General features: G+C 54.7%; 49 protein-coding genes (2 of these 49 only partly in view). 19 read left to right on the top strand and 30 right to left on the bottom strand.

The features are described 5' to 3' along the window. The 5 genes from glgA to asd form a co-directional block, all read right to left on the bottom strand. Nucleotides 1-1,239: the 5' portion of a glycogen synthase GlgA gene (gene glgA, locus I2123_RS03360; protein WP_112167596.1), read on the bottom strand. It extends 198 nt beyond the left edge of the window; only the first 1,239 of its 1,437 coding nucleotides appear in the window; it begins with the start codon at nt 1,237-1,239; its stop codon lies off the left edge, out of view. A 103-nt stretch (nt 1,240-1,342) separates the two neighbouring features. Further along, a complete protein-coding gene (gene glgC / locus I2123_RS03355) occupies nt 1,343-2,620 on the bottom strand; it encodes a glucose-1-phosphate adenylyltransferase (protein WP_112167595.1) in 1,278 nt (425 codons plus the stop codon). Nucleotides 2,621-2,643: 23 nt separating this feature from the next. Further along, on the bottom strand, nt 2,644-4,662 hold the full coding sequence (glgX, locus tag I2123_RS03350) for a glycogen debranching protein GlgX (RefSeq protein WP_213051821.1): 2,019 nt from the start codon (nt 4,660-4,662) through the stop codon (nt 2,644-2,646). Then, nucleotides 4,662-6,845 carry a 1,4-alpha-glucan branching enzyme gene (glgB, locus tag I2123_RS03345; protein ID WP_213051820.1) on the bottom strand — a complete coding sequence of 728 codons (2,184 nt, stop codon included), beginning with the start codon at nt 6,843-6,845 and terminating at the stop codon, nt 4,662-4,664. Before glgB ends, glgX begins: the two co-directional genes overlap by 1 nt. 401 nt (nt 6,846-7,246) lie before the next feature. Further along, entirely contained in the window at nt 7,247-8,350 is a 1,104-nt protein-coding gene (gene asd / locus I2123_RS03340) for an aspartate-semialdehyde dehydrogenase (protein ID WP_112167592.1), read from the bottom strand. 215 nt (nt 8,351-8,565) lie between these two features. Here asd and I2123_RS03335 point away from each other — a divergent pair, with 215 nt between their 5' ends. Next, nucleotides 8,566-9,159 carry a YhgN family NAAT transporter gene (locus I2123_RS03335; protein ID WP_056775258.1) on the top strand — a complete coding sequence of 198 codons (594 nt, stop codon included), beginning with the start codon at nt 8,566-8,568 and terminating at the stop codon, nt 9,157-9,159. 64 nt (nt 9,160-9,223) lie between these two features. Here the strand turns inward: I2123_RS03335 and gntT are convergent, their stop codons facing one another. Continuing rightward, complete coding sequence (gene gntT, locus I2123_RS03330; RefSeq protein ID WP_112167591.1) at nt 9,224-10,540, bottom strand: gluconate transporter; 1,317 nt, start codon at nt 10,538-10,540, stop codon at nt 9,224-9,226. A 246-nt stretch (nt 10,541-10,786) separates the two neighbouring features. Between gntT and I2123_RS03325 the strand changes: the two genes are divergently transcribed. Then, the gene (locus I2123_RS03325; protein WP_056775267.1) at nt 10,787-11,302 is read left to right on the top strand and encodes a gluconokinase; all 516 of its coding nucleotides are present in this window, start codon (nt 10,787-10,789) and stop codon (nt 11,300-11,302) included. A 358-nt stretch (nt 11,303-11,660) separates the two neighbouring features. Further along, nucleotides 11,661-12,530, top strand: a complete 870-nt coding sequence (locus tag I2123_RS03320; RefSeq protein WP_112167589.1) for a phosphoribulokinase — start codon at nt 11,661-11,663, stop codon at nt 12,528-12,530. A 6-nt stretch (nt 12,531-12,536) separates the two neighbouring features. Here I2123_RS03320 and I2123_RS03315 read toward each other — a convergent pair whose 3' ends face one another. Beyond that, a complete protein-coding gene (locus I2123_RS03315; RefSeq protein WP_213051819.1) occupies nt 12,537-13,721 on the bottom strand; it encodes an amidohydrolase in 1,185 nt (394 codons plus the stop codon). A 15-nt stretch (nt 13,722-13,736) separates the two neighbouring features. After that, on the bottom strand, nt 13,737-14,927 hold the full coding sequence (locus I2123_RS03310; RefSeq protein ID WP_112167587.1) for an MFS transporter: 1,191 nt from the start codon (nt 14,925-14,927) through the stop codon (nt 13,737-13,739). 215 nt (nt 14,928-15,142) lie between these two features. Between I2123_RS03310 and I2123_RS03305 the strand changes: the two genes are divergently transcribed. Beyond that, a complete protein-coding gene (locus I2123_RS03305; RefSeq protein WP_213051818.1) occupies nt 15,143-16,051 on the top strand; it encodes a LysR substrate-binding domain-containing protein in 909 nt (302 codons plus the stop codon). 1 nt (nt 16,052) lies between these two features. Here the strand turns inward: I2123_RS03305 and I2123_RS03300 are convergent, their stop codons facing one another. After that, the gene (locus I2123_RS03300) at nt 16,053-16,460 is read right to left on the bottom strand and encodes an OsmC family protein (RefSeq protein WP_112167585.1); all 408 of its coding nucleotides are present in this window, start codon (nt 16,458-16,460) and stop codon (nt 16,053-16,055) included. 361 nt (nt 16,461-16,821) lie between these two features. Here I2123_RS03300 and crp point away from each other — a divergent pair, with 361 nt between their 5' ends. After that, complete coding sequence (gene crp / locus I2123_RS03295; protein ID WP_056775291.1) at nt 16,822-17,454, top strand: cAMP-activated global transcriptional regulator CRP; 633 nt, start codon at nt 16,822-16,824, stop codon at nt 17,452-17,454. A 67-nt stretch (nt 17,455-17,521) separates the two neighbouring features. Continuing rightward, on the top strand, nt 17,522-19,591 hold the full coding sequence (locus I2123_RS03290; protein ID WP_208640457.1) for a YccS/YhfK family putative transporter: 2,070 nt from the start codon (nt 17,522-17,524) through the stop codon (nt 19,589-19,591). A 150-nt stretch (nt 19,592-19,741) separates the two neighbouring features. On the opposite strand, the gene argD is transcribed toward I2123_RS03290, so the two are convergent. From argD to I2123_RS03250, 8 genes are all read right to left on the bottom strand, one after another. Then, complete coding sequence (argD, locus tag I2123_RS03285) at nt 19,742-20,959, bottom strand: bifunctional acetylornithine/succinyldiaminopimelate transaminase (RefSeq protein WP_112167583.1); 1,218 nt, start codon at nt 20,957-20,959, stop codon at nt 19,742-19,744. 166 nt (nt 20,960-21,125) lie between these two features. Further along, nucleotides 21,126-21,701: an aminodeoxychorismate synthase component II gene (locus I2123_RS03280; RefSeq protein WP_112167582.1), complete on the bottom strand. Its 576-nt coding sequence runs from the start codon at nt 21,699-21,701 to the stop codon at nt 21,126-21,128. Between the two features lie 53 nt (nt 21,702-21,754). Further along, nucleotides 21,755-22,357 (bottom strand): putative adenosine monophosphate-protein transferase Fic, encoded by a 603-nt coding sequence (locus I2123_RS03275; RefSeq protein WP_213051817.1) that lies wholly within the window; start codon nt 22,355-22,357, stop codon nt 21,755-21,757. Next, complete coding sequence (locus I2123_RS03270) at nt 22,347-22,517, bottom strand: YhfG family protein (protein ID WP_112167580.1); 171 nt, start codon at nt 22,515-22,517, stop codon at nt 22,347-22,349. Before I2123_RS03270 ends, I2123_RS03275 begins: the two co-directional genes overlap by 11 nt. 96 nt (nt 22,518-22,613) lie before the next feature. Next, on the bottom strand, nt 22,614-23,819 hold the full coding sequence (locus tag I2123_RS03265; protein WP_112167579.1) for an aldose 1-epimerase family protein: 1,206 nt from the start codon (nt 23,817-23,819) through the stop codon (nt 22,614-22,616). Between the two features lie 242 nt (nt 23,820-24,061). Then, nucleotides 24,062-25,585, bottom strand: coding sequence for a helicase HerA-like C-terminal domain-containing protein (locus I2123_RS03260; protein ID WP_213051816.1), 1,524 nt, complete (start codon nt 25,583-25,585; stop codon nt 24,062-24,064). A gap of 137 nt (nt 25,586-25,722) precedes the next feature. Continuing rightward, nucleotides 25,723-26,289, bottom strand: coding sequence for a peptidylprolyl isomerase A (gene ppiA / locus I2123_RS03255; RefSeq protein ID WP_112167577.1), 567 nt, complete (start codon nt 26,287-26,289; stop codon nt 25,723-25,725). A 145-nt stretch (nt 26,290-26,434) separates the two neighbouring features. Beyond that, nucleotides 26,435-27,730: a cytosine deaminase gene (locus I2123_RS03250; protein WP_213051815.1), complete on the bottom strand. Its 1,296-nt coding sequence runs from the start codon at nt 27,728-27,730 to the stop codon at nt 26,435-26,437. A 200-nt stretch (nt 27,731-27,930) separates the two neighbouring features. Between I2123_RS03250 and nirB the strand changes: the two genes are divergently transcribed. The 5 genes from nirB to I2123_RS03225 all read left to right on the top strand — a co-directional run bounded on the left by nirB (nt 27,931) and on the right by I2123_RS03225 (nt 35,500). Further along, a complete protein-coding gene (nirB, locus tag I2123_RS03245; protein ID WP_213051814.1) occupies nt 27,931-30,483 on the top strand; it encodes a nitrite reductase large subunit NirB in 2,553 nt (850 codons plus the stop codon). Continuing rightward, complete coding sequence (nirD, locus tag I2123_RS03240; RefSeq protein ID WP_213051813.1) at nt 30,480-30,830, top strand: nitrite reductase small subunit NirD; 351 nt, start codon at nt 30,480-30,482, stop codon at nt 30,828-30,830. Before nirB ends, nirD begins: the two co-directional genes overlap by 4 nt. 61 nt (nt 30,831-30,891) lie before the next feature. After that, complete coding sequence (gene cysG / locus I2123_RS03235) at nt 30,892-32,274, top strand: siroheme synthase CysG (RefSeq protein ID WP_213051812.1); 1,383 nt, start codon at nt 30,892-30,894, stop codon at nt 32,272-32,274. Nucleotides 32,275-32,514: 240 nt separating this feature from the next. Next, nucleotides 32,515-33,681: a collagen-like triple helix repeat-containing protein gene (locus I2123_RS03230; protein WP_213051811.1), complete on the top strand. Its 1,167-nt coding sequence runs from the start codon at nt 32,515-32,517 to the stop codon at nt 33,679-33,681. Between the two features lie 106 nt (nt 33,682-33,787). After that, the gene (locus I2123_RS03225) at nt 33,788-35,500 is read left to right on the top strand and encodes a ShlB/FhaC/HecB family hemolysin secretion/activation protein (RefSeq protein ID WP_213051810.1); all 1,713 of its coding nucleotides are present in this window, start codon (nt 33,788-33,790) and stop codon (nt 35,498-35,500) included. Nucleotides 35,501-35,575: 75 nt separating this feature from the next. Here I2123_RS03225 and trpS read toward each other — a convergent pair whose 3' ends face one another. The 11 genes from trpS to pilM all read right to left on the bottom strand — a co-directional run bounded on the left by trpS (nt 35,576) and on the right by pilM (nt 45,576). Continuing rightward, nucleotides 35,576-36,592: a tryptophan--tRNA ligase gene (trpS, locus tag I2123_RS03220; RefSeq protein ID WP_213051809.1), complete on the bottom strand. Its 1,017-nt coding sequence runs from the start codon at nt 36,590-36,592 to the stop codon at nt 35,576-35,578. A gap of 1 nt (nt 36,593) precedes the next feature. After that, a complete protein-coding gene (locus tag I2123_RS03215) occupies nt 36,594-37,292 on the bottom strand; it encodes a phosphoglycolate phosphatase (RefSeq protein ID WP_213051808.1) in 699 nt (232 codons plus the stop codon). Next, nucleotides 37,285-37,962 carry a ribulose-phosphate 3-epimerase gene (gene rpe, locus I2123_RS03210; RefSeq protein ID WP_213051807.1) on the bottom strand — a complete coding sequence of 226 codons (678 nt, stop codon included), beginning with the start codon at nt 37,960-37,962 and terminating at the stop codon, nt 37,285-37,287. Before rpe ends, I2123_RS03215 begins: the two co-directional genes overlap by 8 nt. Before the next feature lie 51 nt (nt 37,963-38,013). Beyond that, a complete protein-coding gene (gene dam / locus I2123_RS03205) occupies nt 38,014-38,826 on the bottom strand; it encodes an adenine-specific DNA-methyltransferase (protein WP_112167567.1) in 813 nt (270 codons plus the stop codon). 80 nt (nt 38,827-38,906) lie between these two features. Further along, nucleotides 38,907-39,950 carry an SPOR domain-containing protein gene (locus tag I2123_RS03200; protein WP_112167566.1) on the bottom strand — a complete coding sequence of 348 codons (1,044 nt, stop codon included), beginning with the start codon at nt 39,948-39,950 and terminating at the stop codon, nt 38,907-38,909. Between the two features lie 129 nt (nt 39,951-40,079). Then, on the bottom strand, nt 40,080-41,162 hold the full coding sequence (gene aroB / locus I2123_RS03195) for a 3-dehydroquinate synthase (protein ID WP_112167565.1): 1,083 nt from the start codon (nt 41,160-41,162) through the stop codon (nt 40,080-40,082). Between the two features lie 57 nt (nt 41,163-41,219). Then, the gene (aroK, locus tag I2123_RS03190) at nt 41,220-41,741 is read right to left on the bottom strand and encodes a shikimate kinase AroK (protein ID WP_014333540.1); all 522 of its coding nucleotides are present in this window, start codon (nt 41,739-41,741) and stop codon (nt 41,220-41,222) included. Between the two features lie 346 nt (nt 41,742-42,087). After that, nucleotides 42,088-43,350, bottom strand: coding sequence for a DNA uptake porin HofQ (gene hofQ, locus I2123_RS03185; protein WP_112167564.1), 1,263 nt, complete (start codon nt 43,348-43,350; stop codon nt 42,088-42,090). Beyond that, entirely contained in the window at nt 43,347-44,186 is an 840-nt protein-coding gene (locus I2123_RS03180) for a pilus assembly protein PilO (protein ID WP_213051806.1), read from the bottom strand. The genes hofQ and I2123_RS03180 overlap by 4 nt, the downstream gene beginning before the upstream one ends. Further along, nucleotides 44,183-44,737: a PilN domain-containing protein gene (locus I2123_RS03175; protein WP_213051805.1), complete on the bottom strand. Its 555-nt coding sequence runs from the start codon at nt 44,735-44,737 to the stop codon at nt 44,183-44,185. Before I2123_RS03175 ends, I2123_RS03180 begins: the two co-directional genes overlap by 4 nt. Continuing rightward, nucleotides 44,737-45,576, bottom strand: coding sequence for a pilus assembly protein PilM (pilM, locus tag I2123_RS03170; RefSeq protein WP_213051804.1), 840 nt, complete (start codon nt 45,574-45,576; stop codon nt 44,737-44,739). Before pilM ends, I2123_RS03175 begins: the two co-directional genes overlap by 1 nt. A gap of 121 nt (nt 45,577-45,697) precedes the next feature. Here pilM and mrcA point away from each other — a divergent pair, with 121 nt between their 5' ends. Beyond that, nucleotides 45,698-48,253: a peptidoglycan glycosyltransferase/peptidoglycan DD-transpeptidase MrcA gene (gene mrcA / locus I2123_RS03165; protein WP_112167560.1), complete on the top strand. Its 2,556-nt coding sequence runs from the start codon at nt 45,698-45,700 to the stop codon at nt 48,251-48,253. A 109-nt stretch (nt 48,254-48,362) separates the two neighbouring features. Here the strand turns inward: mrcA and nudE are convergent, their stop codons facing one another. Then, nucleotides 48,363-48,920, bottom strand: coding sequence for an ADP compounds hydrolase NudE (nudE, locus tag I2123_RS03160; RefSeq protein ID WP_112167559.1), 558 nt, complete (start codon nt 48,918-48,920; stop codon nt 48,363-48,365). 469 nt (nt 48,921-49,389) lie between these two features. On the opposite strand from nudE, the gene I2123_RS03155 reads away from it, so the two are divergent. From I2123_RS03155 to I2123_RS03125, 7 genes are all read left to right on the top strand, one after another. Continuing rightward, entirely contained in the window at nt 49,390-51,534 is a 2,145-nt protein-coding gene (locus I2123_RS03155) for an intracellular growth attenuator family protein (protein ID WP_208640455.1), read from the top strand. A gap of 110 nt (nt 51,535-51,644) precedes the next feature. Then, nucleotides 51,645-52,334, top strand: a complete 690-nt coding sequence (yrfG, locus tag I2123_RS03150; protein ID WP_213051803.1) for a GMP/IMP nucleotidase — start codon at nt 51,645-51,647, stop codon at nt 52,332-52,334. Nucleotides 52,335-52,358: 24 nt separating this feature from the next. Beyond that, nucleotides 52,359-52,763 (top strand): ribosome-associated heat shock protein Hsp15, encoded by a 405-nt coding sequence (gene hslR / locus I2123_RS03145; RefSeq protein WP_213051802.1) that lies wholly within the window; start codon nt 52,359-52,361, stop codon nt 52,761-52,763. A gap of 24 nt (nt 52,764-52,787) precedes the next feature. Beyond that, entirely contained in the window at nt 52,788-53,675 is an 888-nt protein-coding gene (gene hslO, locus I2123_RS03140) for an Hsp33 family molecular chaperone HslO (protein WP_112167556.1), read from the top strand. 239 nt (nt 53,676-53,914) lie between these two features. Next, on the top strand, nt 53,915-55,537 hold the full coding sequence (pckA, locus tag I2123_RS03135) for a phosphoenolpyruvate carboxykinase (ATP) (RefSeq protein ID WP_112167555.1): 1,623 nt from the start codon (nt 53,915-53,917) through the stop codon (nt 55,535-55,537). Between the two features lie 107 nt (nt 55,538-55,644). Then, nucleotides 55,645-55,857, top strand: a complete 213-nt coding sequence (locus I2123_RS03130) for a FitA-like ribbon-helix-helix domain-containing protein (RefSeq protein ID WP_213052460.1) — start codon at nt 55,645-55,647, stop codon at nt 55,855-55,857. After that, nucleotides 55,854-56,333: a PIN domain-containing protein gene (locus tag I2123_RS03125; protein ID WP_213051801.1), complete on the top strand. Its 480-nt coding sequence runs from the start codon at nt 55,854-55,856 to the stop codon at nt 56,331-56,333. The genes I2123_RS03130 and I2123_RS03125 overlap by 4 nt, the downstream gene beginning before the upstream one ends. Before the next feature lie 144 nt (nt 56,334-56,477). On the opposite strand, the gene envZ is transcribed toward I2123_RS03125, so the two are convergent. After that, a protein-coding gene (envZ, locus tag I2123_RS03120) for a two-component system sensor histidine kinase EnvZ (protein ID WP_112167553.1) crosses the window boundary here: on the bottom strand, nt 56,478-57,671 show its 3' portion. It continues 168 nt past the right edge of the window; the window shows 1,194 of its 1,362 coding nt (coding positions 169-1,362); the start codon falls outside the window, past its right edge; its stop codon occupies nt 56,478-56,480.

The following is a 57,671-nucleotide window of genomic DNA, read 5'->3' as shown; positions in this document are numbered from 1 at the left end:
CAGATTTTCCAGCGCACAATCGACAACCGTATCAGCCAGCCCGCCGGTTCGGCGCACCAGCGGCAGGGTGCCGTATTTCAAACCGTACAACTGCGTCAGGCCGCAAGGCTCAAAGCGGCTCGGCACCATAATGACGTCTGCCCCGCCGATAATACGGTGGGAAAACGCTTCGTGATAACCCAGCTGCACGCCGACCTGCCCCGGATTGTCTGCCGCAGCAGCCAGGAATGCCTGTTGCAGCACCGCATCGCCCGCGCCTAACAGCGCCAGCTGTCCGCCGCGTTCGAGCAAATCCGGCAACGCCTCAAGCACCAGATCCAGCCCTTTCTGGCTGGTCAGACGGCTGACAACCGCAAACACCAGCCGCGAATCGTCCACGTCCAGCCCCATCGCCCGTTGCAAATAAGCTTTGTTGATCGCTTTGGATCGCAAATCTTCAGCGTCGTAACGCGCAGAAAGCAGCACGTCATCACGCGGCTGCCAGATAGCGTCATCGACACCGTTGAGGATCCCGGTCAGCCGACCTTCCCTCTCTCTCAGTTGCAACAAAGATTCCATGCCGTAACCGTATTCGGGGCGGGTAATCTCTTTGGCGTAGGTCGGGCTGACGGTAGTGACGTGATCGGAGTAATACAAACCGGCTTTCAGATAGGAAATCTGGCCGTAGAACTCCAGCCCGTGCATCTGGAAGAACTCGCGCGGGATGTACAACTCATCAATATGGTGCCCGCCAAACAATCCCTGAAACGCCAGGTTGTGCACGGTAAACACCGTTTTCACCGGCGCATGGCGCGCGCGGATATAGGCCGACGCCAGCCCCGCATGCCAGTCGTGGGAATGCACAATGTTCGGTTGCCAGTGGTGATCAAACCCCAGCGCCAGCTCGCATGCCATCCAGCTTAATAGTGCAAAGCGCAGATGATTATCGGCGTAGGCAAAAGATGACTGATCGTGATACGGGCTGCCGGGACGATCGTACAAGCCGGGGACATCAATCAGATAAATACCGACGCCGTCAAAGTAGCCCAGCGAAAGCGTGACATAACCGGCGAACGTGTCCAGCGTACCGATCACCTGCGTTTCTCCGAGGCCTTTTTTGACATCAGGGAAAGCCGGAATGAGTACGCGAACATCCGCGCCCTCGGCGATCTGTGCGGCGGGCAACGCCCCGGCGACGTCGGCCAGGCCACCCGTTTTCAACAGGGGGAACAGCTCGGAACAAACATGTAAAACCTGCATTCGCGCTCCTGATTATCCCGGTCATCCCGGCCTTCACCGGGATGACGAAAAATACTGCATAACTCAATCTGTTCTAAAAAGTCCGTTTAGGCTTTGGCCAACATCACAGCTTCGCCAGCATCGCGCGCGTTACCAGCACCACACCGCCTTCGGAACGGTAAAAGCGGCGGCTGTCTTCATCGGCGTTCTCACCAATCACCATGCCTTCGGGGATCTGACACGCACGGTCAATCACACATTTACGCAAACGGCAGGATCGCCCGACGTTCACATCCGGCAAAATAATCGTTGAATCAATATTGCAGAAAGAATTGATTCTCACACGGGGGAACAGCACTGAATGCACCACCACCGAGCCAGACACGATGCAACCTCCGGCCACCAGCGAGTTCATGGTCATGCCGTGGCTGCCCGAACGATCCTGCACAAATTTGGCCGGCGGCAGCGGTTCCATGTGCGTGCGGATCGGCCAGTTGCGGTCATACATGTCCAGTTCAGGCGTGACCGACGCCAGATCCAGATTGGCGCGCCAGTAAGCGTCCAGCGTGCCGACATCGCGCCAGTACGGCGGTAATTCTTCGTTCTGCGTCACGCACGAGAGGCTGAACGGATGCGCCCGCGCCACGCCCTGCGCCGTCAGTTTCGGGATCAGGTCCTTACCGAAATCGTGGCTGGAGCCTTCGTCCGCCATATCTTCTTCGAGGATCTGAAACAGATAGTCCGCATTAAAAATGTAGATGCCCATGCTCGCCAGCGCCATGTCGGGATGACCCGGCATCGGCGGCGGATTTTGCGGTTTCTCGACAAAACTTTTGATGTGATAGTCATCACTGACGTCCATCACGCCAAACTCGCTGCCCTCAGCAATCGGCACCGCAAGGCAGGCGACGGTACATTCACCGCCCTTCTGCACGTGGTCGATCAGCATCCGCGAGTAATCCATTTTGTAGATATGATCACCGGCCAGGATCACCACGAATTCGGCGTCATAGCGGCGGATAATATCCAGATTCTGATACACCGCATCGGCAGTGCCTTTGTACCAGTGCTCGGTGCTGTGGCGCTGCTGCGCCGGAAGCAGATCCACAAACTCGTTCATTTCCTCATTGAGGAAAGACCAGCCGCGCTGAATGTGCTGCACCAGCGTGTGAGACTGATATTGCGTGATAACGCCGATGCGCCGGATGCCCGAGTTCAGGCAATTCGACAGGGCAAAATCAATGATGCGGAATTTCCCGCCAAAGTGAACGGCAGGTTTGGCCCGGGTTGCAGTTAAATCTTTCAATCGTGAACCACGTCCCCCGGCAAGGATCAACGCCACGGATTTCAGCGGCAATTGTCGCGCCAGCATGACCGGATCCCGGTTATCTAATGTCGCCATATCTGACTCCTTCATTTTTATAGTTACCGGCTCTGTGGAGTGACATCTTGTAGGACACAGAGGGTTTTCGCTGCTGCCCGCCATTGCGAGCCTTCCATGACGCGTCGGGGTTCATCGTCAAAAAGCACGCTGTTGAAGGGCGCAACCGGCTGCCAGTTTCCCGGTGGCAGTTGCAAGTCAACATCGTGCAGAGAAGCATTCACGATAAGCAGCCAGCGCTGTGACAGGCGAATTTGCAGCCATTGCTGCGGCCCATGCTCCCAGTCGCCAATGCTCATCGATTGCCCCTGTTGGTTGAGCCATTGCACGTCGCCGCTGTCGTCCTGCCACCAGCGGTTTTGCGTTAACGCAGGAATTTTCCGGCGCAGCGCAATCAGCGCACAAACGTAGGCCGTCAGGCTTTCATCCGCATTTTCCCAGTTGAGCCAGGTGAGCGGATTGTCCTGGCAGTAAGCGTTGTTGTTACCCAGCTGGCTGTTGCCGTGCTCGTCACCGGCCAGCAACATCGGCGTGCCCTGTGACAAAAACAGCGTCGCCAGCAGCGCACGCTGGCTGAGCCGGCGCTGCTGCAAAACATCTGCAGAAGCTTCCAGCCCTTCCTCGCCGTGGTTTTGGCTGAAGTTCTCGTTATGGCCATCACGATTTTCTTCGCCGTTGGCCTGGTTATGTTTCTCGTTAAAACTCACGACATCACGCAATGTGAAACCGTCGTGCGCGGTGAGCATGTTGATGCTGGCGTAAGGCGCCCGCTGTGTTGGGTCGAACTTATCCGCTGACGCCGCAACGCGACCGGCAAACTTTCCGATCGAGATATCGCCGTGCAACCAGAACTGACGCATCTCATCGCGCCATACGTCATTCCATTCGGCAAACGGGGCCGGAAAATTCCCCAGCTGATAACCGCCTGTGCCGATATCCCAGGGTTCTGCAATAAGCTTCACCTGCGAGAGCACCGGGTCCTGCTTAATGGCCTCGAACAGCGGCGACTGGGCGGTGAACTCCGGCGTTCTGCCGAGCAACGTCGCCAAATCGAACCGAAAGCCGTCTACATGGCATTCGCGCACCCAGTAGCGCAGGCAGTCGAGCGTCCAGGCGATCACTTCTTCGTCCACCAGCCGCAGTGAATTGCCGCAGCCGGTCATGTTGTTGTCGGAACCGTCTTCGTTCAGCCAGTACCAGCTGGCGTTGTCGATACCGCGAAACGAGATAAAGGGCCCGTCGATAGCCAGTTCAGCGCTGTGGTTAAACACAACGTCGAGGATCACTTCGATCCCCGCCTGATGCAGCGCTTTCACCGCCGATTTAAATTCGCTCAGCGCCGAAACACCGCCCAGACCGCTGGCATAACGCGGGTCGACGGCGCAGGGAGCCAGCACGTTATAGCCCCAGTAATTCGTCAGGCCAAGGCGTTGCAGACGCGGTTCGTCTGCGTGATGTTGCACCGGTAAAAGCTCGATGGCGGTTACGCCCAGATGCTGTAAATACTCGAGCATGACCGGATGCGCCAGTCCGGCGTAAGTGCCGCGCAATGCCGCCGGAATATGCGGATGCTGACGGGTCAGGCCGCGCACGTGCGCTTCGTAAATCACGGTATTGCCCCACGGCGTGGCGGGTGGTTTGTCTTCTTCCCAGTCAAATTTACCGGCAACGACCACTGATTTCGGCGCGACTACCGCGCTGTCGCGGTCATCCGGCGCATCGACGCCGCCGGTGAAGCGCGCGTTGTCGAGCAGTACACCGTCAATCGCCCGCGCGCTGGGGTCGATCAGCACTTTTTTCGGGTTAAAGCGGTGGCCTTTTTTCGGATCGAAAGGCCCGTAAACCCGGTACCCGTAACGCTGTCCGGCTTTGGCACCGGGTAAAAACCCGTGCCAAAGATTGCCCGTGCGTGCGTTAAGCGGCAGATGCTGCTCGCTCCCGGTCTCATCAAACAGACATAACTCCACTTTTTCCGCATGTGCGGAATACAGGCAAAAATTAACGCCGTTATCTCTGAGATGCGCACCAAAGGGCGCGGGCTGACCGGGCTCAAGCTGCTTCATTACGGCTCCCTTCGCAAATAGACCGTCGCCAGTGGCGGAATGGTCACGCTTATCGAATGTTCACGCTGATGCTGGCTGATATTTTCACTGTGGACTGCGCCGGCGTTGCCGACGTTGCTGCCGTGGTAGAAATGCGAATCGGTGTTAAGAATTTCGCGATACACCCCCGGTCGGCTGATGCCAATGCGGTAGTCGGAGCGCGGAACCGGCGTGAAATTACTGATGACAATCACCTCACCGGCGTTTTCATCGCGGCGGGCAAAGGCAAAAATCGAGTTGGCGTGATCGTCGACCACCAGCCATTCAAAACCGCGCGGATTGAAATCCAGCTCATACAACGGCGCGTTGTCGCGATACGTATGGTTGAGATCGCGCACCAAATGCTGAACACCGGCGTGCCAGCCCTTCGGATCGTCAAGCAGATGCCAGTCAAGGCTGGCGTTGAAATTCCACTCGCGCCCCTGCGCAAACTCGCAGCCCATAAACAGAAGTTTTTTACCCGGATGCGCCCACATAAAGCCGTAATAAGCACGCAGGTTGGCGAACTTCTGCCAGGCATCGCCAGGCATTTTGTCGATCAGGGATTTTTTACCGTGCACCACTTCATCGTGCGACAGCGGCAGAATGAAGTTTTCGCTGTAGGCGTAAAGTACGCCGAACGTCATGAGATTGTGATGGTATTTGCGGTGAACAGGATCAAGCTGCATGTATTTCAGCGAGTCGTTCATCCAGCCCATATTCCACTTGTAGTGAAAGCCCAGCCCGTTGGCATCCGGCGGCATGGTGACGCCCGGATAATCGGTGGATTCCTCGGCCAGCGTCACAGCGCCACCGAGCTCGCGACCGATGGTCTGGTTGGTGTATTTCAGGAAGGCGATGGCTTCGAGATTTTCGCGGCCGCCGTAATAATTAGGGATCCACTCACCGGCTTTGCGGCTGTAATCGCGGTAAATCATTGAGGCGACGGCATCGACGCGCAGGCCATCAATGCCGAAACGCTCGATCCAGTAAAAACCATTCCCCGCCAGATAGTTGCGTACTTCGTGACGGCCATAGTTATAAATCAACGTGTTCCAGTCCTGATGGTAACCCTCGCGCGGATCGGCATATTCGTACAGCGCGGTGCCGTCGAATTCGGCCAGACCGTGGGAATCACTGGGGAAATGCCCAGGCACCCAGTCGAGGATCACGTTCAGACCGGCGTTATGCGCGGCATCCACCAGCGCTTTAAAATCTTGCGGCGTGCCGAAGCGGCGGGTCGGCGCATACATCCCGAGCGGCTGATAGCCCCAGCTGCCATCGAACGGGTGCTCATTCACTGGCATCAGTTCGATGTGGGTAAAGCCCATCCACCTGGCGTAGGACACCAGCTGTTCCGCCAGCTCGCCGTAGCTCAGCCAGAAGTTGTCGTCGGTATGGCGACGCCAGGATCCCAGATGCACTTCGTATACTGACACCGGCTGGTTCAGCGCATTGGCCTCCTTGCGCGTTTGTGAAAACGGCACGATGTCCGGCAGTTTTCGAACGCAGGAGGCGGTTTCCGGGCGCATCTGCGCTTCAAACGCGTAGGGGTCAGCGCGCAGGCTGACATTGCCGTGACAGTCGATAATTTCGAATTTATACAGCTGACCTTCGCTCACCGCCGGGATGAACAATTCCCAGATGCCGTTTTCGCGACGCTGACGCATCGGGTGGCGGCGGCCATCCCAGAAGTTGAATTCACCGACCACCGAAATGCGTTGGGCGTTCGGTGCCCAGACCGCAAAGCTGACGCCCGCGACGTTATCGAGCGTTTGCAGATGCGCGCCCAGTTTTTCGTAAGGCCGCAGGTGCGTACCTTCGGACAGGAGCCAGATATCCAGCTCCTGCAACAGCGTGCCGAAACGGTAAGCATCGTCAATCACATGGACGTTTTCGCCCCAGTGCACTTCCAGCTGATAGCGAAAGAAATTCTTACGGCGCGGTATCAGGCCGACAAAAAAACCGCGATCGTCAATGCGACGCAGTTCGACAACTTTTTTACCTTTCTCTGCATCAATCACCCAGACCTGATCGGCATCCGGCAGCAGTGCGCGCACTTCCAGCCCGGCGGCGACGGGGTGCATCCCCAGCAGAGAAAAAGGATCAGCGTAGTGACCCGATATAATTTGATTAATGACGTGCTGATCGGGAAGTACAGACATGAATTTCGTCCTATGATTAATTAAATCAATAAATCCAATAAAATCATTCAGGTACTCAATGCGAAACGTGATCCCAGTGTGCTCCCCTTTTTATCGTTGCTTTGTGATCTCGTCCGGTTTCAGTTTTGCCAAAAGGTGCGCGATTGCGCCTGTGCTCACACTTTCTAAATAAGTGTCTGTTTCAGCTTCTCAAAGAGGCTTAGCTCTTCTACTAAGCATAGACAAAGGTTGAAGAATTCAGCGGGAAGAAACCGAGGAATTTATCTCAAAATGAAATACAGAGAGATGCGCTGGCAAAATGCGGATAAACGGTGAAGTGATTGATGACTGAAACAAAAACGGGACACCGTGCTGGTGTCCCGTTGAGTTGAAAACGGCGCCGCTGGCCGTAAACGGGCGGCTTACAAAAGAATGCGTAACATACGGCGTAAAGGCTCTGCCGCGCCCCAAAGCAGCTGGTCACCGACGGTGAACGCAGACAGATATTGTGGGCCCATATTTAGCTTACGCAGACGGCCGACCGGCGTGTTCATCGTGCCTGTCACCGCGGCCGGAGTCAGTTCGCGCATCGACAGTTCACGGTCGTTCGGGATCACGCGAACCCAGTCGTTGTGCGTCGCCAGCATTTGCTCGATTTCAGGGATCGACACGTCTTTTTTCAATTTCAGGGTGAACGCCTGGCTATGGCAGCGCAGTGCGCCGATACGGACACACAGACCGTCTACCGGAATGATGCTCGAGGTACCGAGAATTTTGTTGGTTTCCGCCTGACCTTTCCACTCTTCTTTGGTCTGGCCGTTATCGAGCTGCTTGTCGATCCACGGGATCAGACCACCGGCCAGCGGAACGCCGAAGTTATCGGTCGGCAACGTGCCACTGCGGGTCAGCGCGGTGACTTTACGTTCGATATCCAGGATGGCAGATGCCGGGTTTTCCAGCTCCTTCGCCACGCTGTTGTGCAGCATACCCATTTGGGTCAGCAGCTCGCGCATGTGACGCGCGCCGCCGCCGGAAGCCGCCTGATAGGTCGCAACCGACGCCCACTCAATCAGGTCGTTAGCGAACAGGCCGCCAAGGGACATCAGCATCAGGCTGACGGTACAGTTACCGCCAACAAAGGTTTTAATGCCTTTATCGATGCCCTGATGGATCACTGCGCTGTTAACCGGGTCGAGGATGATTATCGCGTCATCCTTCATTCTCAGAGAGGATGCTGCGTCGATCCAGTAGCCTGACCAACCGATTTCACGCAGCTTCGGATAGATTTCATTGGTATAATCGCCGCCCTGACAGGTGATGATAATGTCCAGCGCACTCAGTGCGTCCAGATCATAAGCATCCTGCAAGGTGCCAGTCTGCCCCGTAAAGTCCGGAGCGGCCTGACCGTGCTGAGAGGTGGAGAAGAATACCGGACGGATAGCGTCGAAATCGCGTTCTTCAATCATGCGTTGCATGAGTACAGAACCGACCATCCCGCGCCAACCAACGAAACCTACATTTTTCATAATGACTGTCCTGCCCTGAGGGTGATAGCTGTGTAAAACTGCTTGAACACGCGTTTGCACTAAGTTGGCGCTTTTTTATGATGCGCCATGCTCTGTTTCCGCGCTGGTCTACCACCTTACAAAATGTACTAGAAGTGGCAAGTGAATTTAATCAATAGTGCAGCGTTTAATAGCAGCACAACTTATAACAGGCGTTTTATCATTCTGAGGTAGTCATGACCGAAATGATTTCAGCAACCATCTTGCTGTTTTTAATTATGGATCCGCTGGGCAATTTACCGATTTTCATGTCGGTGTTAAAACATCTCGACCCGAAACGCCGTCGCGTGGTGCTGATCCGCGAAATGCTGATTGCCCTGCTGCTGATGCTGATTTTCCTGTTCGCCGGGGAAAAAATCCTGTCGTTCCTGAATCTGCGCACTGAAACCGTCTCGATTTCCGGCGGCATCATTCTGTTTCTGATCGCCATCAAAATGATTTTCCCGTCCGAAGAGAAGAGCAGTACCGGTCTATCCGCGGGGGAAGAACCTTTCCTCGTGCCGATGGCCATCCCGCTGGTCGCCGGTCCGTCGATTCTCGCCACGCTGATGCTGCTCTCGCACCAATATCCGAACCAGATGAGCCACCTGACGCTGGCATTGTTTATCGCCTGGGGCCTGTCGATGGCAATCTTGCTGCTGTCGAACCTGTTCCTGCGCCTGCTCGGCGACAAGGGCGTCAGCGCTCTCGAACGCCTGATGGGCCTGATTCTGGTTATGCTTTCGACCCAGATGTTCCTCGATGGGATCAGGGCGTATTTGAAGATTTAGCCGATGTCAGAAACGAAAAAGGCGAGCCGGTTGGCTCGCCTTTTTTATTACTGTCGTTTTCCTGTCACACCACCATCGACAGCAACAAACATCCGCCGAGGCCGCACAGGGAAATAATGGTTTCCAGTACGGACCAGGATTTAAAGGTTTCGACAATGCTCAGGTTGAAATATTCCTTGAACAGCCAGAAGCCCGGATCGTTCACGTGTGAGAAAATCACGCTGCCGGAACCGACGGCGATCACCATCAGCTCAGGGCTGACGCCGGTGGTGGCGATAAGCGGCGCGGCAATACCACCTGCCGTAATCGCTGCTACCGTGGCAGAACCCAGCGCAATACGCAGCACCGCAGCGATCGACCACGCCAGCAGGATTGGCGACAACGTACTGCCGTCCATCATTGCAGCGATATATTTCTCAATACCGCTGTCGACCAGCACCTGTTTGAACGCACCGCCACCGCCAATGATCAACAGCATCATGGCAATGATTTTGATGGAATCACTGACCGTCGCCATCACGTCTTCCATCTTACGGCCACGGTTCAGGCCGAAGGTGAAGATAGCGATGAGCACTGCAATCAGCGTTGCCATCACCGGGTCGCCGAAGAATTCAGCGTACGCCAGCACGGGATGGCCCTTCGGCAGGATCATTTCGCAGACGGCGCGGAACGCCATCAGAATGACCGGCACCAGAGACGTCGCGACGCTGACGCCAAAACTTGGCATCTCTTGTTCCGTAAAGGTTTTTGGATTGAACAGACCTTCTGGCACCGGTTTATCGATCCCTTTCAGGAAGCGCGCATACACCGGCCCGGCCAGAATCACCGTTGGTACCGCCAGCAGTGAACCGTACAACAGCGTTTTGCCCATATCGGCGTGGAAGATAGTGGCAATCGCCGTCGGCCCCGGATGCGGAGGCAGGAAACCGTGGGTGACGGATAACGCCGCCGCCATCGGCACGCCGACATACAGCAGCGGCAGACGCGCAGCTGCGGCGACGGTAAACACCAGCGGCAACATAAGAACGAAGCCCACTTCATAGAACAGCGCAAAACCGACGATAAAACCGGTCAGCACGATGGCCCACTGGATGTGTTCACGACCAAATTTCTCGATAAGCGTGGTGGCAATCCGTTGTGCACCCCCGCAGTCGGCCAGCATTTTACCGAGCATGGCACCAAAGCCCATGATTAGCGCCAGACTGCCCAGCGTACCGCCGACCCCATTTTTAATGGAGGTAATGACTTTATCGACCGGCATGCCTTGCATGATGCCCACCGCCAGCGCGACCAGAATCAGTGCGATGAAGCCGTTGAGCTTGAACCGAATCATCAGTAATAAGAGCAGTGCGACGCCCACCGCTACAATAATTAGTGGCATATTCTTCCCCTCATGCTGTCGCTCTGGTGCAGTAATCCAATGAGCGACGCATTGTTTTTAATTTTCAACATGTTGTAGGAATTAACAGTGCAACGGGTACAGACCGCGACCGCTAAAACAGCAGTGCATTCCTTTGTGATATTAGTCACATCTCCATTTGTTACCGGTATCATGATACCGGTAACATGCTAATATTAGGACTCACTACGCAGTCAAAATTTTCATTTTGGGATAGAGATCATACTTATGGCAGGACAAAGCATCATTCTGATGGGCGTGTCAGGCAGCGGTAAATCCACCGTCGGCGCGGCACTGGCCCGAGAAATCAACGCGAAATTCATCGACGGTGATGATCTTCATCCCCGCGCCAATATTCAAAAGATGGCCAGCGGCACACCACTGAACGACGACGATCGTGCACCCTGGTTGTTACGCTTAAACGATGCGGCCTACAGCCTGCGCCATAAAAACGAAACCGGCGTCATTGTCTGTTCTGCCCTGAAACGCCGCTATCGCGATGCGCTGCGTAAAGACAATGAAGGCATGGTATTCATCTACATGAAAGGCAGTTTTGACGTGATCGCCGATCGCCTGAAAGCGCGCGCCGGGCACTTCATGCCGACCGATCTACTGAGAAGCCAGTTCGATGCGCTCGAAGAGCCAGGCGAAGACGAACCAGATGTCCTGCGCGTCAATATCGATCATAAGTTCGACGGCGTGGTCGATCGCTGCGTGGCCGCGCTGAAGACGGTGAAGAAGTAGTTTTTTGCCTCCCACAACGGTCTTTATGAAAATCCGTAATACGTTGATGCGATTACGGATTTTTTTATGCTTTAAAAATCACCTCCCGCCTTCCTCTGCCGATATTTAATTCCTTTCATCAGATTTAGCTTTCCATGATTTTATTTATCGCATTGATTTTATTTTATTTATGTTAGTCGTCGGTCAACAGACCCAACCCGCAATCCAGACCGCTGAAATAACCGGCGGTCGCCTGTCACTTCTCGAATAAATATGGTAACAATAGGCGTAATTATGCGCAGCGTGGACGCCAGGTCTTCGACCACAGAAAAGACCGCGACACGCCTGCCAGCATCACCTTTATGGAGAAAAGCGCATTATGTCAGCCAAACATCCTGTTATTGCAGTCACCGGTTCGAGCGGTGCAGGCACCACCACCACCAGCCTGGCTTTTCGTAAGATATTCCAACAGCTTGGCCTGCGCGCGGCCGAGCTGGAAGGCGACAGTTTTCATCATTTCACCCGCCCTGAGATGGATGCGGCGATCCGTAAGGCGCGCGATCTGGGGCGTCATATCAGCTATTTCGGGCCGGAAGCCAATGACTTCGGTCTGCTGGAAAAAAGCTTCATAGAATACGGTCAGACCGGTACCGGGCGTTCGCGCAAATATTTGCATACTTATGACGAAGCCGTTCCTTACAATCAGGTGCCGGGGACCTTTACGCCGTGGCAGGCACTGCCTGAGCCAACCGACATTTTATTCTACGAGGGGCTGCACGGCGGTGTGGTCGCGGACAAAATTGACGTCGCCGCGCAGGTTGATTTACTGGTGGGTGTGGTCCCAATCGTTAACCTTGAGTGGATCCAGAAACTGGTGCGCGATACCGGCGAACGGGGCCATTCCCGCGAGGCGGTGATGGATTCAGTGGTGCGGTCGATGGACGATTATATCAGCTACATCACCCCGCAGTTTTCCCGCACGCACATCAACTTCCAGCGTGTGCCGACTATCGATACCTCAAACCCGTTTGCCGCCAAAGCCATTCCGTCACTGGATGAAAGCTTCGTGGTGATCCACTTTCAGGGTCTCGACGACATTGATTTTCCGTATCTGCTGGCGATGTTGCAGGGCTCATTTATTTCGCATATCAAAACGCTGGTAGTACCGGGCGGCAAAATGGGGCTGGCAATGGAGTTGATTATGGCGCCGCTGGTGCAGCGCCTGATGGAAGGGAAGAAAATCGAGTAAGCGGGATCAGGCGTCGTTCATCAGCAACTGCTGAATGAAACCGACGTGCAGTTTCACGCCGATTTGCAATGCCTCTTCGTCGAGGCGGAAACGCGGGTTATGCACGCCATAAGTCGCGCCGATTTTCTCGTTACCGCTGCCGATAAACAGGAAGCAGCCCGGCACTTTTTGCTGATAAGACGAGAAATCTTCGCCGCCAAACAGCGGTTCTGACACTTCACGCAGTGCCCCCGCACCCAGCGTTTTAACAATCACCTGACGCGCAATCGCACAGGCGTCGGGATGGTTATCGCCATTGACGTAGCCGCGCGTCCAGTGAATCTCATACTGCGCCCCGTGCGCCGCGGTAATCCCCGCAACAATCTGCTCTATCAGCTGCGGTACCTGCTCGCGCACGCCACTGTGATGAGTGCGCAGCGTCCCGGCCAGCTTCACGCGCTCAGGAATGACGTTATAGCTTTCGCCAGTCTGGAAGGTCGCGATAGTCAACACCGGCACCTGAAGCGGATCAATGCGGCGCGCCACCACGTTTTGCAATGCCGTCACCACTTCCGCACCAATCACGACCGGATCGATGCACAGATGCGGCATTGAACCATGGCCGCCTTTGCCGGTAATGGTGATGTCGAAATTATCGGTGGAGGCGCAGAAAACGCCCTCTTTCAGACCGACTTCGCCCGTCGGAGAATTAGGCATTACGTGCAGGCCAAAGATTTTCTCCACGCCGTCGAGCACGCCTGACTCCACCAGCTCCTGCGCGCCGCCCGGTGGCAGCTCCTCGGCGTGCTGAAAGATGAATCGCACCGAACCGTGCAGCGCGGACTGACACTGCGTCAGCACTTTCGCCGCGCCCAGCAGCATCGCGGTGTGCGCGTCATGGCCGCAGGCGTGCATGACGCCCGGCACTGTCGAACAGAACGGCTCGTCGTTTTCTTCCTGAATCGGTAAGGCGTCGATATCCGCCCGCAGGGCATATTTCAGCCCCGGATGTGCGCCCTGTAAATCCGCCACCACGCTGTTGGGCGTCAGGCGTGTGAGAACCAGACCGCCGAAGCTTTCCAGCTGTTGAGCGATATAATCTGCGGTTTTATGCTCCTGAAATGACAGCTCAGGATGAGCATGAATATGTCTGCGCCAGCGCAACACGTCTGTTTTGACCTCAGCCAGCATCGCATCGAAATTAATAGTCATCACACTTCTCCTCAGTTAAGCCGCATCACGCAGCGTTGCGCGCGGTTTCATCGCCAGCGGCAGGATCGCCAGACCGGCCACCACCATCGCCAGCGCCAGAAAAACAAATGTTGAGAGATATCCGTGACTGACGGTAATCAGATATCCCATCGCAATCGGCGCCACAAATCCGCCGAGCGTACCGCCGGTATTAATTATCCCCATTGCAGCGCCCATGACTTCTGAAGGCAGGCGTTTCATCGGCAGCGTGAAAACAGTGACGAACGCCGCCATCAGGAAAATGTAGCCGAGGAAAAGGAAGAGACCGGCGGTCACCGCAGACGTTGAGGTATACACCAGCCAGATGCACAGGGCGCTGAGCAGCGCGCAGCAGAAAATCACCTTCGGTTCATTGCCTTGCATGTAGCGCCCCACCAGCCAGCCGGTCGCCAGCGACGAAATCCAGATGCCGAGCCCGCCGGTGGCCACCACCATGCCGGAGACGTCGAGCGACATACCGCGCTGCTGCACCAGATATTTCGGCAACCACGCCATCAGGCCGTAGGAAGGAATGTTGATGCAGAAAATGGAGACGAACAGCAGCAGGACGATCGGGTTTTTCAGCAGATCGCGGTAGCCGGTCACCGCGCCGGAGCGGGGTTGTGCTGCGGGTGGATTCGGCACGAAGACGATAATCGCGGCGGCAATCACGAACGCCATCAGCCCGAGAATCGAAAATGAGCCACGCCAGCCGACGCTGTCCAACGCAAAGACCGCAATCAGCGGCCCGGCAGTCATCGCCAGCCCGGCGGAGGAGAGCAAAATGGACTGGGCAAACGTACGTTTTTCCACGGCGAAATTCGACACCACCGCTTTGGCGCACGACGAGGGATAACCCGAATGGCCAATACCCGACAGAAAGCGGAATGTCACCAGCAGGCCGAGGCTGAATCCTAACACGCCGAAACATAACGCAAATCCACCGAGCAGGCACAGCGACAGTGCCAGCACTTTTTTATAACCGAAGCGGTCGTTCAGCCAGCCCGCAGGGATTTGAAACAGCGAATACGCCAGGAAGAAAATCCCGGTGATATATCCCAGTTGCTCTGGTTGCAGATTAAATTCGCGCTCGATTGGCAGCAGCGCGAAGCCCATCACCGTTTTGTCGATATACACCACCACATAGCCGACAAACAGCAGGAAAATCATCAGGGAACGACTTTTCATAGCGGATATCCCTTTTTGTTATCACCGTGTCAGAGGTTCTCACTGTCGGGCGAAAGATAAAATGCGACATGCGTCACGTAATCAACTGAATAACAACGCATTATTTATAACAAGACTGACGCTATCAGCTTTACAGACACGCCATAAGATGCAATTTTTAGGCAGGTGATGCTTTTTACTGATAGGGCGTTTTGAATGATTAACGAGAGGACGTCATGCGCTATTTACCGAAACTTCAGCAACTGAAGGTTTTCCAGCAGGTTATCCGCAGCGGCAGTATTCGCGGCGCGGCGCGGGCGATGAATCAGTCGCAGCCAGCGGTCAGCAGAACGCTGCGCGAGCTGGAGCAAACGCTCGATACGCAGCTTATCGTGCGCGGCAATCAGGGGATGGCGCTGACCGAAACTGGCCGCGCTTTCGCCCAGCGGATGCAGTTCATCCTCGAAGAACTGGAGCGCGCCGCTGAAGAAATCCAGCAGATTAATCAGTATTCGCAAGGCTCGGTGGCGATCGGGTTTTCGTCGCTGCTGGCGCTGACGGTATTTCCGGCGCTGAACGGGGAATTCAAAACCCAGTTTCCGCAGTCAAAGTTGTTGATCAAAGAAGGTCAGCTGTCGGTGCTGCTGCCCGCGCTGCGCGAAGGAAAACTGGATTTCGCCATCGGTACCGCCGGACCGGGATTTCCGCTGGAGGATCAGGTGCGTGAACCGCTGTTCACCGCCCCGTTCGGAATTATCGCCAGACGCGGGCATCCGCTGGCCAACGCCACACGGCTCGAAGAATTACAGGATGCGCGCTGGGTGTTGCCGGAAACGGATATGGGGTACTACCAGCAGCTACAACTGGCGGACGGGTTTTATCAGGCGGGAAGTGAAACACCGGTGCGCACCGACTCGGTGGTGTGCGGGCTGAATATGGTGTTGCAGTCGGACTATCTGACCATCGTGGCGCGGGCGATGCGTGCGCCGTTCGGTTTGCAGGAGCAACTGTGTCTGCTCAATATCGACACCCTGCCACAGGCAGAATATTGCGTGCTCTATTCGCAAAAATCGCCGCTGACGTTTGCCGCGCGGCGATTTTTGGATTTACTGCGCAATCAGTGCCAGTCATATGACTGGACATGACTTATTCCGCTTCGATCACTTCAAAACTATGGGTAATCGTGGCCGCTTTGCCGAGCATCAGAGAAACAGAACAATATTTCTCGGCGGAGAGGCTGACGGCGCGCTCTACAATCTTATCGGTCAACGCTTTGCCGGTGACGATAAAATGCAGATTGATGTGCGTGAACAGACGCGGCGCTTCTTCGCGACGTTCTGACGTCAGTTTTACTTCACAATCGCGAACATCGTTACGGCCTTTTTGCAAAATCGACACCACGTCGATCGCGCTGCAGCCACCCGCTGACATCAGCAGCATTTCCATCGGGCTCGGGGCTTTATCGCCTGCATTGCCGTCCATCAAAACCTGATGCCCTGACGCTGATTCACCTAAAAACGTCAGACCTTCCACCCATTTTACGCGTGCGTGCATTTGCTTATCTCCCGGCGCTCTTAAGAATCAAATTTTCACCCCAGACTACCCTTTCACCTAAAAACTGGCAACGTAACCCGATCGCCATCATGCTGAAGCGAGACAACACAAGACAGCATTGCAAACCTGTGTTACAAACAAAGCCGAAACATACTTTCCAGCAAATTGCGGTGACGGTTTTCGCGGTTTAAGAACAGAACCCAAGGTGATAACGGCAATATACAGCCGGTTTCACTCCGACATCCGCTTGCAGCATTTCTGGAGAGCTATATGCTGAAAGGGCGCATTAATATTCAGACGCCGTACAGGGAACTCTGAGCCCTGTAATTTGGGCAGCGATAATAACAGAGGATAATAGCAAATGGTTCTCGGCAAGCCACAAACAGACCCGACTCTTGAATGGTTCCTGTCTCACTGTCATATACATAAGTATCCTTCTAAAAGTACGCTGATTCACCAAGGTGAAAAAGCCGAAACGCTTTACTACATCGTGAAAGGGTCGGTTGCCGTCCTGATTAAAGATGAAGAAGGCAAAGAGATGATACTTTCCTACCTTAACCAAGGTGACTTCATCGGCGAGCTGGGACTCTTCGAAGAAGGTCAGGAACGCAGTGCCTGGGTACGTGCTAAAACTGCCTGTGAAGTGGCTGAAATTTCTTATAAAAAATTCCGCCAGCTGATTCAGGTTAACCCGGACATTCTGATGCGCCTCTCCGCGCAGATGGCAAACCGTCTGCAAATGACGTCTGAGAAAGTCGGTAACCTTGCTTTCCTCGACGTAACGGGCCGTATCGCTCAAACCTTGCTGAATCTGGCCAAACAGCCAGATGCAATGACCCACCCGGACGGGATGCAGATTAAAATCACCCGCCAGGAAATCGGTCAGATCGTCGGTTGCTCTCGTGAAACCGTCGGCCGCATTCTTAAAATGCTGGAAGATCAGAGCCTGATCTCCGCACACGGTAAAACGATTGTCGTCTACGGCACACGTTAATCCCTCAAAAATTGGCGCGGCAGCTTACTGTCGCGCCTTTTTTATGGGCTAAGCTTCCGCTATGACGCTGTGGAGAAGGCTGTTTTATCACCCCGAAGTGAATTACGCACTGCGCCAGACGCTGGTGTTATGTTTGCCGGTCGGCCTGTGCTGGCTGTTCGGGAATCTGCAAATGGGCTTGCTGTTCTCCCTCTGCCCTGCCTGCTGTAACGTCGCCGGTCTTGATACGCCGCACAAACGCTTCTTCAAACGTCTCTTCATTGGTGGTTCGCTGTTTGCGATCAGCAGTATCTTGCTGCAACTGATGATGGAAAACTGGCACATCCCGCTGCCGCTCATCATGCTCTCGCTGGCTTTGCTGCTCGGCGTCACCGGTGAAATCAGCCCGCTGCATGCGCGACTGTTGCCCGGCGCACTGGTGGCGACCATCTTTACCCTGAGCATGGTCGGCGTCAGGCCGATGTGGCAGGCTCCCGCGCTGTTCGCTGCAGGCACTGCCTGGTATGGCCTGTTCAACTGGGCGTGGTTTCGCATCTCCAAAGAGCAGCCGATGCGCGAAACTCTCAGCCAGCTCTATCTGCAACTGGCTGATTATTTCGAAGCCAAATACAGCCTGCTGACGCAGCATATCGATCCGGAAACCGCCTTACCGCCGCTGCTTAAGCGTCAGCAGCAGGTCATCGATCTTATTGCCCTGCTCTATCAGCAGTTGCACATGCTGCCGCAGCACGGCCATCATCATCACCACAAGCGACTGTTCCAGCGTTTTCAGGTGGCGCTGGATTTGCAGGAGCACATCACGGTCAGTCTGCATCAGCCGGAAGAAGTACAAAAACTGGTGGAAGAAAGCCATGCCGAAGCGGTGATCCGCCGCAATGCGCAGGTGATTTCCGCCCGGCTGCGCGTCATTGCCGACGACATTCTTTATCACCGGCTGTCCGCGCGTTTCACGATGGCCAACGAATTGGCGGCGCTGGAAAAAATCGCCGCACGCAATCCGGAAAATCCGGTCGGCCAGTTCTGCTATTACCATTTCAGCCGCATTGCACGCCTGCTGCGCACCCAGCGCCCGCTGTACCGCCGTGATCTGATGAACTCTCAGCCGCGTCTGCCTTTCTGGCTGGCGCTGAAAAGTTATCTGTCTTTCAAATCTATCGCCCTGCGCAACGCAGCGCGGCTTGGCATTATTCTGGCGATCGGCAGCAGTCTTGGTTTGTTCTTCAATCTGCCGAAACCCTACTGGATTTTGCTTACCATCATGCTGGTAAGCCAGAACGGCTACAACGCCACCCGCGTGCGGATCCAGCACCGTGCGCTCGGCACGCTGGCCGGATTACTGATCGCCGCCGGATTGCTGAAACTTGAGCTGCCTGAGGGCATTACCTTGTTCTGCATGCTGGTGGTGACGCTGGTGTCGTACACGGTGCTGCGTAAAAACTACGGGCTGGCGATGGTCGGGATGACGGTCACGGCGGTCTACACGCTGCAACTGCTGGCGATGAACGGCGTACACTTTCTGGTGCCAAGGCTTATCGATACGCTTATCGGCTGCGCACTGGCCTTCGGCGGGACTATCTGGCTATGGCCGCAGTGGCAAAGCGGATTGTTGCGTCAAAATGCCCATCAGGCGCTGGCAACCTACCAGGATGCGATCCGCTTACTCCTGCAAGATAATCCAGACGCTGTAAAACTGGCCTATGCCCGTATGCAGGTCAATCAGGCGCATAACAAGCTGTTCACCTCGCTGAATCAGGCAATGCAGGAACCGGGATTTAACTCGCATTATCTTGCAGATATGCGTCTGTGGGTAACGCACAGTCAGTTTGTGGTCGAGCACATCAACGCCATGACCATTCTGGCCCGCGAGCATTACATGCTGCCGGAGGCTCTGGCGACGGAGTATTTGCAGAGTTGTGAAATCGCGCTGCAAAGCTGCCAGCAGCGGCTGATCTACGACGGTCCGAGCAGCGAGAACACCCTCATCAACGCTCCGGAGTTACACCCGGATATGCCGCTGACCGAGATGGAGCGCCATCTGCGGCGCGTGATATCACATCTGAGCGTCATGCATACAATTTCATCACTGGCGTGGAAGCAGAGACCGCATCATGGGATCTGGTTGACGCGCAAGGCGTGAAAGGGGTTGGAGCCAGACCGAGTAGTGCTTTGCTCCTCCCCTGCGAAGGGGGAGGAACACACCGGAGGGCACCGAGCAGAAAATCATGTGATCACTGCGAGTGAGAAACCGAAATTTTCTCGGTTGCGTATTTAAAATGGGATGTAGGGATTATCCCCCGACAACTTTATCTACGGCTTTCTCAAACCGCCCCATCCCCTCTTCAATATCCGCGAAGTCGATAACCAGTGAAGGGGCAAACCGCATCACATTCGGTCCCGCGATCAGCATCATCAGCCCGAATTCGGCAGCCGCCGCATGAAACTCTCCGGCGCGGTTTTTGAAGCCGTCTGAGAGTTCAGCGCCAATCAGTAACCCCTGACCACGGAATTCTTTAAAGATGTGATATTTCTGGTTAATGCCTTCCAGGGCACTGATGAATTTTTCGCGACGCTCGTCGATGCCTGCCAGTACTTCCGGCGTGTTGATAATGTCCAGTGCTGCTTCGGCGACGGCGCAGGCCAGCGGGTTACCGCCGTAGGTGGTGCCGTGTTTACCCGGTTCCATGACGGATGCCACGTCTTCGGTTGCCAGCATGGCGCTAACCGGGAAGCCGCCGCCCAGCGCTTTCGCAGTGGTCAGGATGTCCGGCGTCACGCCGTAGTGCATGTAGCTAAACAGCTTACCGCTGCGGCCCATGCCGCTCTGTACTTCGTCCAGCACCAGCAACGCCTGATGTTTGTCACACAGCTCGCGCAGGCCTTGCAGGAACGCCTGAGTGGCAGGCGTCACGCCGCCCTCGCCCTGCACCGGTTCGACCACAATCGCACAGGTATGATCGTCGATAACCGCTTTGACCGCGTCCAGGTCGTTAAACGGCACGTGGACGATGTCAGCGGGTTTCGGGCCGAAGCCGTCAGAGTATTTCGGCTGGCCGCCGACGGACACGGTGAACAGCGTTCGGCCATGGAAGCCGTTGTGGAAGGCGATGATTTTGCTTTTGTACGGGCTGTGGCGATGCGACGCGTAATAACGCGCCAGCTTGAATGCGGCTTCGTTGGCTTCCGCGCCGGAGTTGGCGAAAAATACGCGGTCAGCAAAAGTGGCGTCGATCAGCTTCTGTGCCAGTCGCAGAGCGGGTTCGTTGGTAAATACGTTGCTCACATGCCACAGGGTTTCACCCTGTTCGTGCAAAGCTTTCACCAGCGCAGGATGACAATGTCCCAGCGCGGTCACCGCGATACCCCCGGCGAAATCAACGTACTCTTTACCCTGCTGATCCCACACGCGGCTGCCTTTGCCTTTCACCGGAATAAACTTCGCTGGTGAATAAACCGGCAAAATAACTTTGTCGAACGTGCTCCGGTCTACCGCTGATTTTTCTGCCATAACCCTGCTCCCTTACCTGTTTGCGTCGGTGAGTGGTAACGCTACTCTGAAAATCACACCCTGGTAGATGTGAAAATATAATCACAAAATATGCATAATAAATCACTCACAGGCAAACAGAAATCGCACCTGTCAGGTAAGTAATTTTCTCGATGAATGTAAGCGGTTAGATCTTAAGGAAATTATCCAGAAGCTGATGCCCCTGTTCGCTGAGAATACTTTCAGGATGGAACTGAACGCCATGCAGCGGCAAAGTCTTGTGCATGATGCCCATAATTTCGTCGCGCGTGCCTTCCCGCTCAGTCCACGCGGTGACGTCAAAACAGTCCGGCAGCGTGTCGGGCGCAATTACCAGAGAATGGTAGCGCGTTACGGTCAGCGGATTGTTTAGCCCGGCGAAAACGCTGCTGCCGGTGTGGCGGATCGGTGACGTTTTGCCGTGAATAGCCTGACGGGCACGGACAATTTTCGCGCCAAATGCCTGCGCCATCGCCTGATGCCCGAGGCATACGCCGAGGACTGGCAAACGGCCAGAAAAATGAGTGATGGCCTGCAAGGAAATCCCGGCCTGATCGGGCGTACAGGGGCCGGGAGAAATCACCAGATGCGAGGGTGAAAGGTTTTCGATATCCGCCAGCGTCAGCCGATCGTTACGCATCACTTTGACCTCTGCGCCCAGCTCGCAAAAATACTGATAGAGGTTGTAGGTGAAGGAGTCGTAGTTGTCGATCAGCAGCAGCATAGTGTTCCCGGTAAAGACGAAAATTTACCGGGCAATTCTACGCATATTGTTGATCAATGTTCATCAGCAATTTCGCTGATGACGTCTTTGAAGATCGCCACCAGTTCAGATTCATCACCAAACACCGCTGTTTTGTTGGCATCCAGCCAGCGTTCGCGATCGACGCTTGCCCACTGAATGTCATAACCGGCATGAATAACCAGCTGCTCGGTGAAAATTCTCAGCGCGCGGCCGTTGCCTTCGCGAAACGGATGCAGCAGATTCAGGCCGGTGTAGTAATGCGCCAGCCGTTCTGCGAACGCATCCAGCGGCAAACCGACCAGAAATTCTTCATCCTCCAGCTCCTGCATCAGCGCATTGCCTTCCTTTTCGATGTAACCGAAATGGCAAAACTGCGTGTCGTCTTTATGGATGTCGATTTCGCGGAACTCGCCCGCCCACGGATAGATATCCTGAAACAGCGCCAGATGAATAGCGCACAGATGCGGCAACCCCATTACCGACGGGCCAAGTGGCATTGTCGCTGCACGTAACGCAGTGAAGGCCAGTTCGGCTTCGCGCAGACGATGCGCTTCACGGATTTCCAGCCGGTTTTTCAATACGTTGATGCCACGATAGTAGTAAGGATCGGCACCGGCCACGAGTTTATCGTTCATAGTGCCCCCTCAGTTCGGCCAGCCGCTGTGCGATTTGCTCGTTGTCTAACGTCACTACCTCAACCTGCAAACCATCCAGTGCGCTGCTGGCCTGAAAGTTTTGCCGTTGCCGTTCACGAAAAAGTTTTTCCTGCTGTCTGAGCGTCGTTTTCTTCGCCATCATTTTCTCCCTGGCACAGCCATTAGGGCGCATACCTTGTGGAGTTAAGTATAGACAGAGAAAAAAGGGCGCCACGTCCGGCGCCCTAAACTCAGATTATTCAACGGCGATAGGTTGACTGCTGACCTCAGTTTTGTGCTCGCCCTGCAAGGTTTTCACCCGTTGCTCAAGCTGTTGCACTGCTTTGGCATCCGGCAGCAGCGAGTATTTCAGTTCAAATACCGTGCTCTGGCCCGGCTGCAACTGTTTCACGCGACCCTGCTTACGTTCGATAGTCACCGGATACGCGTAGTTAGTCCCCGGTTCGATACCGGTCACGTAACCCTGTTTCAGCGTGTCGGTATTTTTCCACAGCGTCAGCAAAGGAAGCTGATGGGTATCAAACTCAATCGACGCGCCCTTGTCCCCCGCTTTGTTCACCACTCCCGCCACCGTTTTACCCTGCGCATCGGCCAGTGGCACCATGTTGAAGACCATTTCGTCGAAGCCTTTGGTTGGTCCGGCGTAGGTCTGCCAGTCAGTCAGGCCTTTTTTAGCGTAATCGTTGAACGGAGAAATGGATTTGAGCGGAGCGATAAAGCGTGCGCCCTGTTCAAGGATTGGCTGACCAAAGTTGCTGTGATAGATAATCTGGTAGTCGTGCGGATAATCAGACGCATTGGTCAGGGTATCGTGAATTGTCCAGGACTGGCTGCCCGGCACGTAGCGCAGTTCCGTCCAGGTCTGGAGTTTCGCTTTCTTGAAGGTGTCTTCTTTCAGCAGGCCGCGCACGGTGATTTCAAACGGGGCTTTGTCGGCAATCTCTATTTCGACTTTGGAAGCTGGGGTGTTGCCCGCACGGCCATGCAGGGTGTAAATCATCCCGTCAGCGGTGACCGGATGGCCGGTCCATTCGAAGCCGCAGCGCACCATCATTTCGTTGAAACCTTCCAGCCAACCCACGCCGTTGCGGCTTTCCAGATTGATATACGCCGGATTTACCACTTCCTGAACCGGTGAATCCCAACCCAGACGGATGTTATCACCGGTCACGTGCAGTAAATCCATACCGCGTGTCGGGCTGAGCGCGATAGTCAGCCCTTTGCTGGTGATAGTAATCACTTTAGAGCCTTCCTGTTTGCCCCCGTGCAGAACTTTTTGCTCAATGCTGAAATCCGCGCTGGCGAGATTCAGCTTTTTGCTATCAGTCTTCCAGTTTCCCAGTTCGGTACCGGCTTCAGCATCCGTCAGCACGATAGTTTGTGCGGCAGCCTGCCACGAAAAAAGCCCCATCACGATCCCGGTTACGAGTAATTTTTTCACATCCACTCCTTTTTGCTGAATTGATTTAGCCCAAAAGCAATTCAGCCTACAAACCCTGCGGGGTGAAAAACGTGACAGCCTTCACTTAGCGGAGTTTTGTATCAAAAACAGCCGTTATAACGTGCTTCGGATAGCAGTCTGAGATGTAGATGAGGGTTTTTTGCAACAAAGAGTGCGAAGTCATGCAGGAATTTACCGGGAATAGCTGACGCGGTTCAGCCACTCCCGGTGAGCAGAGTGGATTACTTTTTGCGGCCGCCCATAATGGAGCCCAACACGCCGCGCAGGATCTGGCGCCCCAGATCGCGCGCGATACTTTTGGTGACGGACTGCACCACGCCGTCGCGTTTACCGCCGCGCGGACCGGTGCTGCCGAACAGGAGGTCATTCAGCCCGCCCATCAGTCCGCCACCGGCAGAGGCTTCCCCCGCAGGCTTCGCCGCGCCCGCAGACGGCGGCGTGGCAACCGTACCAAATCCCTGCGCGGTGATTTTTTCGTAGGCAGATTCGCGATCAATACTGTCTTCGTAGCGGCCATACAGCGGTGACTGGTTAATCGCTTTGTTACGGTCATCATCGCCCAGCATGCCCATTTTGGATTCCGGCGCAATGACCATTGCCCGCTGAACCACTTCCGGACGCCCCTTTTCATCGAGGAAAGAAACCAGCGCCTCGCCCACGCCCAGTTCGGTTATCGCCGTTTCTGCATCGAACGCCGGATTGGCGCGCAGCGTTTGCGCCGCCGCTTTCACCGCTTTCTGATCACGCGGCGTAAAAGCACGCAGCGCATGCTGGACGCGGTTACCGAGCTGCCCCAACACGCTGTCGGGAATGTCCAGCGGGTTCTGAGTGACAAAGTAAATCCCGACACCTTTCGAGCGGATAAGGCGGACTACCTGCTCGATTTTAGTCAGCAGCGCCTGCGGGGCGTCAGTGAACAGCAGATGCGCTTCGTCGAAGAAGAACACCAGCTTAGGCTGTTGCGGATCACCGACTTCCGGCAAATGCTCAAACAGCTCCGCCAGCAGCCACAGCAGGAATACGGAGTAGAGTTGCGGTTGATTGATAAGCTTATCCGCCGCCAGCAGATTGATGATGCCGTGACCGTTCTTATCGGTCTTCATCAGGTCATTGATATCAAGCATCGGCTCGCCAAAGAACTGATTCGCACCCTGGCTTTCCAGCGTTAACAGGCCGCGCTGGATAGCGCCGATCGAGGCCGGAGAAATATTGCCGTACTGCGTCTGAAACTGTTTGGCGTTATCGCCGGTGAACTGCACCATCGCACGCAAATCTTTCATGTCGAGCAGCAGCAGGCCGTTGTCGTCAGCAATTTTAAATACCAGCTGTAACACACCGCTTTGTACATCGTTGAGACTGAGCAATCGCGCCAGCAGCAGCGGTCCAAGGTCAGAAATCGTCGCACGGATCGGATGGCCTTTCTCGCCGAAAATATCCCAAGGAATAATACTGCACGCCTGTGGTTGCCAGTCGGTCACGCCGATATTATTCAGTCGCGCGCTGAGTTTCTCCGAAGGCACGCCTGCTGCGCCAATCCCTGATAAATCCCCTTTCACGTCCGCCAGAAACACCGGGATCCCGATGCGGGAAAACTGTTCGGCCATACGTTGCAGCGTGACGGTTTTACCGGTACCGGTCGCGCCGGTTATCAGGCCATGCCGGTTCGCCAGCGCGGGAAGGATCACCAGATCCTGTATCGGCTTACCTTCACTCATGGCTTTCGCAATCAGACGGGCTTCACTCATTTCATTTTCCTTGAAAGTAGGACGCGAGGGCGTTTATTAAAACCTATTCGTCAGCGGGATGGGCGTCAAGAAACGAAATTGAAAAAGCCCCCGGGATCGGAGGCTTTGAGAAAGGAACGAACAGGCATTTAAAATTATTAAGGCAGCACTTTCGCAGACAGGATCACAATCGGCGTAGTCGGAACGTTCTGGTATGGCCCGACGTTGTCGGTTTTAACCGCAGACATTTTGTCTACCACATCCATCCCTTTAACGACTTTACCGAAGACGGCGTAACCGAAATCACGCTGGCCGTGATCAAGGAAGGCGTTGTCTGCAACGTTGATGAAGAACTGGCTGGTCGCGCTGTCTTTATCGGCAGTACGTGCCATGGCCACGGTGCCGCGCAGGTTACGCAGGCCGTTGTCGGCTTCGTTCTTGATTGGCGCTTTGGTGGCTTTCTGCTGCATATCAGCTGAGAAACCGCCGCCCTGCACCATAAAACCTGGGATTACGCGATGGAATACGGTGTTGTTGTAGTAACCGCTCTGGGCGTAATCGATGAAATTTTTCACAGAAACCGGTGCCTTCGCACTGTCGAGCTCCAATTCGATATTCCCTGCTGAAGTGGTCAGCATTACGTGAGTTTCACCGGCAGCAAAAACCGGCGACATTGCAGTCAGGGATAGCAGCGCAGTGAAGGCCACTAAAGTACGTTTAAACATGACGGTTCCTTTCTCGTGAATACAAACAGCAGATCTGACTGATTCTAAAGAGCCTTTACGCTCAGCGCCAGACCTTTACCTATATTTACGCTTTCAAAAGATTTATCCAGATATTTCAAAATATTACACCAGATTTCTCAGGCATTTAGCTGTTGAAATCTACCGGATAATCTTTATCGAGATGAATGACAGTTTGTGCTGGCCGGGTTTGTGCAATCACTACGCCCTGACGAACAGAAAAACGCACCGGCGCCTGACGGCGAACCGCATCGAAACCGCTTTCTGCCGCCAGAATCACCAGACTTGCGGCGTTGCCCGTGTCCAGGCCATAGCCTTGCAAATTCATGGTACGGGCGCTGTACGACGTGATGAGTTTCAGGCCGTGGTCAATTTGCTGATACCCCATCAGTTGGCAGACGTGCAGCCCCATGTGCAGCACTTGTAACATATTGGCGGTGCCAAGCGGATACCAGGGATCGAAAACGTCATCGTGGCCAAAGCAAACGTTAATCCCGGCGTCGAGCATCTCTTTCACCCGCGTGATGCCGCGACGTTTCGGATAGGTATCGAAGCGCCCCTGCAAATGAATATTCACCAGTGGATTAGCCACGAAGTTAATGCCCGACATTTTCAGCAGACGGAACAGCCGCGAGGTATACGCGCCATTGTAGGAATGCATCGCGGTGGTATGGCTGGCGGTCACACGCTCGCCCATGTTTTCGCGCAGGGCCAGCGCGGCGACGGTTTCGACAAAGCGCGACTGCTCGTCATCAATCTCATCGCAATGCACGTCAATCAGCTTGTTGTACTTCTTCGCCAGCGCGAAGGTTTTATGCAGCGATTCCACGCCGTATTCGCGGGTAAATTCAAAATGCGGGATCGCCCCCACCACGTCGGCCCCCAGCTTCAGGGCTTCTTCGAGCAGGGCTTCGCCGTCGGGGTACGACATAATCCCCTCCTGCGGAAACGCCACGATTTGTAGCGTTACCCACGGAGCGACTTCCGCTTTCACTTCCAGCATCGCTTTCAGCGCTGTGAGCGTCGGGTCAGACACATCGACATGCGTGCGCACATGCTGAATACCGTTGGCGATTTGCCATTTCAGCGTCTGCCAGGCGCGCTGCTTAACGTCCTCGTGGGACAGCAGCGCCTTGCGTTCCGCCCATCGCTCGATGCCTTCGAACAACGTACCGGACTGATTCCACGCTGGCTGACCGGCGGTTTGAGTGGTGTCGAGATGGATATGCGGTTCGATAAAGGGCGGGATAGCCAGCCCGCCTTCGCCATCCAGAATGTGATCGCCCTGCTCATCATTGTGCGGTTGGGAAAGGATCTGGCGGACAACGCCGTCTTCGATCTCTATTTGCCACAGCCCCTCACGGTCAGGCATCCGGACATTTTTAATGGTACGCAAAAGGGTTTTTGGCACGCGCGACCTCATGGATTCAGAAAGACGGTGGAAAGACTGCAATAACAGAACAATAGCCTGAAACTGTTTATAAATCGAAAGGTTACATAAAAACCCAATAAAATCAGTCGAGTACCACCTAGGGAGTATATTGGGAGCGGCTTGATTTGCATCAATACCCCCTGTTACGCGCGCGTTATGTTTAGCCTCAGAAAATCAAAATTGAGGCAATTATGAGCAAAGTCAGACTCGCGATTATTGGTAACGGCATGGTCGGCCATCGCTTTATCGAAGACTTACTGGATAAAGCCGAGCCGGGTCAGTTCGATATCACGGTACTGTGTGAAGAGCCGCGCGTCGCCTATGACCGCGTCCATCTTTCCTCCTATTTTTCCCACCACACCGCCGAAGAGCTTTCGCTGGTACGCGAAGGGTTCTACGAGAAGCACAACGTCAACGTGCTGATCGGTGAACGCGCCATCACACTGAACCGCAAAGAGAAAGTGATCCACTCCAGCAGCGGCCGCACGGTGGTGTACGACAAACTGATCATCGCTACCGGTTCCTACCCGTGGGTACCGCCGATCCTCGGTTCCGACGGTCAGGACTGCTTTGTTTACCGCACTATCGAAGATTTGCATGCCATCGAAGCCTGTGCCCGTCGCAGTAAACGCGGTGCGGTGGTCGGCGGTGGCCTGCTCGGTCTGGAAGCCGCTGGCGCGCTGAAAAACCTCGGCGTGGAAACGCACGTCGTGGAATTTGCGCCCGGCCTGATGGCTGAACAGCTCGACGTGATGGGCGGCAGTCAGCTGCGCCAGAAAATCGAAAGCATGGGCGTGCAGGTTCATACGGCAAAAAATACCAAAGAGATCGTTCAGGGCGGCAGTACGGCGCGTAAAACCATGGAATTCGCCGACGGCAGCTCGCTTGAAGTCGATTTCATCGTCTTCTCCACCGGTATCCGTCCGCAGGATAAGCTGGCGCGTCAGTGCGATCTGGACATCGCACCACGCGGCGGCATCGTTATTAACGATCAGTGTCAGACCAGCGATCCGGACGTGTACGCCATCGGCGAATGTGCGTCGTGGAATCAGCGCACATTTGGCCTGGTCGCGCCGGGCTACAAAATGGCGCAGGTCACCGCCGATCACCTCCTTGGCCGAGAAAACAGCTTCACCGGCGCGGATATGAGCGCCAAGCTGAAGTTGCTGGGCGTTGATGTCGCGGGGATCGGCGACGCTCACGCCCGCACACCGGGCGCACGCAGTTACGTGTATCTCGATGAAAATAAAGCGCTCTATAAGCGTCTGGTGGTCAGCGAAGACAATAAAACGCTGCTCGGCGCGGTACTGGTTGGCGATACCAGCGATTACGGCAATCTGCTCCAGTTAGTGCTGAACAGTATTCAACTGCCCGAAAATCCGGACGCGCTGATCCTGCCAGCTCATGCGGGCAGCGGCGGTGCGGTGATTGGCACTGACGCCCTGCCGGAAAGCGCGCAAATATGCTCGTGTTTCGACGTCACCAAAGGCGACATTATCAAAGCGGTGCAAGGCGGCTGCCATACAGTAGCGGCGCTGAAATCCGCCACAAAAGCCGGTACCGGCTGTGGCGGCTGTATTCCGCTGGTCACGCAGGTAATGAATGCTGAGCTGAGTAAGCAAGGCATCGAAGTAAATCATCATCTGTGCGAGCACTTCGCCTATTCCCGTCAGGAGCTGTATCACCTGATCCGCGTTGAAGGTATCCGCTCGTTCGACGATCTGCTGAACAAATACGGCAAAGGCTACGGCTGTGAAGTCTGTAAACCGACCGTCGGCTCACTGCTGGCCTCCTGCTGGAATGACTACGTGCTGAAGGCGCAGCACACGCCGTTGCAGGACACCAACGACGTCTTCCTTGCCAACATGCAAAAAGACGGCACCTATTCGGTGATCCCACGTTCACCGGGCGGCGAAATCACCCCGCAAGGGTTGGTGGCGATTGGCGCGATTGCCGCCGAATATAATCTCTACACCAAAATCACCGGCTCCCAGCGCATCGGCATGTTCGGCGCGCAGAAAGATGATTTACCGGCGATCTGGCAAAAACTGATTAATGCCGGATTCGAAACCGGTCAGGCCTATGCCAAGGCACTGCGTATGGCCAAAACCTGCGTCGGCAGCACCTGGTGTCGCTACGGCGTCGGCGACAGCCTCGGTTTCGGCATCAGTCTGGAAAACCGTTACAAAGGGATCCGCACGCCGCACAAAATGAAATTCGGCGTATCGGGCTGTACCCGCGAGTGCTCCGAAGCGCAGGGTAAAGACGTCGGGATTATCGCGACTGAAAACGGCTGGAACCTGTACGTCTGCGGCAACGGAGGCATGAAACCGCGCCACGGCGATTTGCTGGCAGCCGATCTGGACAATGAAACGCTGCTGCGCTATCTCGACCGCTTTATGATGTTCTACATCCGCACCGCCGATAAGCTGCAACGCACCTCGGTCTGGATGGACAACCTCGAAGGCGGCATCGACTATCTGCGTAAAGTGATCATCGATAACAAACTGGGTCTGAACGATCAGCTGGAGGCCGAGCTGGCGCGCCTGCGTGAATCCGCCGTTTGTGAATGGCAGGAAACGCTGAATGATCCGGCTGCGCAAACCCGCTTCACGCACTTTATCAACAGCGCGCAGCGCGACCCGAACGTACAGTTCGTTTCTGAACGCCAACAGCATCGTCCGGCGCGCCCTGACGAACGCATTCCGGTGACGGTGATCGCCGACGGGGAGGAAGTATTATGAGCCAGTGGTTAACACTTTGTTCTGTTGAAGACATTTTGCCGGGCTGCGGCGTCTGTGCGCTGGCCGGTGATGAGCAGGTCGCGCTGTTCCGCCCGTATGCCGATGAGCAGATTTTTGCCCTTTCCAATATCGATCCTTTTGCGCAGGCCAGCGTGTTATCGCGCGGTCTGATCGGCGAGCATCAGGGCGAGTTATGGGTCGCCAGCCCGCTGAAAAAACAGCATTTCCGCCTGACTGACGGCTTCTGCATGGAAGACGATCAGCATTCGATTCCGGCCTATGACGTCCGCGTGCGCGACGGCCATGTCGAAATTTCTACCGCCAGTCTTCAGGCTGAAATCGGCTAATTTTCGTGCCTTTCACGCCGCCTTCGGGCGGCGTTTTCATCTGCTTATGAGATCATCGCTCATGGATTATTTGCCCCTATTTTGTCAGTTAAAAAACAGAGCCTGTCTGCTGGTCGGTGCCGGTGACGTTGCTGAACGTAAAGCGCGTTTGCTGCTCGACGCAGGCGCAGCACTGACGGTCAACGCCCTCACCTTCACGCCGCAGTTTCAGGTATGGGCAGATGAAGGCAAAGTCCGCCTGCTGAAAGGCGAATTCTCTCCGCTGCTGGTGGATGAGAAATGGCTGGTGGTCGCCGCGACCGATTCCGATTTAGTCAATCAGGAAGTCAGCGAAGCTGCTGAACATCGCCGCGTATTCTGTAACGTGGTGGATGCGCCGGAAAGCGCCAGCGTGATCATGCCATCGATCATCGACCGTTCACCGCTGATGATCGCCGTCTCCTCCGGCGGCAATGCGCCGGTGCTGGCGCGTTTGCTCCGCGAGCGTCTGGAATCCATTTTGCCGCAGCATCTGGGCAAACTGGCGCAGGTGGCGGGCGGATTGCGGGCGCGGGTCAAAACGCATTTCAGCGACATGTCCGAACGTCGCCGCTGGTGGGAAAAACTGTTCAATCATCATCGTCTGGCGCAGTCACTGGCAAATAATGACGATGCTCAGAGTGAGCAGTATCTGGAGGAACTGTTCAGCGAGCCGGTGGATAAACACGGCGAAGTGATTCTGGTCGGCGCCGGGCCAGGTGATGCCGGTTTGCTGACGCTGAAAGGTTTGCAGCAGATGCAGCTGGCGGACGTAGTGGTGTATGACCGGCTGGTATCCGATGCCGTGCTGAATCTGGTACGTCGCGACGCCGAACGGATTTTCGTCGGCAAACGCGCCGGACACCATTGCGTTGCGCAGGAACGTATTAACGAAATCCTGCTGGAACAGGCACAGATGGGTAAACGGGTGGTCAGGCTGAAAGGCGGCGATCCGTTTATTTTTGGCCGTGGCGGCGAAGAGCTGGAAGCGCTGAAAGCAGCTGGCATCGCGTTTTCCGTCGTGCCGGGTATTACGGCAGCGTCGGGCTGTTCAGCTTACAGCGGCATTCCGCTGACCCATCGCGACCACGCGCAGAGTGTGCGGCTGATCACCGGTCATGCTAAGCAGGACGGCGCACTTGACTGGGCGTGTCTGGCGCAAGGCCAGCAGACACTGGTGTTTTATATGGGGCTGACACAGGCGGGAGAAATCCAGCGCCGCTTGCTGGAAAACGGTCTGCCAGCAGAAACGCCGGTCGCGCTGGTAGAGAACGGCACCAGCCAGCAACAGCGGGTCGTCACCGGCGTGCTGACGGAGCTGAGCCATCTGGCAACACAGGTGCAAAGCCCGAGCCTGATCATCGTCGGCAGCGTGGTCAGTCTGCGGGAAAAACTGAACTGGTTTGCCAGTAAAACGCCGCAGTAATCCCCCGATATTTCTGCAAAACTCGAGTCATTTCTCTAATCAATTCATAGAAGTGAAATCCATTTCACTTCTATGCCTGCCTTTATCAGACAATTCCTATAACAGAATATAATTCCTTATTTTGCAAACACTACATTCCGTTTGCAAAATAATCACCCCACACAAATGGAATATTAAGAATCTTCGTCTTAAGCTTAATTTACGCCAACTGTGGCGTATTCCCCCGTGGAGGGTCAAATCATGCGCCATACCATTCATGTTGGTCATGTTAACAAGGTTGCGCTCGCAATCTTGGTCGCCCTGTCTCTGGCTGCCTGTAGTGGCAGCGGTGGCGGCGGTTCTTCTCATACGGCAAAAACGTCCACCACCGGCTCTGCGACGTCCGGCGATGGAACCACTTCAGGCAGTGACGGAACGACGACGGCGGGCAACGGAACGACCGGGGCAGGAACAGGCACAGGAACAACCACAACCGGCGGTGACACTACCGCAGGAAATGGAACCGGCAGTGGCACAGGGACGGGAAATGGAACAGGAACTGGGACGGGCAGCGGAACGGGTGGAACGCCATCCACCACGCTCGCCACTGGCACCATCCTGAGTAACGCGGGCGGCGCGGTCAGCGGCCTTGGCACCCAGGTCAGCAGCATCGCCAGCCAGACGCCGATCGGTAATATTCCGGTCGCGGGCACCGGCGTTGTCACCATTATCGATAGTACCGGCAAAGCTGTCACTGACGTCGGCAGTGGCGTACAAAACGGCATCGGCCAGTTAGGTACCAATCCTAACGCTATCGGCACCACCGTGGCGGGCGTACCGAAAGCCGTGGCTGATTTAGGCACCGGCGTGTCTGGCCTTGGCACGTCACTGGCGACGAATACTGCCGGAACCCCACTCAGCGGCGTGACCGGCGCAACCGGTGGCCTGGTGAATAATGTCGGTACGCTGGTGACCAACACCGGTAACGGGCTGGCGCAGAACGTGCAAAGTGGTGCGCTTTCGGGCGTAACGACAGGGGCGACGGGGATCGTCACGCCTGTTGTCGCGCAGGTACAGAACACCACCCAAACTGTCGGAGGCGCAACGGGGCTGGGCGCGCCAGTTAACGGCCTGCTGAATCAGGTCGGTGGCACCGTCAGTTCAGCCGGCACACAACTGTCTGCCAGCACGCCGGCGCTCGCCGGATTAGGAACGGCGGTCACCGATACCGGACAGGCCGTGTCTAAAACCGGCACGATTCTGGTTCCGGCCAGCAGCACGACGACAACCACCGCCAGCAATTCCGGCGGTATCGCGGCCGGTGCGGGCGCATCGGTCTCTCAGTCAGGCGGTCTCGTCGCCGGTGTCGGCACCACCGTTGGCGGGCTGACCAGCGGACTGGGGCTGAAGCTGAACAAACCGCAGTAACTATTTATCGTTAAAAGACGCAGTAAAAGCCCGCTTCCGGCGTATTCGGGAGCGGGTCAACGATCGCTGAATTCCCACATTTGCCTGTGCGCTCAAAGGAATATTTATGAGAATAAAATCCTGCATAGTGGCTTTATTGGGTTCTGCCATTGGTTACAGTTCGGCAGACATGTTCCCCACTTTAATCGACCCGAATAATCCGGCCAAACTGGCTACGCCGATTTCCCAGCCCCCGGCCAAATCGCAAAAAATCAATTTACCGGCGCAAAAATCGGTGCCTGACCTGACGCCGCAGACGCTTATCGACGTGAAGCATATTCAGTTTGTCGGCGGTACCGCATATCCGCTGGATTCACTGGCCGCGCCTTTTAGCCAATTCGTCGGCAAGAAAGTGCCCTTATCTTCCCTCTTGGCGGCGACCGATTCGATCACCCAGCGCTATCACCGCGACGGGTTTGTGCTCTCTTACGCCTACTTACCGGCGGATAATTTTCAGGACGGCGTGGTGAAAATCGGGCTGGTTGAAGGGTATATTTCCGCCACCCAGATCCACAGTGACAACCAGCAGGTCGGCCGCTGGCTGAGTAAATTATCGAAGCACATCATGGAAGAAAAGCCGCTGACGCAGGATACCTTCGAGCGCTATACGATTCTCATGAGCCGCACGCCGGACACTAAAGTCACCGCGTCGGCCAACAATCCCAACAATATTTACGGTGCAACAACGCTGAATGTACAGGCGCTGCGGCCGCGTAACTGGAACATCGCCACCGCTGTCGATACCCGTAAAGGCGACAGCTCCGCGGTGGTCAACGCGACACTGAGCGGCCTGAGCACCTACGGCGAACAGCTCGGCATCGCGACGCTCATCCCGCTGGAAAGCGACACCCGCAAAACCTACGCCGGGCTGAACTATCAGCAATATCTCGGCGACGATGGCCTGCTTATGCAGCTCAAAGGCAGCTATTACAAACAGAAAGATAAGGATTACAACACCATACTTTCGTTGCCCGATGGCATTACTGTCGGGTCGCAGAACACCCAGACGCAGTACAACGGCGGCGTGGTGTTCAGCTATCCGCTTAAACTGACGCGCAAACAACAATGGACCGTCAGCGGCGAACTGGATTATCTCGATAAAAAGTATGATTACGATTTAGTCGCGCGCCGTGGCGAGCGCCAGGTGCAACTGCCGGGCATCAGTCAGCGGATACGCTATCCGGCAGCGGAAATCTCACTGACCGGTTACCGCGAATACGATCAGGCTTACTGGAATACCAAATTCAATGTGCGCCAGGGGATGGATGGACTCGGTGCGACCAACAGCACGCCCAATGCCGATCTGACGTTTACCCGCTGGAAATTTAACGGCGATGCGGCCTACCTGTTCGACAAGAAATGGCGACTCAGTACATCCGTGGAAGGTGACTGGTCGGATAATGATTTACCGGAGCCTGAACGGGTGAATTTTGGCGCGCTGCATTATGGCCGGGGGTATCCGGACAGCGATGCCCAGGGCGATTACGGCGTTGGCGGGCAGGTCGAAATGCGCTACATACACAACCTGGATCAGGGCGAATGGCTCAAAACCATTCAGCCTTATACGGTGGTTGATGCGGCACATACCGAATTTAATCAGCAGGGATTGCCGAAGCAAAATCTGTCGTCGTATGCCATCGGCGTGATGTTTGGCGATAACCGTCACTATACGTTGTCGGTAGAGGCGGCGCGGCCAATCGGCGATCTGCCGGTCGACAGCAACTCACGCGACTGGCGCTATAACGCCACGTTTACCTATAACTTCAGCGCCGGTTCGTAATCCGGCGCCTGCAGGCCAGAAAGCAAAAAACCACGTCCAAAGACGTGGTTTTCAGATTTACTACAAAATCACAGATTACGGCAGCGTGACAAAACCAATGGCTTCATAGGCTTTTTTCAGCGTGACGCTGGCACGTGCGCGGGCTTTTTCTGCGCCCTCTTGCATGATCTGTTGCAGCAAAGCTTCGTCGCTGCGGAAACGGTTATAACGTTCCTGCACTTCAGTCAGCATGCCGGATACGGCTTCGGCAACCGCCCCTTTCAAATGACCATACATCTGGCCTTCGAACTGCGCTTCCAGTTCGGCGATAGTCTGGCCAGTCACGCCGGACAGGATATCCAGCAGGTTCGACACACCCGGTTTATTTTTCACATCGTAACGAATGACTGGCGGCTCTTCGGAATCGGTCATCGCGCTTTTGATTTTTTTGGTCACCGCTTTCGGATCTTCCAGCAGGCCTATCACGTTTTTGCGGTTGTCATCCGACTTAGACATCTTCTTGGTCGGTTCCTGCAACGACATCACGCGCGCACCGGATTTCGGAATGAACGGTTCAGGCACGGTGAACACATCGCCATACAGCGCATTGAAACGGCTGGCGATATCGCGGCTCAGCTCCAGATGCTGTTTCTGGTCTTCACCGACCGGCACCTGGTTAGTTTGGTAAAGCAGGATATCCGCCGCCATCAGCACCGGATAATCAAACAGACCCGCAGTAATGCTTTCGCTGTTTGAGGTTTCGTAGCGCGCTGATTTGTCTTTGAACTGCGTCATGCGACCCAGCTCACCAAAATAGGTGTAGCAGTTCAGCGCCCAGCTTAGCTGTGTATGTTCAGGAACATGAGACTGCACGAAGATAGTACTTTTCTTCGGATCGATGCCGATAGCCAGATACAGCGCCAGCGTGTCGAGCGTTGCTTTGCGCAGCTTCACCGGATCCTGACGCACGGTGATCGCGTGCAAATCGACGATGCAGTAAATGCATTCGTAATCGTCTTGCATTTTGACCCACTGACGCAGCGCACCCATGTAGTTGCCAATGGTCAGTTCGCCGGAGGGCTGTGCGCCACTAAATACGATGGGTTTACTCATTTTATGCTTCCTGATCTTTTAAAGATGACAGCCCCAAAGCGGGCAAAAGGTCGGCAAAATTTTCCAGCACGCGATCGGGTTTGCTCAGCGCGATGGTTTCACCGTAGTTATATCCGTAAGTCATACCAACACAAGGGCAACCCGCCGCCTGTGCCGCCTGAATGTCATTGCGGGAATCGCCAACAAACACCAGTTCACTAGCGCGTAAGCCCAGCGTGCCCAGCATCAGATACAGTGGCGCCGGGTGCGGTTTCTTCGCCACGACGTCATCACCGCCCAACACCAGCGTGAAATAGTTGCCGATGCCCAGTGATTCCAACAGAGGTGCGATAAACGGCGTCGGTTTGTTGGTCACCAGACCCAAAGGTAAGCCCTGCGCGGCAAGGGCGGCCAGCGTTTCTTTTACCTGCGGATAGAGACGGCTGCCGGAAGCGGCGGTACCGGCGTAGTAGTGATCGAACTTGTCACGGATTTTTTGCAAAAACGCAGGCGACATATCGCCTTCGGCCCAGCGTACGGCACGTTCGACCATAATGTCTGCGCCGTTGCCAATCCAGGTGCTGATGCGTTCAATGCCCGCAGGAGGTAAATCAAAATCACGCAGCGCCATGTCCACGGCTTCCGCCAGACCCGGCGCGCTGTCGACCAGCGTGCCGTCTAAATCAAATGCCACACCACGCGCGGTCAGGGTCTCAGTCATGTGACACCTGCGCCAGTTCGCTGCGCATGTGGTCGATCACGGTACGGTAATCCGGCTGGTTGAAGATGGCAGAACCGGCGACAAACATGTCTGCGCCTGCGGCTGCAATCTCGCGGATGTTTTCAGCTTTCACGCCGCCGTCGACTTCCAGACGAATATCATAGCCGCTCTCGTCGATCAGTTTACGCACCTGACGCAGTTTGTCGTACGTACCTGGAATAAACGATTGTCCGCCAAAGCCGGGGTTCACCGACATCAACAGGATCACATCCAGCTTATCCATCACATAATCAAGATAGCTCAACGACGTGGCCGGATTGAAAACCAGACCGGCTTTACAACCGTGGCTTTTAATCAGTTGCAGCGTGCGGTCAACGTGTTCGGAGGCTTCAGGATGGAAAGAAATATAGGTCGCGCCCGCCTCGGCAAAATCAGGTATCAGCCGATCCACCGGTTTGGCCATCAGATGAACGTCGATCGGCGCGGTAATGCCGTAGTCGCGCAGCGCTTTGAGGATGGCAGGCCCCATCGTTAAATTCGGGACGTAGTGGTTATCCATCACATCGTAATGAACCACGTCGCCGCCAGCGGCCAGTGCTTTCGCCGTATCTTCACCCAGACGGGCAAAGTCAGCCGACAGAATGGACGGGGCAATCAAAAACTGTTTCATCCGCTTCTCCAAACGATAAGGTTACCTGTTGACTGCGGCGCAAACCGGCAATCAGCGATAGAGCGCTAAAAGTTCATTCACCTTGCTGCGCAGGGCAATATTGCTGCTGATAGTACGTCGGGCAGATACGCGATGCAGTTCCGCCTCTGCGTACCATTCCAGCGTCAGGGGTGTTTCATGATTGGAGATCAGCACCGGCACCGCATTCTCACTCGAGAGCTGGTGCGCCAGACGCGCCAGTTTGCGCTGATCGTCCATGCTAAAGCTGTTGGTGTGGTACGCCGTAAAATTCGCGGTTGCAGAGAGGGGCGCATAAGGTGGGTCACAATACACCACCGAACCGGCCTTCGCTTTCAGCAACGTTTCCTCATAATGCTCACAAACAAACAGAGCATTTTTGGCTTTTTCAGCAAACCAGTAGAGTTCTTCTTCCGGGAAATACGGTTTTTTATAACGTCCAAAAGGCACGTTAAACGCCCCACTGAGATTATAACGACACAGGCCGTTGTAACAATGGCGGTTCAGATAGAGGAAAAGTACCGAACGACGATAAGGATCGCTGCTGGCATTAAACTCAGCCCTCAGGACGTAAAAACGATCTGCATCATTAAACTCTGGCGTGAAAAGCACACGGGCATCACGCACAAATTCGTCGGTGCGTGTTTTCACGATATCGTAGAGATTAATCAGGTCGTTGTTGATATCCGCCAGAATGTAAGCGTCATACTCAGTATTCAAAAACACTGAGCCCGCGCCAACAAAAGGCTCGATCAAACAATCTCCCGCCGGAAGATGACGTTTAATGTCATCAATCAGCGGGTATTTGCCGCCAGCCCACTTCAAAAACGCGCGGTTCTTCTTCATGCCGTCAGTTAGCTACTTATACAATTCACAGCCGCGGATTGTATCCTGTTTTTAGACAGCAAATCGCGTTGAGATCAGATTCATTTTTTCAGGTCTTGCTGTACCTGATGTACAGGTTTAACCCACGGTTTTTTCGCCTGAACTTCCGCAGGCAGGCTGGCAATAGCACGTTTGGCTTCGGCAGAAGACGCATAGTTACCACTCACCAGCACATACCACGGCTTCCCGTCGCGTGCAGTCTGATAAACCAGATAGTTTTTCAGGCCGGACTGTTTGGCAAATGCGTTCAGTGTGTTGGACTGCGAAGCACCGCTTAATTGCAGGGTGAAGTGTGAGCCAGGCGCAGACTTAATGGCTGACGCGCTACCCGAGGCTACCGGCGCAGAAACAGCGGGTACTGAGGCGGCCTGAGATTTGGTCGCCTGAGGTTTCGCCGTGTGCGAGGCGGTCGCCGCAGGTTTGTGCTCAACCGGTTTCGCCGTATGAGCAGACTGCTGATTACGTGGCGTTTGCGCCGGACGGGTATGCGGGGTTTGCGGCTGGGAAACGCCAGGCGTCTGCGTGCGCGCTGAACCGTTGACGGTCGCCGCAGCGGTCGGTAACGACGTCAGAGATTGTGCAGCACCACTGGTTGCGGCACCCTGATCCATACTGCCCTGCGCTACGCCATCCACCTGATTCTGCTGGGAAGATAAAGCATCACTCATGTCACCAGGCAGATCCACACGTTCTTTCTGGCCATTGTCTGGCAAAGGTTGCGCTTCGGTTGGGGTTGATGACACGGGCGGTAAACCAATGCTTTGTGGCTGCTGTCCGTTGACGGCCTGTGCGGTATTGGCCTGCGCTTGTGCAGAAGGCTGAGCCGGTGCAGCAGCGTCATTGCCCGCAAGATTAATATCTTTTGGACCGTTGTTTTGCTGAGTGGCCTGATTCGATGTCGGGGACTTCATGGCGGAACCGATGCCGACAATCAGCAGGACCAAGACCACAATCCCGATGCCAATCATCACGTACTGACGGTTAACAGGAACCTTGGGTAGGGAAGGAGACGGTTTGCGCGCGCGCGGTGGGCGGCGATCGCTGGTATCTGGCTTGAGATCGTCTTCCGGTGTTAAATCATCCATCTAAAACCTCCAACCCGGCTAAAAGCCCGTAACAGGCCTCACGCGGAGCAACTATCCTGACTAAAAATATAACGCTTTGCTGGCATGGGTGAAATCGGTCGTTATCTGGCCAAAAAAGTGGCCACAGTTTTAACGGCAATCTTCAATCGAAGCCAGCACCATTTCATGCGATACGCCGGAGCGTACTTCGGACTGTCCAATTGCTTTGGGTAAAACCAGACGCAGTTCGCCAGCCAGTACTTTCTTATCACGCATCATGTGCGGCAAATAGGCTTCGGCTTTCATAACCTGCGGCCCCGTCACCGGTAACCCCGCGCGGGTGAGTAAAGTTTTCACCCGGGCGATATCGCCCAGACTGAACTGACCAAGACGATGAGCGGTATAACACGCCATCATCATCCCGGCGGACACGGCTTCACCATGCAGCCAGTTGCCATAACCCATTTCTGCTTCAATAGCATGGCCATAAGTATGGCCCAGATTCAGTAAGGCGCGCATGCCGTTTTCACGTTCATCGGCTGCCACAACCTCAGCTTTCAGCTCGCAGCAACGACGGATGCAATAAGCCAGCGCGTTCATATCCAGCGCCAACAGGGCATCCATGTTGTCTTCAAGCCATACAAAGAAGTCGGCATCCAAAATAATGCCGTATTTGATCACTTCTGCCAGTCCCGATGACATTTCACGGGCAGGTAAAGTGCGCAGACAGTCGAGATCAACCACCACCGACGCAGGCTGATAGAACGCGCCGATCATGTTTTTTCCGAGGGGATGGTTCACCGCCGTTTTACCGCCAACGGAGGAATCGACCTGAGAGAGCAACGTGGTAGGCACCTGTACAAAGCGCACACCGCGTTGATAACTGGCCGCAGCGAAGCCGGTCAAATCACCGACGACGCCGCCGCCAAGGGCGACAAGCGTGGTATCACGTCCGTGCGGCTTTTCGAGCAGCGCGGAGAACACGTCATTTAGAACAGTCAGGGATTTGTATTGTTCACCATCAGGCAGAATCACCTGATCAACACGAACGCCTGCCTGCTCCAGCACTGAACGTATAGCGTCCAGATAGAGAGGAGCGAGGGTTTCGTTGGTCACTATCATGACCTGATCGCCTGCCTTTACCGGCATAAAAGAAGCCGGATCGTGGAACAATCCGGCAGCAATCGTAATGGGGTAGCTACGTTCCCCTAACGTTACGGTAATCCTCTCCATGTCGTGCTCTGTGACCTTCTTTAACTGACACCCTCAGGCAATGATAGAAACCAATAATCAGTTACTTTCCAGCATGTTGATAATCTGGTTGGCAACGACTTTGGCACTTTGATCATCGGTACGAATAGTGACGTCGGCAATCTCTTCATACAAAGGATTGCGTTCTCTCGCCAGTGCTTCAAGCACTTCACGCGGCGGAGCACTCACTTGTAATAATGGACGTTTTTTGTCGCGTTGTGTACGCGCCAGTTGTTTTTCGATGGTAGTTTCAAGATAGACGACAACGCCACGCGCTGACAAACGGTTACGGGTTTCACGTGATTTAACGGAACCCCCGCCAGTTGCCAGAACGATGCCTTGTTTTTCGGTCAGTTCGTTGATCACTTTTTCTTCGCGGTCGCGGAATCCGTCTTCGCCTTCTAAATCAAATACCCAGCCCACATCAGCTCCGGTACGTCGCTCAATTTCGTGATCGGAGTCGAAAAACTCCATATTGAGTTGCTGAGCTAACTGTCGACCAATAGTGCTTTTGCCGGCACCCATAGGCCCAACCAGAAAGATATTGCGTTTCTCTGCCATGTTTTTCGGTATTACTAAGACTATTTCGTTGATGATAACCCGCCCCGCCAATCAAATTAGCGGCGGGACCTAAACTGAAACCTCATGAGCGATAGTGCGAGATCAGAAAAAAATTATCTCAACACTCTTGGTAGTTTGGCAACCGAATAAATCGCATTGCACGCCGCAGGAGGGAAAACGTACGTTTTTATCGGCGTGTCTGCAGTAAAAAAAGATCACGGTGCTCAATTCGGTAACCCTTGTAAGCTAAATCGACCGCAGCGTCAAACTCAGAAGCCTCTCACGACACAAAAAGTTGCATGTGCTCAACGTGATTGTGCGATTTAGGTTAGCACTAAATACCCGTTTATTGGGCGCGGATTAAGGTTGGAGTGATGAAAATCACCAACTCGCGTCGCTGTTCATTCATATACTGGTGTTTGAACAAGGAACCGACCACCGGAATATCGCCGATTACCGGGACTTTGGTGTCGGTCTTCTGGTTTTTGCGCTGGAAAATGCCGCCCAGCACGATGGTTTCGCCATCTTTCACCGTGACCTGCGTTTTGATTTCCTGCTTGTCGATTGCCAACGCTTCTCCCTCGGACTGCTTGATACTGCGCCCCGGCATATTCTGGCTTATCTGCAAAGCCATCTGAATGCGCCCGTCACGCTGAATCTTAGGCGTCACTTCCATACCGAGTACCGCTTCTTTAAATTCGATGGACGTACTGCCGCTCGCCCCGCTGGACACCTGATACGGAATCTCCGTGCCCTGCTTGATACTGGCGGTTTGCATGTGCGCCGTCAGCAGGCGCGGGCTGGCGATAATATCGACTTTGTCTTCCTGCTCCAGCGCGGTCAGCTCCAGATCCAAAATCCGTCCGCTGATGTGTGCCAGATTGAACCCGGCGGTAAATATCGGGTTTTCCACCGGCATTCCCATACTGAAATTGTTCATTCGCACGGCTTTAGTGATCGGCTCATCGCCGGTGAAACCCCAGCGAACGCCTAACTCCCGCAGGCTTTCGCTGTTCATTGTCACGATGTGTGCAGCCAGTTGTACCTGTTGCAGCGGCAGATCTAACTCTTTAATCCACGGCGTGACGATATCCAGCGCCTCCTGCGTATCGCGCAATAAAAGGGTATTGGTGCGGCTGTCCGCAGACGCATTGCCCTTAACAGATAACAGCGTGCCTTTTTGCGCATTCAGGCTCAGCGCCGTTTCTTTGGCATCGGCATATTGAAGCGGAAAGGTCAGGCTGACGATCGGCCGCTGGTCAGCCTGCTGTTCTTCAGCCTCTTTGACCTGCTGCTGGCGCGCAAGCGGGTCAATTGCCGGTGAAATCAGCAGAACATTTCCTTCAAGCTGACTGGTGAGATGATTCATCCGCAAGATAATGTCGAGCGCCTGCTGCCACGGTACTTCTTTGAGCTTTACGCTGATCTGCCCTTCCACACCCGGCGCGGTGATCAGATTAAGCTGCCGCGTATCGGAAAGTGCCTGCAAGACCATTTCGATCGGCGCGGTTTGAAATTCCAGAGATACCGACGAAGGCTCGTCCGCCTTGATGACGCTGAAATATAAGAAAAATGGCAGCCACAGAGCGGCCCGATAAACGTGTTTCATTTTTTTCCTTTCCCTGGAAACGTACCCGAGTGACCAAACCGGAGAGTCTGGCGTTGTTCGCCGCAGCGGGCATCGCTGATGCTGAGTTCTACCTGTGAGGCATCCAGCATTTCGACCGTCCACAGCGGCGTGCCGATCTGCGTGCCCGTTTCGACTTTGTTCCAACTGCCATCTGGCGACAGTAACCAGCCAAACTGCTGGCCTTCTGCCTGCGTGATGCCACCCAGACTCCACGTGGGAGCCAAGGTTTCACCGGCGCAGGATTGGGATTGCAGGGGAGCAAAAGGATCATGCTCCGGGACCGTGACTTCATCGCCGTCAGCAGCTTCGTTTGTTTGGGTCAGCAAAAGAGAAACGGCGAGGCCGCTTTCAGTGGCATGAAGATTGAGTTCGCTGAACGCCGGATGCCACGGGCGCTGCTGCAATCCCTGAAGAAAATGCATCAGTGCACCAAACGAACCGTGCAGCTGAAGTTCGCCTTGCTGATCAGGTGCGGGCGACCAGCGAACCAGCGCGGCTTGCGAGGCCTTCAACGGCGGCGCAAATTGCTGGTCCAGCGGCAGGATGTCGTTTTCGGCCCCTGCATTTTCTTTCAGCATATTCTGCAAACGCGACAGTGGCGCTCCGCGCAGCAAGGCCACCTGCACATGAGTCACTACCTGGCGGATCTCATTTATCTGCTGCTCCAGTTCGGTCTGTTGCAGCCAGATACTCCGGAAAAGACATTGATATATCACCAGCGCGATAAGCGTCATCGCACCCGCCAGCATGGTAGCCAACTGCCAGCCCGGTTTTTGCATCAGCGGCTCAAGACGCTGCAAAAGTGGGTTATTCATGGCAACGCTCCCTGCTCAGGTGGCTGACGCAGCTGCATCTTCAGCACAAAGCTCAGCATCACACCGGATTGCTGCCGTACATCGCTCAGAGTGACATCCCGGAGTAAGTCACTTGTCGCCAGCGTGTCGCGAAAAGCCAGAATGTCGTGATAAAACCGCCCTTCGCCGGTGAGCGTCAGCTGGTTCTGAAGTTCAACTAGGTCGTTCAGCCGAACCTCCTCTGGTATTTTTTCTGCCAACAAGATCAGCATTTGCAGGGAGTCCCTGCTCCGCTGCGCCCGCTGCTGGCTAACCAAACGCTGCGCGAGCAGTATTTTTACCTGTGCCGACGTCGTCTCCACACTCCTTTGCTGCAGAGAAAGCGCCTGAGAAGCGTGTTTCAGGGCAGCAAGATGTTGTTGTAAAAGGGTCCGTTGCTGAGCCAAAAAAACAGCACTACCCAGCAAGCTCACCAGCAGCAACACTGGAAAACACACCGAAACGGTTAGCCAGAAACGCACCCGTTGCTGTCGATGTACCTTCCGCCATGGCAATAAGTTGACCTGTAGCATCAGCAATCCACAGGTCTTAGCGCCAGCCCAACAGCGGGAGCAAAGTCGCCGGGGTTGGCAGGTAAAGGAGCAGATAACTGATTTATCGCGCTGAGCGGCGACCAGCATTGCATTCCGGAAGGAGGATTTTCGCCGCTGTAATAAGCTTCTGTGGCACACAGCGCACCGGCACGATATTGCGACCGGATGAGATCGGAAAGCGCTGCATCCGCCCGTGCTTGCGTGCTGTCGAACAAACCAAACTGGAACGGCAGGCTGTGCGGCGAAGCCCAAAGAAGGGCGTCGTCCAGCGGATGAATCAGCAGCGCATCACCGGGAAGCCGGGCCGCGTGAGCAGCAACCTGAAGTGCGCAGGGTGTCAGTTCGATAACCTCAGGGAAAAGCTGCGCCTGCGCAAGACACTCCATCCACTGCATGATCTCCTGTTGCCGTGCGGCGGTGACGACGATCTGATTATCTCCGCACGGGTCAGCACGGTAATCCATCACCAGATGTTCAACGCCCAGAGGAAATTGTTTCGCCGCATGACTGAAGATGAAGGCGCTGCGGGCGGGATCCTGCATCCGCGCATCAGGTGCCACCATGCGTTGCTGCATGATGCGCTGTGCCGGCAGGCTGATTCTCAGTGACAACCTGGCAGGTAAGGTTTTGCGCCAGAATGATAAAATGGCGATCAGCGGCGCGGTCTCATGTAATATCCCCTCCCGCAACGTGAAGTCAGGCAGCGGATGCTGCCACCAGTGACGTAATTGCCAGCCATGACGCCGCCTTTGTACGGCGATCGCGCGGGCAAAACCGGCTTGAATATCCAGACCTACCTGCCATGCTTGTAGTCGCATTTTCGCCCAATCTCCATATCGTCAAGTAAATAAAAGTACGTATCCATGTTGCAGGCTTGCCTTTATACTACCGCGCGGTTGTTTATAAACTGCCCAATTGACACTAAATGGGAAATCTCAGGTGAAGTTCGTAAAGTATTTATTGATTCTTGCAGTGTGTTGCATTTTGCTGGGAGCGGCCTCGATCTTCGGTTTGTATAAATATATCGAGCCACAGCTACCCGATGTTGCCACGCTCAAAGACGTGCGCTTGCAAACACCCATGCAGGTCTTCAGTGCCGAAGGCGACCTTATCGCCCAGTACGGTGAGAAGCGCCGTATCCCGCTGAAACTCGGCCAGATCCCCCCGGAAATGGTGCATGCGTTTATCGCGACAGAAGACAGCCGTTTTTACGAGCATCACGGTGTGGATCCGATCGGTATCTTCCGTGCGGCATCCGTTGCGCTGATGTCCGGCCACGCCTCACAGGGTGCGAGCACCATCACTCAGCAGCTGGCACGTAACTTCTTCTTAAGCCCTGAGCGCACGCTGACCCGTAAAATCAAGGAAGCGTTTTTGGCCATCCGCATTGAGCAGATGATGACCAAAGATGAAATTCTTGAGCTTTACCTGAACAAAATCTATCTCGGTTATCGTGCCTATGGCGTGGGTGCTGCAGCGCAGGTTTACTTCGGGAAAGACGTGAGTCAGCTGACACTCAGCGAAATGGCGGTCATTGCCGGTCTGCCTAAGGCACCGTCAACTTTCAACCCGCTCTATTCCCACGATCGCTCTGTTGCCCGTCGCAATACCGTGCTGGCCCGTATGCTGGATGAGAAATACATCACGCAGGAGCAGTACGATCAGGCGCGTGCTGAACCGGTCGTCGCGAATTATCACGCCCCACATATTGAGTTTTCCGCGCCGTACCTGACAGAAATGGTGCGTCAGGAAATGGTGAAACGTTATGGCGATAACGCCTATAACGACGGCTATATGGTTCACACCACCATCACGAAGAAAACCCAGCTGGCCGCACAGGAAGCGCTGCGGACCAACGTGCTGAATTACGATATGCGCCACGGTTACCGTGGCCCGTCGAATCAGATGTGGAAAGTGGGCGAACCGGCTTGGGATGAGAATAAAATCGTCCAGTCGCTGAAAACGCTGCCGGTCTACGGGCCACTGTTCCCGGCGGTCATTACCTCGATTGACGACGCGCAGGCCACGGCGACGATGTCTAACCGCGCCGTAATCAGCCTGCCGTTCAGCGGTATGCGTTGGGCACGTCCTTACCGTAATGACAACGCACAAGGCCCGACACCGAAGAAAGTCTCTGACGTGGTTCAGCCAGGCCAGCAGGTGTGGGTGCGTAAAGTGGGCGATGTCTGGTGGCTGGCACAGGTTCCTGATGTGAACTCCGCCATCGTCTCCCTGAATCAAAACGACGGCGCGATTGAAGCGCTGGTCGGTGGTTTTGATTTCAATCAGAGCAAATTTAACCGTGCGAATCAGGCTGTGCGTCAACTCGGTTCGAACATCAAACCGTTCCTGTATACCGCGGCGATGGATAAAGGGCTGACCCTGGCCACTATCCTCAATGACATGCCGATCACCCGCTGGGATCCGGGTGCCGGTCAGGACTGGCGACCGAAAAACTCACCACCGACCTATGCGGGTCCAATCCGCCTGCGTCAGGGGCTGGGTGAGTCGAAGAACGTGGTGATGGTGCGTGCGATGCGTGCGATGGGTGTGGATTACGCAGCAGAATATCTGCAGCGCTTCGGCTTCCCGGCTGCCAACATTGTTCATTCCGAGTCACTGGCGCTGGGTTCGGCATCGTTCACCCCGTTACAGGTAGTGCGGGGTTATGCGACGCTGACCAACGGCGGTTATCTGGTTGATCCGTATTTCATCACCAAAATTGTGGCGGAATCCGGCGAAGTTCTGTTTGAAGCCAAACCGAAAATCGCCTGCCGCACCTGTAATATTCCGGTGATTTATGGCGATACGCAGAAGTCGGCGGTGTTGTCTGATGACAACGTGGAAAACGTTGCCACCTCGGTGAATAACAATAACAACGCCGTACCAACGCCGCAGCTGGAACAGGTTCCGGCCAATTCTCCGCAGGTGGATGCAGAGCAACAGTACGCGCCGCACGTGATCAGCACGCCGCTGTCGTTCCTGATCAGTGACGCGCTGAACTCCAACATCTTCGGCGAGCCTGGCTGGATGGGAACAGGCTGGCGCGCGGGTCGTGATCTGAAGCGCCACGACATCGGCGGCAAAACCGGGACAACCAACAGTTCGAAAGACGCCTGGTTCTCCGGTTATGGCCCGAACGTGGTCACCTCCGTCTGGATTGGTTTTGACGATCACCGCCGTGACCTTGGCCGTTCGACGGCTTCCGGTGTGATCCCAGATCAAATCTCGGGCGCAGAAGGCGGCGCGAAGAGCGCACAACCGGCGTGGGATGACTACATGAAAGCCGTGCTGGAAGGCGTGCCTGAAGAGAAGCAAACGCCGCCTCCGGGCATCGTGACGGTGACTATCGATAAGAGTACCGGGAAGTTATCCGACGGGGGCGGTGGCAGTCGTGCGGAATACTTCATTGACGGAACTCAGCCGACGGAACATGCGGTGCATGAAGTCGGAACGACTATCATGGACAACGGTCAGGAACATGAGTTGTTCTGATGAGAGTGAGTCAGGCGTTTAACGCCTGATTAAATCCGATAGAAAAAAGCCGGTCTGCATGATGTATGACCGGCTTTTTTATTGACGATTTTTCAGGAAAACGGACGGTTCAGCGGGCGTTGCGCGTCAGGAAATCATGAGCCAGGAATAAAGCGCTGACGTTACGGGCTTCGCAAAAATCGGGCTGTTGCAGCAATTCCATCATCCGCGCAATAGGCCAGCGGGTTTGTGGTAAAGGCTCGGGCTCATCGCCTTCCAGGCTCTTTGGGTACAACCCTTTCGCAATCACAATGTTCATGCGGCTGGAGAAGTAGGAAGGCGCCATCGTCAGCTTTGCCAGCACGTCAAAATGCCCTGCGCCGTAGCCGACTTCCTCCATCAACTCGCGGTTAGCGGCTTCCAGCACGCTCTCGCCTGCGTCGATCAGCCCCTTCGGAAAACCCAGCTCATAGCTTTCGATCCCCACCGCGTATTCGTGGATCAGCAGCAGATCTTCACCAATGACTGGCACGATCATCACCGCTTCGCGATCGGACGGACGCATGCGTTCGTAGACGCGTTCCGCGCCGTTGCTGAACGCCAAATCTACAGACTCGATGGTGAACAAACGCGAACGCGCTACGGTTTCCACCTTCAGAATTTTTGGTTTTTGCAGGTGTTGTGTCATTTCATCCCCAACTTTTATTCACCTGACTGCGGGTGTCGTAATGGGTTCATATGGATTATTGAACATTGCTATCAGAAAACATTGTGCGTTAAGGCAAGCCTGAACCGCAATCTTTACTGCGTATAAGTTCCGCTGAAAACGGCATATTCAGCGCGAACCGCCGGATTTTTGTCCCTGACATCGTGCAAAAAGAACGCGTTGCCATGTTCGCGTCACAATTTTGCTGTAACAAAAACCAGACCGATTCAAAATAGGATTATACCGATACCCATTAAAGTACAATTACGGATACTCTCTAGCGTGGTGTTTTTATCATTAAAACACTTGTGCATAAATATCAGTCAAATAATGAAAACCCTGTAGAAAATAGGGTGACGTGCAAATCATGCATGAGGTTTATGTCTTTTCAATTTATGTATAATACTTTCACAGAGTTGACGTAAGTCGCCCACGTCAGAACGGGGATCGGATGAGCACAGTAGTCGTGACACTGGTGTTGTTGTGTATCGCAATCATTGCCACTGGAAGTTTCTTTTGGTTTGCCTTGCGACGCCGCCAACGCGACGAGTCCGTGGTACATTTCCCCACCCCCAGCCAGCGAAAACTGTCGCAACAAGAGCGCGACGCCGTAGAACGGTATCTGCGACAAAGTGAAGGGCTGGGACAAACGCCGATCACTCACCGCAATAATCTGATTATCCTGCGCGATAAACTCATCCTGACCACCAAAAGTGAACACGTTTACAGCCTTAAGCGCGCCATCACTCGCTACGGTGTAGCCAGCGAAGACACCAACAGCGGACGCTATTTTCTTGATGCGACTGAAATCCACCTGCCCCCCTTTTGGGAGCAATACATAGCGCAGGAAAATCAGGTAGAGCTGATTAAAACGCAATCGATGCCTCTGGTCATCTCTCTCAATGGTCATACGCTGGCGGACCACGTTTACGAAGGTCCGGCGCCGGTTTCAACGGTTCTTCCCTCCCAGCCGCAAAATGCCTCCATTCGTCATGAAGAAAGCGAACATATCGAGATGGTGAAGGTGCGCCGTGAAACGCGCGAAGAGCACGCGCTGACCCGCTCGAGCGGTGTAAAAGAGGCGCTGGCGGTTTCCGGTATTTTACTTTTGCTGTTTATTACGTTACTCAGCCCTGTCGTATTTTTGCCGTGGCTGCTTACCCTTGCAGCCGTGCTCGCAGGATGGGTCGGCTGGCGGGTGATTTCCGAACGTTTAGGTAAAAACCGCAAAGAAATCCATTGCCTGCGGGGCTTACCTAAACGCTGGGGACTGTTTGGCGAATCCAAGCAAGGGGATATCAGCAATATTTCGCTCGGCACCGTCGACCTGATTTATCCGCCGCACTGGCAACCTTTTATCGGCCGCGACCTCGGCCAGCCAACGGATATCGAGCTGTACATGAACAGCCATGTCGTCCGTCAGGGCAGCTACCTGTCGTTGCACGATGAAGTCAAAAAATTCCCTCTTCAGCTCTGGGGCAAGAATCTGGTGCTGGCGACCAGCGCCTTTCTGTTATTGCTTATGCTGCTGGTGTATGTGCCTCTCGGTTTGCCGCTGAAACTCAGCATAGCGTGGCTACAGGGCGCGCAAAGTGCGCAGGTCAACAGTGTGCAGGATCTGGAAAAAACAGCATTGCGCGTCGGCGATACGTTGAAAGTTCAGGGTACAGGCATGTGCTACGTGCCACCTGCGACCAACCGCAGCGCATCGGGTTTCCTGCCGTTCGACTGTTCGGGCATTTACTGGAACAACGCCGCACCGCTGCCGGTGCCGCAGTCTGAAATTATTGATGCCGCCACCGCGCTGCAAACTACCGTGAACAATCAGATGCATCCGGGTGAAAATCTCGAGCAAAACATCAACCCGCAGCTGGCGACCGCGATCGAGAAATCCGGCATGATTTTGCTCGATGATTTCGCCGATATTGTGCTGAAAACCGACACACTGTGCGGCAGCAAAACCAATGAATGCGTACGCCTGAAAAATGCGCTGGTGAATCTGGGGAACTCGAATAACTGGAGTACGCTGGTGAAACGCGCGAAAGCGGGCTCGTTACAGGGGATCAACGTCCTGCTGCGACCGGTCAGCGCGCAATCGCTGAGTGAGCTGGTCAATAACGCGACGTCCTCCTTCTTCATTCAGGAAACCCGCCGCGCCGCAGAAAGCCTGAACAGCCCTCCTCCGGGTGGGTTCCTTATCAGCAATGACGAAGGTCGTCAGCTGGTGGAACAGCCTGTGCCGCCGGTCGGATTGTACGGTAATCCGCCGCAGGATCAGTGGAAGCAGTTACAACACTTGTCAACGCAGCTGCTGCATACCCCGTTCAGCGCTCAGGGCGTGATCACCAGTATCAGCATCGATGCCAACGGTACACGCCATATCTCGCTGCACAGTGAACCGGATATTTCGACGCTGTGGCGCTATCTGGGCACCAGCATGCTGCTGTTCTTGTTGCTTGGCGTTCTGCTGGTCAATACCGTTCTCTTTATCCGCCGCTTTATTAAAGATAAGCGCCGTATTGACGACATTGAGCAGCATTATAACGCCTGCTTTCACCCCACGATGATGCCCGTACCAGCGCATACCCTGAGCTGAAACTCAGGGTGGCTCTGCGCCACCCTGAGAGTTTATGTTATTCTGACGCCCTTCCCTGCTGACGTTTTTTCTCTCCTGCCATGCTCATGCCCGCAGGATATGGAGTTTCCATGCCCCTTGATCTCGACTGGAACAATATCGATACCGTTTTGCTGGATATGGACGGCACGCTGCTTGATCTGGCCTTCGATAGCCAGTTCTGGTTGCAGGACGTGCCTAAGGCGCTGAGCCTGCAACGCGCTATCCCGCTGGAAAATGCCCGCCAGATAATTCATGACGAATATCTGGCCGTCCAGCACACCATGAACTGGTATTGCTTTGACTACTGGAGCGAGCGGCTGGATCTGGACATCTACCAGATGACCACCAACATCGGTAAAAATGCAAAACTTCGTGACGATACCAGGCCGTTCTTGCAGCATCTGCGGGAAAGTGGCCGCGAAACCATTTTGCTGACTAATGCGCATCCTCACAGCCTGTCAGTGAAGATTGAACACACCGGTTTGGATAAGCACCTTGATTTATTACTTTCCACCCACACATTTGGTTATCCAAAGGAAGATCAACGTTTGTGGGCTGCCGTGCAGCAGCAAACGGGCTTTAACCCCGAGAGAACGCTGTTTGTCGATGACGGGGAGGCGATTCTGAATGCGGCAAAAACCTTTGGTATCCGCTATTGTCTGGGTATAGAGAATCCGGATTCAACCGGTGCGAATAAGTCATTTCAGGGACATCCTTCGATCAATGACTACCGCGACCTGTTGCCTTCGATTCACCCGATAACAGGCCCGGCTCAGTAGTTCCGGCACGTTTCAGGGGGAAAGATGAAAGATAAAAAGGAAGAAGACAACAACGCAGTACGTCTCGATAAATGGCTGTGGGCGGCTCGTTTTTATAAGACCCGTGCGCTGGCGCGCGAGATGATTGATGGCGGCAAAGTGCATTACAACGGCCAGCGCGGAAAACCGAGCAAGCTGATGGAACTGAATGCCGAAATTACCCTGCGTCAGGGAACTGATGCAAAAACGATCATTGTACTAGGGCTGACAACTCAGCGCCGCAGTGCGGAAGAAGCACAAACGCTTTATCAGGAAACCGAGGCCAGCATTGCCAGCCGGGAGAAAATCTCTCAGGCACGGAAAATGAATGCGATGCCCCATCCGGACCGACGTCCGGATAAAAAGGAACGCCGCACCCTGATCAAATTTAAATATGGCGACGCAGAATAAACGCCGCCAAACAGAGAGAACGTTATGTCTAATCACGACCAGTTACACCGTTACCTGTTCAACCATCACGCTGTGCGCGGCGAACTGGTTTCGCTCCACGAAACTTTCCAGCAGATCGTTGCCGGGCATGACTATCCGGCAGACGTCCGTAATTTGCTGGGCGAAATGCTGGTCGCAACCAGCCTGCTGACCGCCACGCTCAAATTTGACGGTGACATCACCGTGCAATTGCAGGGCGATGGCCCGCTGAAACTGGCGGTGATTAATGGCAACAATCTTCAGGAACTGCGTGGCCTAGCGCGTCTGCAAGGCGAAATCAAAGAAGGCAGTTCGCTGAAAGAGATGATTGGTAACGGCTACATGGTGATCACCATTTCCCCGACTGCTGGCGAACGTTATCAGGGCGTTGTCGGTCTGGAAGGCGAGAACCTGGCTGAGTGTCTGGAAAACTATTTCATGCAGTCTGAGCAGCTCCCGACCCGTATTTTCATCCGCAGCGGTGAAGTGGAAGGCAAGCCAGCGACCGGCGGTATGCTGTTACAGGTTCTGCCTGCTGAAGAGACCGATCCAGAAGAATTCAGCCATCTTGCGCAGCTTACCGCGACCATCAAAGCCGAAGAGCTGCTGAATCTGCCCGCCAATGAAGTGCTTTATCGCCTATATCATCAGGAAGAAGTCACTCTGTACGAACCGCAGGATGTGTGTTTCCGCTGTACCTGTTCGCGTGAACGCTGCGCTGGTGCACTGCTGACGCTGCCGGATGACGAAATTCTCGAAATGCTGGAAGAAGATGGCAAAATCGAGATGCACTGTGACTACTGCGGTTCAGATTATGCATTTGACGCGATGGATATGGCGACACTGAAAGCCAGCGGCGGCAACGTTGTCTCCGGAAATGATAACGTTCACTGATCGTTAACTCACTAAATCAAAAGGGACTTTCTGCTGAAAGTCCCTTTTTTGTTGCTTGTTTATAACGTCCTTGCATAATTTGTTGGTATTCCATCACATTTCCAGAAAAAAATTCACATCTCCCGTTAATCTTTGATAGCTATCGCTGTTCGTGCGCGATAAATACCTACAATTACAACTAATTTATCCCTAAAGGCCTACGCCCTTTGGGGTTCTATGTGCAGGAAAGGAGCAGGGAAATGCCAACCACTCTCGGGATCACCGCCGAAACACTCGCCCGTTACGGGATTCATCAAAGCAGTCAAATCGTCTATAACCCTGATTACGATACTCTTTTCAAAGAGGAAACCGCACCGGGTCTGGAAGGCTTTGAGCGCGGACAGGTGACAGAACTGGGCGCAGTGAACGTTGATACCGGCATTTTCACCGGCCGTTCGCCAAAAGATAAGTACATTGTCCGCGACGACGTTACCCGCGACACCGTCTGGTGGGCCGATCAGGGCAAAGGCAAAAATGACAACAAACCGTTGTCGCAGGAAGTCTGGTCATCGCTGAAGGCGCTGGTCGGTAAGCAGCTTTCGGGCAAACGGCTGTTTATCATTGATGCATTCTGCGGTGCTAACGCAGACTCCCGCCTGAAAGTCCGTTTTATCACTGAAGTGGCCTGGCAGGCGCACTTCGTCAAAAACATGTTTATCCGCCCGACCAGCGAGGAACTGGAGAACTTCGAGCCTGACTTTATCGTAATGAACGGTGCGAAATGCACCAATCCCGACTGGCAGAAGCAGGGGCTGAACTCCGAAAACTTCATTGCCTTCAACCTGACCGAGCGCATCCAGCTGATTGGCGGCTCGTGGTACGGCGGCGAAATGAAGAAAGGCATGTTCGCCGTGATGAATTACCTGTTGCCGCTACAGGGCATCGCCTCGATGCACTGCTCGGCCAACGTCGGTGAAAAAGGGGATGTGGCGGTCTTCTTCGGCCTCTCCGGCACCGGTAAAACCACGCTCTCAACCGATCCAAAGCGTCAGCTGATCGGTGATGATGAGCATGGCTGGGACGATGACGGCGTCTTCAACTTTGAAGGCGGTTGCTACGCCAAAACCATCAAGCTCAGCAAAGAAGCTGAGCCGGAAATCTTCGGCGCGATTAAGCGGGATGCATTACTTGAAAACGTCGTGGTCAGCGCAGACGGCAAAATCGATTTTGATGACAACAGCAAAACCGAAAACACCCGCGTGTCGTACCCGATTTATCACATTCAGAATATCGTGAAGCCAGTCTCCAAAGCGGGCCACGCCAGCAAAGTGATCTTCCTGACTGCCGACGCCTTTGGCGTTCTGCCACCGGTTTCCCGCCTGACGGCTTCCCAGACGCAGTATCATTTCCTGTCAGGCTTTACCGCTAAACTGGCCGGCACCGAGCGCGGTGTCAACGAACCCACCCCGACCTTCTCCGCCTGTTTCGGCGCAGCGTTCCTGATGCTGCACCCAACACAATACTCCGAAGTGCTGGTCAGGCGCATGGAAGCGGTCGGCGCGCAGGCATATCTGGTGAATACCGGCTGGAACGGAACCGGCAAACGCATTTCACTCAAAAATACCCGCGCTATTATTGACGCTATTCTCAACGACACGATTGATGACGCAGAGACTTTCACCCTGCCGCTGTTTAATCTCGCGGTGCCGACCGCGTTACCGGGCGTGGATCCGCACATCCTCGATCCGCGCAATACCTACGCCAGCCGCGAACAGTGGCAGGAAAAAGCGCAGCATCTGGCACAGCTGTTTATTGATAATTTCGATAAATATACGGATACGCCTGCCGGCGAGGCGCTGGTTGGCGCAGGCCCTCAGCGTTAATCTTACGCACATTGCTCAGGCGCGGATCCCGCGCCTTTTTTATTGCAAAAATTTCTGCAGGTCGCACTATGACAGCACTGCTTGCATTGATTTCACAGGAGCTGATTATGGCCACCATTACGGTTCGCAATCTGGATGACGAGATTAAAGATCTGCTGCGCATCGCCGCCGCTAAAAAAGGGCATTCGATGGAAGAAGAGGCGCGTTTAATTCTGAAACAGGCGTTAACCAGCACCCCGGCCAATTTCGGCCTCGGCAGCCAGCTTCGCCAGCGTTTCTCCACGCTGGGCCTCAATCCTCTGGAACTTCCGCCAAAATGATCATCCTCAATACGTCCATCATCCTTGAGATGATCAATCCCAAACCGCATAAAACCGTTCTGCATTGGCTCGACGCGCAGGATGCCAGCCAGCTGTATCTTACCAGCCTCGGCGTCGCCGAACTTTTCGCCTGGGTCGACGGCCTGCCAGATGAACAGCCCAGGACTCCGCTCAAGGAAGCCTTACTGGAGATGCTGAATCACGATTTCGCAGGACGCCTGCTGCCCTTCGACGCCGCCAGCGCCCTGCACTATCCGCGCGTGATGGCCTTATCAAAGCAGGCAGGCGTGACGATGAAAGAGCGCGATACGCAGCTTGCCGCGATATGCCTGAACCATCAGGCGTCGCTGGTGACAGATAACGCCGGGGTCTTTGCGCACACGGGTGTGATCGTAGTGAATCCATGGGATGTGGTGGAGGCGCCGAGGTGGCGCGAGGAAGCCGCGGAATATTATGTTATGAGTCGGAAGACTTAACGTTTGTTGCAGAAAGCCGCTGCAATGGCGGCCTTAAAGCAGACGGGGAAGCGTCGGTTTCACACTTGCAGTGATCGCTGCGAGTGTGAAACCGAAATATTCCCGATGCAGAATCTGTCAGGGATTATTAAGGCCCCCTTTAATTCACACCGGTTTCTGCTGTACCGCCACCGCCTTGAGCATTTCTACCGGTAACGGTAAATAAGCTCTTATCCTTAACCCACCCCGGTCACTTTTCCCGATATCCAAGGTCCCCGAGTGCGCATCGATAATACGCTGGACGATAGCCAGTCCAAGTCCAGTGCCGCTGGTGGTTCGGGCACTTTCACCGCGCACAAACGGCTGGAAAAGATGCTTGAGTTGATCCGGTGCAATACCCGGGCCATCGTCTTCGACCTGGAACCACGCACGCTGGAGTTCGCGCCCGCTGCTGACTTTTATCCAGCCGTCGCCGTAGCGGGCGGCATTCACCACCATATTCACCACAGCACGCTTTATGGACAGCGGGTGCGCATTCACCAGCAATTCACCCTCCGCCAGACCGGAATCAATTTCACGCTCATAGCCGCTTTCCGTCGCAATCACTTCACCCAAAATACCGTTAAGATCGGTGATTTCGGTAGGCATCTCCTGACCAGTGCGCAGATAATCGATAAACTGCTCGATGATGGCATTGCACTCTTCGATGTCTTTATTAATTGACTCCGCAAGATATCCATCGCCGTCGCTCATCATTTCTGTGGCTAAACGGATACGCGTCAGCGGGGTGCGTAAATCATGGCTTACGCCCGCCATCAGTAAGGTACGGTCATCGGCCAGCAGTTTTACACCGGCTGCCATCTGGTTGAAGGCTCGCGTTACCGAACGGACTTCAGACGCACCGTATTCACGCAGCGGAGGAGGGATAATCCCTTTACCCACCTGCAACGCAGCGTGCTCAAGTTCCACAAGGGGTCGATTTTGAATGCGTATAAACAGCCATGCGCCGCCGATCGCCAGCAACATAATCGCGAGCGTATAGCGGAACAGCGGGGAAAAATCACCCTGATGGATTTCAGTAAGAGGAACGCGCACCCAGATGTCAGGCGAGAGCCAGGTTTTTAGCCATACCACCGGCGTGTTTTTGTTTACTTCCACACGGACGTCGGTCGGTCCACCGAGCTGCTGGGCCATCTGCTGACTCAGGAATTCGTAGTGCTGCGCCCAGCGCAGACCACTCTCCTCAGCCGCAGAGTTGGTATAAAGCGAGATGCCCAGTTCGCGATAAATCTCGCGACGAAATGCCGGGGGAACTGCCAACAACGTGCCATCTTCCAGCTGCAAACGATCGGTCATTAG

The organism is Rahnella inusitata, from assembly GCF_018288855.1.
Lineage (GTDB): Bacteria > Pseudomonadota > Gammaproteobacteria > Enterobacterales > Enterobacteriaceae > Rahnella > Rahnella inusitata.
This window is presented reverse-complemented; position numbering and strand designations above follow the sequence as displayed.

What these genes read in the sequence shown, in the direction of transcription:
- I2123_RS03280 (WP_112167582.1), bottom strand. Translation starts at nt 21,701, where the DNA reads ATGCTGCTGCTGATCGACAACTACGACTCCTTCACCTACAACCTCTAT.
- I2123_RS03320 (WP_112167589.1), top strand. Translation starts at nt 11,661, where the DNA reads ATGTCAGCCAAACATCCTGTTATTGCAGTCACCGGTTCGAGCGGTGCA.
- glgX (WP_213051821.1), bottom strand. Translation starts at nt 4,662, where the DNA reads ATGAAGCAGCTTGAGCCCGGTCAGCCCGCGCCCTTTGGTGCGCATCTC.
- crp (WP_056775291.1), top strand. Translation starts at nt 16,822, where the DNA reads ATGGTTCTCGGCAAGCCACAAACAGACCCGACTCTTGAATGGTTCCTG.
- ppiA (WP_112167577.1), bottom strand. Translation starts at nt 26,289, where the DNA reads ATGTTTAAACGTACTTTAGTGGCCTTCACTGCGCTGCTATCCCTGACT.
- gntT (WP_112167591.1), bottom strand. Translation starts at nt 10,540, where the DNA reads ATGCCACTAATTATTGTAGCGGTGGGCGTCGCACTGCTCTTATTACTG.
- nirD (WP_213051813.1), top strand. Translation starts at nt 30,480, where the DNA reads ATGAGCCAGTGGTTAACACTTTGTTCTGTTGAAGACATTTTGCCGGGC.
- I2123_RS03155 (WP_208640455.1), top strand. Translation starts at nt 49,390, where the DNA reads ATGAGCACAGTAGTCGTGACACTGGTGTTGTTGTGTATCGCAATCATT.
- glgC (WP_112167595.1), bottom strand. Translation starts at nt 2,620, where the DNA reads ATGGCGACATTAGATAACCGGGATCCGGTCATGCTGGCGCGACAATTG.
- I2123_RS03225 (WP_213051810.1), top strand. Translation starts at nt 33,788, where the DNA reads ATGAGAATAAAATCCTGCATAGTGGCTTTATTGGGTTCTGCCATTGGT.
- I2123_RS03230 (WP_213051811.1), top strand. Translation starts at nt 32,515, where the DNA reads ATGCGCCATACCATTCATGTTGGTCATGTTAACAAGGTTGCGCTCGCA.
- aroB (WP_112167565.1), bottom strand. Translation starts at nt 41,162, where the DNA reads ATGGAGAGGATTACCGTAACGTTAGGGGAACGTAGCTACCCCATTACG.
- argD (WP_112167583.1), bottom strand. Translation starts at nt 20,959, where the DNA reads ATGGCAGAAAAATCAGCGGTAGACCGGAGCACGTTCGACAAAGTTATT.
- I2123_RS03270 (WP_112167580.1), bottom strand. Translation starts at nt 22,517, where the DNA reads ATGGCGAAGAAAACGACGCTCAGACAGCAGGAAAAACTTTTTCGTGAA.
- aroK (WP_014333540.1), bottom strand. Translation starts at nt 41,741, where the DNA reads ATGGCAGAGAAACGCAATATCTTTCTGGTTGGGCCTATGGGTGCCGGC.
- nirB (WP_213051814.1), top strand. Translation starts at nt 27,931, where the DNA reads ATGAGCAAAGTCAGACTCGCGATTATTGGTAACGGCATGGTCGGCCAT.
- dam (WP_112167567.1), bottom strand. Translation starts at nt 38,826, where the DNA reads ATGAAGAAGAACCGCGCGTTTTTGAAGTGGGCTGGCGGCAAATACCCG.
- I2123_RS03335 (WP_056775258.1), top strand. Translation starts at nt 8,566, where the DNA reads ATGACCGAAATGATTTCAGCAACCATCTTGCTGTTTTTAATTATGGAT.
- I2123_RS03200 (WP_112167566.1), bottom strand. Translation starts at nt 39,950, where the DNA reads ATGGATGATTTAACACCGGAAGACGATCTCAAGCCAGATACCAGCGAT.
- trpS (WP_213051809.1), bottom strand. Translation starts at nt 36,592, where the DNA reads ATGAGTAAACCCATCGTATTTAGTGGCGCACAGCCCTCCGGCGAACTG.
- I2123_RS03130 (WP_213052460.1), top strand. Translation starts at nt 55,645, where the DNA reads ATGGCCACCATTACGGTTCGCAATCTGGATGACGAGATTAAAGATCTG.
- rpe (WP_213051807.1), bottom strand. Translation starts at nt 37,962, where the DNA reads ATGAAACAGTTTTTGATTGCCCCGTCCATTCTGTCGGCTGACTTTGCC.
- nudE (WP_112167559.1), bottom strand. Translation starts at nt 48,920, where the DNA reads ATGACACAACACCTGCAAAAACCAAAAATTCTGAAGGTGGAAACCGTA.
- yrfG (WP_213051803.1), top strand. Translation starts at nt 51,645, where the DNA reads ATGCCCCTTGATCTCGACTGGAACAATATCGATACCGTTTTGCTGGAT.
- I2123_RS03215 (WP_213051808.1), bottom strand. Translation starts at nt 37,292, where the DNA reads ATGACTGAGACCCTGACCGCGCGTGGTGTGGCATTTGATTTAGACGGC.
- hslR (WP_213051802.1), top strand. Translation starts at nt 52,359, where the DNA reads ATGAAAGATAAAAAGGAAGAAGACAACAACGCAGTACGTCTCGATAAA.
- I2123_RS03310 (WP_112167587.1), bottom strand. Translation starts at nt 14,927, where the DNA reads ATGAAAAGTCGTTCCCTGATGATTTTCCTGCTGTTTGTCGGCTATGTG.
- asd (WP_112167592.1), bottom strand. Translation starts at nt 8,350, where the DNA reads ATGAAAAATGTAGGTTTCGTTGGTTGGCGCGGGATGGTCGGTTCTGTA.
- I2123_RS03125 (WP_213051801.1), top strand. Translation starts at nt 55,854, where the DNA reads ATGATCATCCTCAATACGTCCATCATCCTTGAGATGATCAATCCCAAA.
- I2123_RS03180 (WP_213051806.1), bottom strand. Translation starts at nt 44,186, where the DNA reads ATGAATAACCCACTTTTGCAGCGTCTTGAGCCGCTGATGCAAAAACCG.
- I2123_RS03315 (WP_213051819.1), bottom strand. Translation starts at nt 13,721, where the DNA reads ATGACTATTAATTTCGATGCGATGCTGGCTGAGGTCAAAACAGACGTG.
- pckA (WP_112167555.1), top strand. Translation starts at nt 53,915, where the DNA reads ATGCCAACCACTCTCGGGATCACCGCCGAAACACTCGCCCGTTACGGG.
- I2123_RS03250 (WP_213051815.1), bottom strand. Translation starts at nt 27,730, where the DNA reads ATGAGGTCGCGCGTGCCAAAAACCCTTTTGCGTACCATTAAAAATGTC.
- I2123_RS03300 (WP_112167585.1), bottom strand. Translation starts at nt 16,460, where the DNA reads ATGCACGCACGCGTAAAATGGGTGGAAGGTCTGACGTTTTTAGGTGAA.
- I2123_RS03260 (WP_213051816.1), bottom strand. Translation starts at nt 25,585, where the DNA reads ATGAGTGAAGCCCGTCTGATTGCGAAAGCCATGAGTGAAGGTAAGCCG.
- cysG (WP_213051812.1), top strand. Translation starts at nt 30,892, where the DNA reads ATGGATTATTTGCCCCTATTTTGTCAGTTAAAAAACAGAGCCTGTCTG.
- hofQ (WP_112167564.1), bottom strand. Translation starts at nt 43,350, where the DNA reads ATGAAACACGTTTATCGGGCCGCTCTGTGGCTGCCATTTTTCTTATAT.
- I2123_RS03305 (WP_213051818.1), top strand. Translation starts at nt 15,143, where the DNA reads ATGCGCTATTTACCGAAACTTCAGCAACTGAAGGTTTTCCAGCAGGTT.
- I2123_RS03275 (WP_213051817.1), bottom strand. Translation starts at nt 22,357, where the DNA reads ATGAACGATAAACTCGTGGCCGGTGCCGATCCTTACTACTATCGTGGC.
- hslO (WP_112167556.1), top strand. Translation starts at nt 52,788, where the DNA reads ATGTCTAATCACGACCAGTTACACCGTTACCTGTTCAACCATCACGCT.
- I2123_RS03325 (WP_056775267.1), top strand. Translation starts at nt 10,787, where the DNA reads ATGGCAGGACAAAGCATCATTCTGATGGGCGTGTCAGGCAGCGGTAAA.
- I2123_RS03175 (WP_213051805.1), bottom strand. Translation starts at nt 44,737, where the DNA reads ATGCTACAGGTCAACTTATTGCCATGGCGGAAGGTACATCGACAGCAA.
- pilM (WP_213051804.1), bottom strand. Translation starts at nt 45,576, where the DNA reads ATGCGACTACAAGCATGGCAGGTAGGTCTGGATATTCAAGCCGGTTTT.
- glgB (WP_213051820.1), bottom strand. Translation starts at nt 6,845, where the DNA reads ATGTCTGTACTTCCCGATCAGCACGTCATTAATCAAATTATATCGGGT.